The sequence below is a fragment of the Acinetobacter rongchengensis genome, from assembly GCF_003611475.1.
GTDB classification, from domain to species: Bacteria; Pseudomonadota; Gammaproteobacteria; order Pseudomonadales; family Moraxellaceae; genus Acinetobacter; species Acinetobacter rongchengensis.
Map to the genome: position 1 here is coordinate 173015 of NZ_RAXT01000003.1, position 47864 is coordinate 220878.

Below are 47864 nucleotides of genomic sequence, written 5' to 3' on the forward strand. Positions count from 1 at the left end.
AAAGTTGAGTTTCAAAACTTTCCCAATCACGATTATGCTGTGTAATGATTTCGACACGATTATCGATACTTTCTTCAGCCGATTTATAGTTTAAGTTTTCAGGATTGAAATTAAAGCTCATCCAACCTTGATTGGTATTAAAAATACCTTTAATTCTTAGCCAGTCTTTTTGTTCGCATAACGCATCCAATAAGTCATAAAAATCAAATTGCCAACGCTTGGAAAATTTCCAACCTGCAACCGTATAACCATTGGAGGACTCTACATAGTGATATGGCAATTGCTTAATTACAGGTAAATCTTCAGTTGAATTGAGTTGTTTTTGAATATGAATCAAAGGCACAATTTTGCGCTGTATCCCTTGATGCGCAACATCAATGTGTTCAAGTTGAATGTTGCCATTTTCAGCCAATAGCCATGTTTGGATATAAGCCAAATACTCATTCTTAAACTGTTCTAATTGTTTTTGATCAAGTTCAGTCATCATATCTGCATGTGAAACAACAACAATCTGTGCTGCTTTTAATTGATCTTGAAATAACTCTTGTTGAACCCAAGCCTCATCCTGTAAACGAGATCCATCTACAACTGTAACCAAAACTCGCATATTAATTTGAGACTGCCAATGTGGTTCTGTTAATTGTTCTAAAAGTTGCGCAGGATGTCCCAAACCTGTCGGTTCAATAAAAAGTCGATCGGGTTGTTTTTCCTGAATCAATCGAGATAAAGCGATTTGCATGGGTAATTGTCCTGCACAACACAAACAACCACCGAGGAGCTCTTTGACTTCATACCCGCCTTGCTGCGGTAATAATTGTTGATCAATACCAATTTGACCAAATTCATTCATCAGGATTGCCCAAGTCTCTCCTTCGGGCTTTTGTTGTAGTAAATGTTGCAATAACGTGGTCTTTCCTGCACCTAGAAAGCCAGAAATAATATGGGTTTTGACCACTTTTCGAGAAATAATTTTCACAAATGCTACTCAAGTTACAATCAACGCTTGCTATGAAAGATTGATATTAAAATTTACTTAAAGCCTGTTAGCTATCGTTGAGATTGTACAGACAAGATCAAGGGATGAGTCTTTTTTTGAAGTTAAAATGTTACAATTGATCTAAAATACGATCCAAATAAATAAGAAAATTTGCAGTTATTGTTTCATCCAAGTAACCATAATGTATATTTTTTAGTCATTTTTTAATATTTGAATACACTTAAAACATTGGGCAAATGCCGATTTCTCACAAAACTCTTACATAACACATCCCTTTGTTTTAAACAGGTAACTCAGACTGTTTCGCTTTGTTGATAAGGTTGCCGAATTTTCATTCAGCACTTAGCATGAGTTCACGCCTTGTAGCTCAGTCAATTCAGACTTTGCATGATAGGTTTTATTTTTAATGAATAAGGATGCCTCCAATGAATTTAGTTAAAACGCTTTTAGCAACAACTTTTGCTTTGACTGCTGCAACAACAACTTTCGCAGCATCTGAAAAAACAACTCAGACTGCTGAAAACAGCGAAAAAGTTATTGTTTCTACACAAGAGCAGCCAAGTGATGCAACTTCAGTAGAAGAAACTGCTGCAAGTTCATCCAATGCCAACCAACCTTCATCTGAAAGTGCGGCTGAAACACCAGCAATACCTGCACCGAAAACTCAACAGTAATTGGCTTCTGGATTGACTAAAAAGATGAGTACTTTATCGTGAAAATGATGACTCCTCCAGAGCGTTCACGATAAAAAGCTGATCAGGCTTTTTCAAAAGCAATCGTTAACATAGAAAGACTGTATCATTGCTGCGATACAGTCTTTTTTATGATGTACTTTTTTGTTTGTAATCTAAAATCTTTACAGAAAAATAAGGCTATCGTCATACTTGATATTTATAAGATCTAATTTTTCAAGAATAGTAGAAGTGTTATATTTTTTTAATGAATAAAATATGATTCAAGGAGAAAATACCAATGTTTAAAAAAATCATCACCATTGGATTATTATCAATATTACTCATAGCCTGTTCAGAGCCTTTGCCAGTAGACAAAAAAGACTATGTGGGTACATGGCAAAGTACTGATGGTCGAATTAGGTTAATAATTAACAATGATGGTCGAATGGAATATAAAAATAAACAACCCAATTCAAGCACTTCTGTTTCCGCACCTATTACCGAGTTTAATGGTCCGAGTTTTAGCGCAGGACTTGGCTCACTTTCAACTGAATTTAAAGTCAGTCAAGCACCGCAACAAACAGCGGATGGAACATGGACAATGACTGTCGATGGACATCAATTAAAGAGACTTCATTAAAGCAACTTAATTCTTAAAGCAAAGACAATAATATGTTGAACAAATAAAAACCTCCATAAAGGAGGTTTTCACTCAACGACACTTAGCTATGGGAAGATTTCTTATAAATACTACAAGAAGGATGATGATTTTCTTGTAAACGAGCAACTTTACGCTGTTCAGCTGCCTCAAAACGACAACGTTTCCAATCATTATCCAGATTTAAAGCAGGAATTTGTTGTGGTTTACCATTTGCATCCACTGCAACCATAGTGAAATAGCAACTGTTGGTATGACGGACTGTACGCTTTTGAATATTCTGTGCTTCAACACGAATACCAATTTCCATAGAAGTACGGCCAACATGGTTAACACTTGCTAAAAAAGTCACAAGCTCACCAACATGGATCGGTTCTTTAAAATTCACTTTATCAACAGAAAGAGTAACAACATAGCTTCCTGAATAACGGCTTGCACATGCATAAGCCACTTGGTCAAGAAACTTGAGGATGGTTCCACCATGTACATTACCTGAAAAATTTGCCATGTCAGGAGTCATTAAAAAAGACATGGTTAATTCTGACTGATCATCTGTAGCTCGGATCATTTGATCTAATGGAGACATCGTATACTAGACTCTACTTGGGACAGGAGATTTACAGTTATTATTATATATCTTTTCATACAAAAAACATGTTTAATTCGGCAATTGATCATTCTCTACATTTATAACGACAAAGTGCTTCATTTATCTTAAATATATTTCATTGATTTATAGTCTATTTTTTAAACTTCAATCCATTTTAGTTTGAATATACCGCCTACAAGGTTTTATATTCAAATATACGATTCAATAAAACACTATGCGCATTCGTCACCTATTCATAAGTTCAAAATGCTTTGGCATAGCATTATCAATGCATCGTTAACACCACTGTTATCGATTTAGCACAAATCGGCTTAAAGCTTTTTTTATAAGAAAATACACTTAAGCCTATAATAAAAATATTGATTAACCATTCAACTTAAAAAATGATTTAGTTTAAGACACGAAACTGTGCATTCTCATACTTCGTTTTTGTCTTCGCTTGGATTACCACATCTAGATCATGCATACGTAAATTAGCCGCATCAATACCTGCCTGCATGGTGTCCTGACGACCTTTGACATCAAAAATATGCGCTTTTTCATGTAAATCAGGTTGAATCACAATATCTGCATTTTTTAATTCATCTGCAGCCAGTTTGTTCTGCATGATATTAATATTTTGGTTAAATAAACCCCAAACATTGGTCGTTTCAGTATTTTCAGGTTGTGCCAAAATATCTACGGCGATGACAACATCAGCACCAAGTTCTTTCGCAATATCTACGGGTACAGGACTGACTAAACCACCATCTACATATTCTTTGCCTTGAATTATTGTTGGAATAAACATACTTGGAATGGACACCGAAGCACGAACTGCCTGCCCAGTATTGCCATGATTAAATACGGTACGTTGACCATTTTGTAATTCTGTTGCAACCACATACATTGGGATTTTCATCTTTTCCAATGGCACTTCACTGACTTGTTTATTCACATAATCTTGAACTTTTTGCCCATCAAAAAAGCCTTTCATTCCGATTTTAAAATCACGAACATCACCAACTTTCATGTCTAAAGCAATTTGACGTAATTCTACTGCCGATTTACCACTGGCATAGATTGAACCGACAATACTCCCTGCACTGGTACCCACAATAAAATCAGGTTGAATACCATGTTGTTCTAAGGCTTCAATGACACCAATATGTGCATAACCTCTAGCACCACCACTGCCTAAAACTAAAGCAATCACAGGTTTTTTATTGCTCAGTTGCTTAAACCGATAAAAACCTTGATCTAACTTTGATGTCGCTTCAGATACTGTTTGGGAATGTACAACTTCACCTTGTAAATCTTTTACAGGAGAATGTGCACAAGCAACCAAAGTTGAACCGCATAATAAAGCAATAGAAAGTTTGTTTAGCAAAGACATAAACTGAAATTTAGGATTAACCAAAACGATTGGGTATATAAACATAATTTGCAATCGCTTGCTGTTATTTTTATTTAAACTGTCATCATTTTACGATAGGCTATAAATTATCTTTATAAAAATAAAATACTTATATTTAAAATCATCATTTTGAGCGAGACTGTAATAGCATCTTATTTAAAAAAATGCTTTGCTTTCCTCGACCAGGTTTATAACGATACGAATAAAACAAGACAAAATCATCTTTAAAAAATACTATTGTCATAGTCTAGGTTTGATCATTATTGATTATTTTAGTTTTCCAAAAAGTCAACTTAACCCTTGTTATATAACAATATAATAAATAAAAGCCAGTCAAATGACTGGCTCCATCATGTGATATCACATTACTTTAGGCAACAAATTTTAAAATAAGCTGAATCACAGTCGCATTGATAATATCGACAAAGAAAGCACCACAAAGTGGCACAATTAAAAATGCTTTATGTGAAGGTCCGTACATATTGGTAATGGCTTGCATATTTGCCACAGCTGTTGGCGTTGCGCCCATACCAAAACCGCAATGACCTGCAGCTAAAACCGCAGCATCGTAGTTTTTACCCATGACACGGAAAGTCACAAAAGCGGCATATAAAGCCATGGTTAATGTTTGTGCTGTAAGAATGATAACCAATGGGCCTGCAAGATCTGCCAATTGCCATAATTTAAGCGATAACAATGCCATAGCAAGATAAAGTGACAGTGCTGCATTACCAAATACATCAATTGCACGATCAAACATTTTTACACGAAGTATGCCTTCTAAGACATTTCTAAGAATCACACCGCCAGCAAGTGCCCATACAAAGGTCGGTAATTCAAACCACTGCCCTTTGCTATAACCTGTCATAAAGTCAGCAAAAGCCAAACAAGCTGCAAATAAACCTAAAGTTGTAATGGCATTATCAGCAGTAATCAATCGAACTTGATGTGGATACTCAAAAGGAACGTATTCACCCAATTCTGTTGCAGGATGCTGATTGGTTTCATCCACTTCTTTTTTTGTTTTAGGGCTAGATAATTGGTAACGATTAATCAATAGCTTGGCTAAAGGTCCACCAATAACTCCTCCGATAATTAAACCGAAAGTTGCACTTGCCATACCTAATGCTAAAGCGCCTTGTATACCATGTTGAGTTTCAAGGATTTCACCCCAAGCACCCGCTGTACCATGACCACCTGTCAGTGTAATCGAACCTGCAATTAAACCAATCAATGGATCTAAACCAAGAACTGTCGCTAAGCCCATACCCACAAAGTTTTGTACGACAATAAATGATGCAACACAGACCAAGAATACAACGAGACCCACACCACCTTCTTTGAGTTTTGCAAAGTTAGCACTTAAACCAATTGAAGCAAAGAATACCAACATAAAACTGGTTTGTAATTCGCTACTGGTTGTTATGCTATAACCCCAAAGGTTGTGTACCAATAGAGAAATAATCGCTGCAACTAAACCACCCGCTACAGGCTCTGGAATATTATATTTACGGAGAAAATCTATTTTGTTGACTAAAAATCGTCCCAGTAAAAGTACAATAACCGCTGCAATCAGCGTATAAAAAGCATTAAAAGTAAATTCCATTGAACTGATCCATGCTATAAAATACCTTAAGTTTTATATTTAAATAACTTAAATAGATCATTAAATCTACAAACAATATGTAATCCAAAAAAGATCCAATTTGTGATATTAAAAAAGATCCAATTTATACACAAGAACGATTAAATATTCACTTAAAGGCATGAAAGAAAAAGAGATATCTTAAAAGATGGGAAATCAAAAAATTGAGTAAAGTACGCAACTTAAATATGAACTGAAATACTATATTCAAGCCACTTAAAAAAGTGTTGAGTCATGGCGTTGCTCCAATTATAGATAAAAGATCATTCCATCAGATAATGAGATAACAGAATATTGTGAAACCAAGCGATGATTAAAAGGGTAACTTTTCATCACGCAATCTAAAATATCAATTGCAGATATTTTAGAAATAAACCATTTCTAAAAAGAGCGCTTATTATCCATTTTTTTTGATAAAAGTCTTTATTTTTTACAATTTTTTCTGTTTTTATAGCAAAAACTTAATTTTCGACTTTTCTTTACATAAAAAAACCGAGGAATATTCCTCGGTTTTTTAAACAGAATACTTTCTAAAATTAGAAGTTGTATTTTGCCATTAAACCTACACGATTATCTTTGTATGAGTTACCTGCAAACGTTTCACGTTTACCATTCACATATTCAATACCTAGATCAATTGGTTTAACTGGTGAATAAATCACGTTGAACCAAGCTTGTTTAATTTTTTCATTCGCAGTTTGGTTAGCCTTAGCAAAATCAGTACCATCATCAGCCAATAATGTACCATAAGCTAATGTAGAACGTAGGTTCGGTAAGATTTTGTAAGTCGCACCCACTTGAATAGCAGTAAATTCATTCTGTTCAATATCACCATCTACAACAGAAAATGCATTGTTACTTGCGTATAAATAGTTACTGTTACCTACAACATAAGAAGCATCAGCAAAAACTTTTAATGGATCAATTACTTTAAAGTCTGTACCTAAAGCAACACCCCAACCTGTTTTATTGTCTTCTGCAGCACCTGACTTATAGTTTTCAACTAAAGCACGACCTGAAACAGCACCTTTTGAGTTTGCATAAGTATGCGCAACTTTCGCAGTTAATACAGGTAGGCTATATTTAATTGAAGTACCAGCGCTATTACCTTCTTCAGCAGCAACTAAAAGTTTAGTACTTGGCGCTAAGTTATATGAATAACGTACTTGTGGAATACGTGTCGTACCACCACCGGCGTTTGTAGAGAAATCAATCATTTCTGGCGCATGGCTAGAAAGGAAGTTAGATGTTGTTTGACCAAATAACCAGTTGTTATAAGTCAAATATGCATGACGGATACGAAGGTTTTCGCTTGCGCCATTTCCTGCAAAATCAACCTCAACTTTACCGCCAACTTTTGAATCGCCTGCTGGAGTAGAGAAATCTAAACCAATTCGAGTCGTTTTCGCAGTTGCACGTAACTTATCTTTTACTTCACCAGTTGAAGCAGCAACTTTGTTGAAGTCATCATCCGCACCTTCGATGATGTAGTTTGCATCACCACGTACAAAACCGTAAATATTGATGTCTGCGCCAGATTTAGATTTTAAACCAGCCAAAGGAGATGATGCTTGAGGCTGTGCAGCAACTTCAGCAAGACGAACCTGTTGCTGTTGTTGAACTTGTTGTTGCTGTTGAAGTAAAGATTTAAGCTCTTGTACTTCCGCACGAAGTTGCTGAATTTCTGCGCTGTCTGTAGCAGCTTGAGTAGTACTTACCATTAAAGCTGTTACGGTTAATGCTAAGCTTTTAATGACAAATGACTTACTGTTTGTGAATAGACTCATGAAATACTCCTAGTCTTATTTATGTTGTGCATCCGTACAATTTAATTTTTCAACCCCAATCATTTGCTAAAAAATTAAATTTTTATTGTTTTCTTCAGTAGTTATTCAAACACCACATTCAAAAACATTGCACTAATATGCCTGCTATTAAATTTTGAAAGCGTTGAAACTAAGTTAAAACCCAAAAGTAACAATTTGTGTATAATTCTTACACTGTTGTAATCTAGCGTAACTCAACCCCTTTATTAAAATCAGTTTTACCGAATAAAAAATTGTTTTCAATTCTTTTTTCAGATTAGTATTTCTATAATCGTTATATAATCTGTAGTTTAGCGAATCTTATTAAACATTTAGAATTTACTTATACGACTATCGTATTATAGTTCAAACAATATAAATAACCATATAAACGGAGTTTTTTATGCGTTCTGAGCAAACTCAAGCAGTTGACCATGCAATTACTAGTCGTCATTCAGTCCGTGCTTTCCTTGATCAAGCGGTCGATAAGCAAACAATAAAAGATATTTTAAATGTTGCTTGCCGTGCACCATCGGGTACCAATACCCAACCATGGAAAGTCTATGTCGTGACTGGAGAAAAGCGACAAGAAATGATTGAACGTGTATGTGCAGCACAAATTGAGTTATTTACACAACCCGAACTTGCCAAACAATATCAAGAATCTTTTGCTTATTATCCAGAAACTTGGATTTCGCCTTTTATTGATCGTCGTCGTGAAAATGGCTGGGGGCTTTATGGGCTTCTTGGCATTCAAAAAGGTGAAAAGGAAAAAATGGCTGCGCAACAACTGCGTAACTATCAACTTTTTGATGCGCCTGTGGCTTTGTACTTTACCGTGAACAAAGCCATGGGGATTGGTTCAAAAATGGATATTTCCATGATGATTCAAAATGTTATGGTCGCAGCCAAAGCACGTGGCTTGGATACTTGCCCGCAAGCTGCTTGGAATCATTTCCACAGCATCGTTTTAGATATTCTCGATGCGCCAGATGATGAGGAACTGGTCTGTACTGTTGCATTGGGCTATGCAGATCCAAACCACATCATTAATAGTTTTATTACCCCACGAGAACCTGCTGAAAACTTCACCGTATTTTTGGATTAATCGCTGAACGATACTGAAATTAGAATAATTCAAGCAGATCAAGCATTCACAGCAAATGACGATTTGAGCAGATATCATCTTGTTATATCTGCTTTTTTCATAAAAATTCTAAATAAAAATAAAAGTTAATGTTGTACTAATCAGGACGATTCTCTCTGAAACTTTTATCCTTTATGTAATTTTATGTAAATAAGTACTTGTTAATTAAATAGGCTTTATGACACTATATATGTATTGGCAATAAGCCACTTTATAGAGATATAACCATGTCTATCCAAGTAAAAGATACCAATAAAGAAAATGTTGAAATCAAAGTCATGCAATTTGCAGGTGGTGAAAGACATGTTCAAGTTGATGCGACAAGATTGAACCAACTGGCAGGACAAATATTTATTCAGGCACAAATCAATAATAGCCAAGACTTAATGGATTACCTTCTTATTGAAAATGTTTTATTAAATCAAGGCTTAGAACTTCATGTTGAAATGCCCTATTTTCCTTATGCACGCCAAGATCGTATTTGTGCAACAGGACAAGCTTTTTCTTTAGATATCATGACCAAGCTACTCAATATCAATACAGAAAAATTTCCACAACAACGTAAATCTATCACTGTATGGGATGCACACAGTGCGACCACTGCAAAACGCTTAAATGAAAATACCCAATTTTTAAAGATTGAGAATGTGCAACCCAGTGAAATTATTGCGCAAGATGCAAAACTGATGAACATTTTAATTGCAGAAAATAGCGTTTTAGTCTGCCCTGATGCAGGTGCAAAACTGAGAACGGCAAATCTTGCAACGGCGATCAATCCGTTGCGTAACCAAAATATTGAAATCATTCAGTGTGAAAAAAAACGTAACCCACTCACTGGAAAACTCATGAATTCTCAAGTGAATGCAACGGATTTGACTGGAAAAACAGCCGTGATTTGCGATGACATCTGTGATGGCGGTGCAACATTTATTGGCATTGCAGAAGAATTGATAAAGCTTAATTGTGCGTATGTAGTCTTATATGTAACTCACGGTATTTTCAGCAAAGGCATGCAGGTATTTGATGGACTTGTCGATCAAATTTTTACCACCAATAGCCTAACCCAACAACACGATAAAAACTTAAATATCATTTACTTCAATCGTGAATAATCACATCAACCCATAAAAAATGATCAAATATTGAAACACGGAGAACAATAATGAGCTTTAAAATAAACCCTTTAAATGCAATCGATTTTTATAAAGCTGACCACAGACGCCAATACCCTGCTGGAACTGAATATGTATATGCGAATTTCACACCTCGCTCATCACGTTTGGCCAATATGTTGTCTGATTTTGACGATAAAATCGTTTTCTTTGGTCTACAAGGTTTCATTCAGCACTTTCTCATTGAAACTTGGAACGAAGGCTTTTTCCAACAAGATAAAAACAAAGTCATTACAGCGTATAAACGTCGTATGGATAATGCTTTAGGCGAAGGTGCTGTTCCAGTTGAACACATAGCAGCTTTACATGATTTAGGCTATTTACCGATCCGTATCAAAGCTTTAGCAGAAGGTAGCAGAGTCAATGTACGGGTACCCGTATTGACGATTATCAATACCTTACCCGAGTTTTTTTGGCTAACCAATTATTTAGAAACCGTACTCAGCGCAGAACTTTGGAAAAGTTGTACAACTGCAACGATTGCTTATGAATACAAACGTCTTCTCACTGAATATGCATTAAAAACTGGTGCACCGCTCGATTTTGTAGCAATCCAAGGACATGATTTCAGTAGTCGTGGCATGAGCGGCATTTACGATGCAACACAAAATGGTGTCGGTCACTTAACCAGTTTTATCGGTACAGATGCTGTATCTGCGATCGACTATGCAGAAGACTACTACGATGCAGAGGGTGTGGTTGGCGTCTCTGTCCCAGCAACTGAACACAGCGTGATGTGTATGGGAAGTGAAGATAAAGAAATAGATACGTTTAGACGCTTAATTTGTGAATTATATCCTTCTGGCGTGGTGAGTATCGTGTCCGATACTTGGGATTTTTGGAGAGTCATTACTGAATTTACTGTAGAACTTAAAGATCAAATCTTAGCGCGCCAACCCAATGCTCTAGGCTTAGCGAAATTGGTATTTCGTCCAGATTCAGGTGATCCAGTTAAAATCATTTGTGGTGATCCTGATGCTGAAAAAGATAGCCCAGCCTACAAAGGCGCAGTGCAATGCTTATGGGAGATTTTTGCTGGAACACATACTGAAAAAGGCTACAAAGTTCTGAATGAACGAGTTGGGTTAATTTATGGTGATTCAATTACATTAGATCGTGCATTAAAAATATTGCAAGGGCTTGAAGCCAAAGGTTTTGCATCAAATAATATCGTATTTGGGATTGGCAGTTATACTTATAACTATTTGACCCGTGATACTTTTGGCTTTGCAGTCAAAGCCACTTGGGGGCAAGTGAATGGTGTTCCGCGTGAATTGTTTAAAGACCCTATTACAGATTCAGGTGTAAAGAAATCTGCGAAAGGCTTACTACGTGTTGAACAATCTGAAGATGGTTTTGTTTTATTTGACCAACAAAGCCCTGAGCAGGAACAACAAGGCGAATTAAAGCTTGTCTTTGAAAATGGACACTTGATCACCAAATGCACTTTAAATGAAATTCGAGCAAAAATAGATGCTTATTTAAAAGACTAAACGCGTAATCACAAGCCAAATCGTCCTGCTTTCTAAATTAAAGCGGGACTATTTATTTTCACTCTGAATGAAAATGGCTACACCTAACATCAATCATAAATATGGATAGAAATACGCTAAAGAATGAGATTGCCCGTATTTGCAACGAATATCATCATTTACAAGCAGATATTAAATTTCTACTTGGCGGATTTCTATGACCCTGTAATAATCTGACGACCCATTTCATTTAAAAATCAAGTGAGCCGAACTGTCATGAGTAATTCTGAAAAGGACTTTCTATCGAATTACAATAAAAAGGATTATGAATCTCCACTGTTCACAGTTGATATGGCAATATTTTCTGTAGATGCAGGACAACTACAGGTCTTACTAATTAAGCGTTCTAATTTTCCTCAGAAAGATAAATGGGCTCTCCCCGGCGGCTTTGTCGATTTGGCTCAAGATCCTGATTTGATGGCTTCAGCACATCGTAAACTCGTTGAGAAAACAGGAATTCAATCCCCTTATTTAGAACAAGTTGCGAGTATCGGCAATGCGACACGTGACCCACGTGGTTGGTCAGTTACCGCTTTATATTTTGCTTTGATTGATTTTAAAGAATTTCAAAAAATTGCAACTGCGCAAACTGAATATAGTCAATGGATTTCGATTGTTGATGCACAAAAATTAGATTTAGCATTTGATCATGCACAACTTTTGAATATGGCGATTGAACGTCTCAGCAATAAAACACGTTATACCGCTTTACCTGTAAGTTTGATGCCAAAATTATTTACCCTGACAGAGTTACAACAGATTTACGAAATCATTTTAGGACAAAGTTTAGAAAAAAAATCGTTCCGACGTCGAATGATTGACGCAGGTGCAGTAGAAGAAACCGATCAATCTAAAATTGCAGGTAAACGTCCTGCGCAATTGTATAAATATGCATTAGACAGCTATGATTTTCATTTTCCACGTATTTTAGAATACCCAAGAGAACATGATTAATATTACTTTGGATACTCAAAGCAAAATAGATCAATCTGAACAGTGATAAATCATACATGACGTAGACCTATTCAATGCTATGCTCAATTGAATGACAAAAAATACTGTTGTCGTGTGATGTTGCCACTCCTCCATTTACACGATGAACACAAATTTAAGAAAGGAAATCGAACACCCTTATGGATACTTATTTTGAACCTTGGTTAAGCTACAAACATCCAATCGTTCGGCAACTTGCATTCTGTATTGCCAGCCCAAGTATTATCCAAACTATTCCGCAACAATTAGAGATTAAAAATCATTTTGAATTACATTCCACACAATTTTGGCAACAACAATATCATCTTTATCAACATCGATTAGTTGAACTAGACACAAACCCTGAACCATTAATCGAATTTCTACAGCAGTTAAAAAGTACACGATTAGGGTTGCGCTTTGAATATTTATTTTGGTTTTGGCTACAAGATGAGGCCCAAACAAACTTCAAGCTGATTCAACACAGTATTCAAATTATTGAAGGGAAAAATACCCGAGGTGAAATTGATTTTTTAGTTCTAAACGTTGCAACACAACAAATTGAACAATGGGAAGTGGCTTTAAAATATTATCTAGGTGAAGCGAATTTAAATTTGGAACATTGGTATGGCTTAAATCGTAGCGATACTTTATTTCGTAAACTCAACCACTTTTCAAGCAAACAGTTTCAATTTACGCAAGCTTTAGATTTGAATATTGAAAAGAAATTTGCAGTAATAAAAGGACAACTTTTTATTCCACGCCCTACACGCTTACTTTCTGACACGAACCATACACACAGTTCAGCCCTTCCAGCGTGGCTCAATCCAACAAGAAGAGTTGGAGAATGGGGGCATCAAATTGATAATCACTTATACCGTTTACAACGTCATGAATGGATTTGCCCAGATCTAATACAATCTTCAACACGGGCTGAATGGTGGTGTAATGGTCTATATCACAATATTCAAACACAAGAATTCTATATGTTTCGTCAAGCAGCATTGCTTACTTCAAAAACATCTATTCTGTAAATAATATGTAATTTTTCATGTGATTGCATACACTTTTTAACCAAGTATCTTATAATGAACTATATTTCTAAAGCTTTGCATTATTTAAACTTGGGAAATATGTAAATAGATTACAATTGGAGATGTAAATGAAAAAAATTTTAGTTGCTTCAATGGTTGTTGGATTTATTTTAACAGGTTGTAACACTGTTAAAGGTGTGGGGCAAGACGTATCTAAAGTTGGTGATGTTGTAACAAACACCGCTGAAAAAACTCAAGATAAATTGTAAATGCTGTACTTTAACACGCTGTAGTTACACAATAAGCCCGATCAAAAGATTGGGCTTTTTAGTTTACATTGATAATAGTTTTAAACCTTCTCGAATTTTTTGATTTTCTTTCAGTTTTATCTTCCTCTATTATATTGCTCAATTTACTTACTTGACCGAAATCCATGAATCATTCGGATACCCTAGACCTGAGTTTACAACTGCTTCGCCAACCTTCAGTAACTCCTGTTGATCACACCTGCCAACCCATTATGGCTGAGCGTTTAGCTGCTGTTGGTTTCAAGATTGAAAATATGCGTTTTGAGGATGTTGATAATCTTTGGGCAAGACGTGGTACTCAAGAACCTGTCTTTTGTTTTGCGGGCCATACCGATGTAGTTCCTACAGGTCATTTAGATGCATGGCACTCAGATCCATTTTTACCAGAAATACGTGATGGTAAACTTTATGGACGTGGCAGTGCGGATATGAAAACGGCATTGGCAGCCATGGTGGTTGCTTCTGAACGTTTTGTCAAAAAGCACCCCGACCATAAAGGATCTATTGCTTTTCTGATTACCTCTGATGAAGAAGGCCCATCGATTAACGGTACTGTCAAAGTTGTTGAGACTTTAGAAGCACGTAATGAAAAAATGAAATGGTGCTTAGTTGGCGAACCATCCAGTACCCATACCCTTGGTGATGTTGTCAAAAATGGTCGTCGTGGTTCTTTGAACGCTGTTTTAACCATAAAAGGCAAACAAGGTCATGTTGCATACCCACATTTGGCAGTGAACCCTATTCACATTGCATCTAAGGCCATCACTGAACTATGCGATACAGTATGGGACAATGGTAATGAATACTTCCCTGCAACATCCTTCCAGATTTCGAATATCCATGCAGGTACAGGTGCAACCAATGTTGTCCCTGGAACAATGGCAGTCACGTTCAACTTCCGCTATTCAACTGAAGTTACAGCCGAACAATTAAAAGCACGTGTGTTGGAAATTTTAGATCGAAACAATCTTGAATACGAAATCAAATGGACTCTGTCAGGCTTGCCATTTTTAACGCCTGTTGGTGAATTGGTCAATGCAGCAAAGACTGCTATTAAAAATGTGACAGGAACTGAAACTGAGCTTTCCACCAGTGGTGGTACATCTGATGGTCGTTTTATCGCACCTACAGGCGCTCAAGTGCTTGAATTAGGTGTCTTAAATGCCACAATTCATCAGATCAATGAACATGTCAACATTGATGAATTAGAGCCACTGGCTGAGATTTATGAACAAATCTTAATAGAATTACTTGCATAGTTTTAAATAGTTTTGTTTTAAACAACATGCAAATATATAAAAGGACGCTTAAAGCGTCCTTTTGTATATTTACATGAGTCTGAATGCACCAGTCTGCCAATAAAACCCAGATTTATCGTCCAATCTCTTGCTGAATTTGATCTAAATTCGGTACATGATAAATTCTCTCGCCGATTTTGACGTGTTGCAAAATCGTTTTATCCGTTGAATTATTTTCAGCATCAACCACTTCAGAAATACGTAAACGAATTGATGTCGGCATTTCATTACACATCAAAGCAAAATGCTCATCTGCTTCCTCACCTTCAATGACTAAAGCTACACCTAAGGTTTTTCTTGGGTCACTCACACTGAATGTAGGTAATTTCTTTTCATGCCACTCCACTGTTTTTACATGCGTCGGACTATCCTGCGCCGAAAGCACAATGTTTTGTGGTAACAACATCGGTGCTTTCTTATAGCAGTCAATAATATAGGCGTCGATAAAACCAGTAGATACAGTAATCAGGTGTTGTAATTCCTGAGCACTAATTTTATCAATAGCAGACTTTTTAATATCCTGAGCCATGAACCCTCCTATTTAACTGCCAATAAAGCGTCAATATTTTGTAATAAATCAGCTTCTTGGAATGGTTTACCCATATAGTTCGTCACACCTAAACTGAAAGCACGTTCACGATGTTTTTCACCTGTTCGTGAAGTAATCATAATGATCGGTAAATCACGATGTACTTCATGGTGACGGATTAAGTTTGTCACTTCGAAACCATCCATACGTGGCATTTCAATGTCTAACAACATTAAATCAGGTTTAACATTCTCAAGCTGCTCAATTGCATCGACACCATCTTTTGCAGTGATCACATCAAAACCTTGTCGTTCTAATAGGCGCGATGTGACCTTACGTACAGTCACCGAGTCATCTACAATCATAATTAAACGACGTTGATCACGATGACGCTGCTTATCTTGATGCGTATTCAGTGTATGACCACGTGTTGAGGCCTGAACTTGTCGAGCAATATTCTGACCATCCAAAATCAAGCAAACCTGACCATCACCAAGGATTGTCGCCCCTGCAATAACATTGATCGCTGCAAATTGTGAACCAATTGGCTTCACGACAATTTGTGAACGAGAACCAATTAATTGATCGACGAGAATCGCAATCGATTGTCCCATACTTCCCTTAATCAACAGTACAGGCAATGAATGTCCAACACCGTGTAAACGCGGCGCAATTTGATTGGCTGTATATTCCCCTAAATAACGCAACTTATAGGGTTGGAAATCGATATCGAAGTGGTCATTTTGACTTTCAAAGAATGTTTCCAAGGCTGTAGGTGAAATTCGAACAATACGATCAATTTGCGATAATGGTACAGCAAATTGTTGATCACCCACTTTCACCATCAAGGCATCACTCACCGCCACAGTCGTTGGTACACGAATAGTAAATGTTGAGCCTTTACCTAATTCCGAGCGAACAGTCACTTGTCCGCCCAAGAGTTTGATTTCGCTCTGTACCACATCCAAACCGACACCACGACCTGAAATTTGTGTGACTTGCTGTGCTGTACTAAATCCAGGATGGAAAATGAACTGTAAAATTTCTTCAGCTTCTAATTGCTGATCCGCACTGATCAAGCCTTTTTCAATAGCTTTGGTACGAATGATTTCTGGATCAATACCATTACCATCATCACTGAACGAAACCAAAACATCTGTTCCTTGACGAGTAATGTTTAAATCGATTTGACCAGTAAGTGGTTTGCCTAGTTTTTGACGAAGCTCTGTCTCTTCAATACCATGATCAATCGCATTACGAAGCATATGCTCCAATGGAGAAACCAATTTTTCTAGAATATTACGATCCAATTCACCTTCAGTATTATTCACTAAAAGTTCAGTTGGTTTATTCAAAGTTGAAGAGGTTTGACGTACTAAACGTTGTAAACGCGGTAATAAGCGTGAGAATGGTACAAGACGAGTACGCATTAAACTTTCTTGGATTTCAGCTTGAATACGTGACTGTTGAAGTAATAAACCTTCGGTATCACGAATCTTCTCAGCCAAAGTCGTCTTAAAGTCAACTAAGTCTGATGCCGACTCTGCAAGTGACTTTGACAATTGATTCAATGACGAATATTGATCCATTTCTAATGGGTCAAAATCTGCATAGCGTGAACCTAAATCACCATGTTTTGCAATAATTTGAGACTCTAGCTCGCCTTCCATTCGACGTAACTGATCTGCCAAACGCTGAATCGCCAACTCCATATCAGTCAGAGTATGTCCCAACTGACCTAAATCCATTTCAATACGTGAACGGTTGATTGCATTTTCACCAGAAAGGTCAATCATTTTCTCAACTAAATCAGCAGAGATACGAATCATCTCATTACTGGTTTCAGTTTTCTCAGAATGATCCCATTCACCCAGCATTGAAGGCGGTTCAGTACCATCACCATGAACAAATTCAGTCTCAGACGTGTCAAAGATCAAATTGGTACGTGCTAACTTATCTGGAAGTTGAGCAGAAACATCAACATATTCAATGTTATGTAGTTTTGCTTTTAAGCCATCAAAATTATCATAATGATGATTAAAGATGGCCGAATCTAGCCAATTAAAGGTTCTTTCCAGCAACCCATCATAGACATTAGAGTTAAAATTATGCAAACCGAATTGTTCGAAAGCATTTTCCAACTCATATGCAATATCTGCAATCTGATCCAATTTCACCATTTTCGCACCACCTTTTAAGCTGTGTGCGATACGTTGTAATTGAAGTAGTAAACTACGGTTACTGCGTTGATCAAACCATTGAGATAAAATGCGCAAGCCATCATCGATCAATTCACGTGCTTCTTCAATGAAAGTTTCTTGTGCAATTAGCTCAGCTGGATCTACATCTATTGGCGGTTTATCAATCGTTAAGTCAATTTCATCTCTAATAACATCGCTAGTATCATCATTAATATGCGCAAGTTCAACCAGCTCATCACTAGCAGTTGTAGTCTCTAATTGATGTTCTGCATGTACTGTCGTATTTTGAACTTCAGATGTTTCTAGTTGCTGATCAATATTCTGTAAGACAGCAAGAATATGATCTGCTGGATAATCTATAGATTTTTCACGAATAAGTTGAATACGATCCGCAACATCATCTTGAATCAAACGAATAGATTGAACAATCTGTGGCGTTACATTCAATTGACCTTTAATCACACGCTCATAAATTGTTTCCAATTCATGCGCGATCAGACCAATATGCGTTGCTTGCACCATGTTTGCACCCCCTTTTAGGGTATGCAAATAGCGCATTAAATTATTCAATGCTGTTGTATCTTTAGGATGACTAGACCAAGTATTTAGGTCTTGATCCATCTCAACCAATAGCTCATCTGCTTCTTCAATAAAGATATCAAGAACATCCGCATCAAATGATTTTTGACTCTGTTCTGAATCAATATTTTGTTTATCTTTACTGATTTGTGTCGAAACAAAATTACCAACAGATTCAACAGGACTTGCTTCAAGCGTTGAAACAGCGATAGCTTGCGGCTCTTCCGTCTGAACAAATGTACTTGCATCAATTTCTTGATGTAAATAATCATGTAATTCAAGCAAAAGCGCTTGGGTCTTTTCATCTAATATGACACGTTGCCCAGATGCTAAAGTATCGAATAGATGAATGAATTCTTGATGAACTTTAGTGAAAATTTCAAATGCATAATCAGTATTTAACAACGCATGCTGTTGTAATACTTGATCATAGCCATCCTTCAACGCCAAGCTAAACGCATGAATGCCTTGTGCTGCACGATTATCTGTATGCTCGACAAGTAATTGGGCCTGCTGGCTGAGCTGTTGAAAATATTCAGGATATTCAACTTGTGCACGTTTCTCAAACTCAAACTCAGCATCAAGTAATAAGTCAATTTCTAAATCGACCAGTTGAGTAACTAGACCAATTTGTTGCTCATTTTCATGCTGATATTCATTTTGGAAGTCGTAACGATCCCATGCTTCATTGAATTTTTGATAAATACTTTGCAGCTCTAAGTCATCACGGCCTTTTTGTTTAAGAACATGTAAATAATCACTCACAAACTCTGCATAATGGGTCAGTAAGGTATTTTCATTTTTCGAAGATTCAGTATCTTCCTGCACCAATACTTTAAATAGTTGTTCTACCTTACTACTGGCTTCGAATACATGATCGACGTGTGCCATTGACGAGCTACCACGTAAGGTATGTAAAGCACGTATCAATCGATTATATTGTTCAGGCGTATGTTGTTCTAAATGTAAGAACTCATTAATCACCGCCAAATGATCTTCTGATTCCTCAACAAAAATCGCCAGTGTTTCAGAAACTAAACCTTCATCAGCACTTGATACGACTTCAACTGGCGTAGTGTGTTCAGTCACAATTTCTTCGACTGAAGATGTTTCAAGTGAATCATCTAACTCAAGACCAGTAATCACATCAGCATTGTTTAATGTTTTAGCCAACGTTAATAAATCTTCAAGCGCTGGTTCTAAACTCTGTTTTTGTTGTAATTGCTGACCCAAATAAACCAATGGTGCCAAACTCAGATGATGGGATTGTTTATTTAAAAACTCTGGATAGAGTTTAAATTTATAAATATTAAATACAACATCTACATACTGCTGAATTATTGTTGTCAGTTCTAAATTCTTGGCAATAACACGATTTAAAGTATCTTCAACAGTCCAAGCAAGCTCACCAGATTGCTTTGCCCCAACCATACGACCAGACCCTTTGAGCGTATGAAAATAACGGCGAACGTTGACCAATTCTTCGTCCTGCGCATCCCCAGTTTTCCACTGCTCAAGCGAGGTCTCTAGCATTTCAAAAATTTCTTCGAGCTCTTCTACAAAAATTTCTAAAATTTCATCATCCTGATCAAGATAAGCATCTTCAGGTAAAGTGACATGTTCCACTAAATTTTTTAATATTTGTTTCATAGCTTAGGCTTCTATGTTAGTTCCCTTCTCTGGGACTAAAACCTTTAAAATTTCAGTCAGACTGAATAACTTTAGAAGGCTATCATTCCTCTATGCAATATCTGCTTTATAGCAGATATTGCTTATATAGAGTACCAATCGTTTTATTCAGGTAATTTAAAGTCTGAAACAGATTGACGCAATGAATCCGCCATGTTCGCCAATTCAGAAACCGAACGCGCAGTATCAAACGTAGCACCTGTTGTTTGCGAAGTAATTTCCTGTACGACATTCATCGTATTTGCGATATGACCTGCAGATGCAGATTGCAGTTTCGCAGACTCAGAAATACTCTCAATCAATTTCGCCAAGTTAGTAGATACTGTTTGAATCTCATCCAGTGCAACACCCGCATCTTTCGCAAGATTCGCACCACGTACAACCTCTGAAGTGGTTTGTTCCATCGAAATTACAGCTTCATTGGTATCCGTCTGAATCGTTTTAACCAGTGTTTCAATCTGCTTTGTTGCAGACGCTGAACGTTCCGCAAGACGCTGTACTTCATCGGCTACCACGGCGAAACCACGACCCGCTTCCCCTGCCATAGATGCTTGAATTGCAGCATTTAATGCCAAGATGTTGGTTTGGTCGGCAATATCGTTAATCAACGAGACAATGTTTCCAATCTCTTGAGAAGACTCACCCAAACGCTTAATACGCTTAGAAGTTTCTTGAATCTGCTCACGAATCGTATCCATACCCTCAATCGAACGGTTTACAACATTTGCACCATTTGATGCAATTTGTACCGAACGCTGTGCTACTTCTGCTGATTCAGCAGCGTTTGCAGATACGTCATCGATTGACTGTGCAATCTCATTAATCGCAGTAGATGCGCCTGCAATCTCTTGCGCCTGATGCTCAGATGCCTCAGCAAGCTGGTTGGTAATTTCTTGCGTGTTTTGGGTATATTGTGCAACTTCTTGAGAAGTTTCGTTAATTCGAGAAACGAGGTCTCGTAATTGGTCAATCGCAAAGTTAATCGAGTCGGCAATTGCACCAGTAAAGTCTTCCGATACTGTAGCATAAGAACGTAAGTCACCATCTGCCAAGTCTGCAATCTCATCCAGTAAACGTAAAATCGCATTTTGGTTACGGTCATATTCATCCTGTAAACGAGTTACACGAACTTTATCCGACACACTACGTAAAGAAAGGAGTTTAAATACTGCAAATAAGAACGCACCTAAAGCCAACAATAGAACCAATGCAGGTAAAACAGTTCCTACACCAGTATTGATTGAAAGACGGTTTAAGCTGTTCAGCATGTTGTCTGATTCAGCAAAAATACTTGAAGCAGCTTGACGTACTTTGAAAATTTGCTCTGAGTTTTTTAATACCGAAGTAGAAGCCAACTGAACAATTTCATTATAGTCAGACTTAATACTTTCTAATGATTCACGTAATTCAGGCTTATCAATACGTGTTACACCTAAATCTGGATTACCATTTAACTGCGCATTCAAATACGTACCAAATGTCTCGGTATCGGCATTGAAGTCTTCTGCTGATGCACGTGTATTATCAGAACCACCGAGTACAGAACCGATCGAACGTAAAATACGTTCCGCAATAAATACTTGGTTTTTCGCAATAACCACCTGTGTACTTGGCATATTATCACGTGCCATCTGGTCAACCATTAAGTTGTACTCAGCCTGCATTCCAGGAATAGCATCAGCAACAGCAATGTTGGTGTCATATAATTGGTTAATGACTTTTTGTTGTGATGAAATTTGATCGATATCAGCAGAAACTTTTGCCCAAATTTTTTCAGCATTCGCAAGTTCTTTAGAAGAAACATGAATGTCTTTAACAACATCTAAGTTCTCTTGGAATTTTTTCTGAGAAGCCACAAGTGCTTGAATTGATTCTTTAGAACCAGAATCTGTCGCATCTTTAGCTTGACGCGATAAAGTTTGAGATAAAAGTTTTAACTCACCCAAACTACGCGTTAAATCGTTATTTCGAGGAACCGTATAGAACAAAATTAAGAGTACGATCAGTGCAATTACAATACTGACGATTGCCATTTGAATGAAAGGCTTCGATTTATCGCTTTCTCCAAATAACTTAGCAAACTCATCAATTCTTGATTTCGTTTTAGTTAATATGCCCGGACTACTTTTTTGAGCAGTATCCCCTGTATTTTTCTTTTTTAGTTTAAAGCCCATTCAGCTTCTCCCGATTCGCTTAACTCTTAATTTGTTGGCGTCAAAGCTAGTTTATAAATTTTTCTGATGCATTCATGTATTGAGGATCATTCAACAAACGACTAAATAAGAATACATTCCATGCTTGATTGTGCTGTTGGAAATACCCTTGACAATACGATTGTAGGTTTTCTTCTAAATGATTATTTTTAGAGAAAAAACCTTTTTTATTAAAATGCTGAATCCCCAAGACTTGATCTACGACCAAACCGACATAATGGTCATTATGGCTAATGCATAAGACTTTTTGAGTAGGTAAAAATTGGCTTCTTTGCCCCGTTAAATAAAAAGCCAAATCGGAAACTGACAATAACCGTCCGCGAATATTCGCTAAACCTTTAACCCAGCCCTGAACATTTGGAACTGGTGTATATTTCGGCGGATATATAACTTCCGAAACTTCCCCTAATGGAGCAACAAAATATTGCCCCATCATTTCAAACGCAATGCCTGACCATCGATTTACTTCACTATCGCTGTCTGCGTAATTTTTATTGCCCCGCTTAGACAACCGAAGTAATTCGATAAATCCATTCGCTGCCATATATTATCCTGCTTGGAGATATTGCTTAATCGTATTGATTAGCTGATTCTCATCTATAGGTTTTGTTAAATAATCGCAAGCACCTTGGCGTTTGCCCCACACACGATCAGTTTCTTGGTCTTTTGTACTTACTATCACAATTGGAATATGCTTTGTAGTCGCACTGCGTGCAATTTGTCGTGTCGCCTGAAATCCATTTACACCAGGCATCACAACATCCATCAGTACTAGATCAGGTAATTCAGCTTGAGCCAAAGTTACTCCATCTGCACCATTTGTTGCTTCAAGAACCTCGAATCCATGTTTTGTTAGAATTTCTTTAAATCTAAACATTTCAGTTGGTGAATCATCAACAATTAAGATTCTCGCCATTATTTTCCCCAAAATTAATCTTTAAGCACTTACATGATTGCGAATAGCATTTAATAATTCATCTTTACTAAATGGTTTTGTTAAATATTCGTCTGAACCAACAACACGCCCCTTTGCTTGATCAAACAGACCATCTTTACTTGAAAGCATGATAACTGGAATATTTTGATAATTTTGAGAATTTTTAATTAAAGCGCAAGTTTGATAACCATCTAATCGTGGCATCATAATATCTACAAATACGATATCGGGATTTGCTTCTGCAATTTTAGACAGTGCCTCGAAACCATCTACAGCAGTCACAACTTCACAACCTTCTCTTTGCAATAATGTTTCAGCAGTACGACGAATAGTTTTTGAATCATCGATAACCATGACTTTTAGATTTTGAAATTTATCGTCCATTTAATGCCCCTTTCCGCTAGCTTGGATTGAATTGTGCTGAACAGATTTATTTTTACAATTAATCAGCTTTTTTTAACATATATTAACGCACTTTACCAATAAACATTTCTTGTCATAAATCGCATTACACGAACAAAACACAGTAAAGCTCACATTAAAAAAAACATTCTGTCTTGTTTTATAACTTTATTGTTTATTAAAATTTTGTAAACACATAAGATGATCATAGACTGATTTCAAAACCAAGTAAATCAATTTAGTTTTTTGGGGGATGGTAGGCGTTAAATGGATAAGAAAATCTATTATCAAAATCTAGGTTTAACAACAAAAAAAATAACTCACATGTTTTTATCGACTATTCTGTTTTGTACTTGCACCATGATCCATGCAGAGCAACAACCGAAAGCAGAATGGTACAGATATTACGATAAAAATGGAGTTGCTAATATTAGTACTTCTGTTACACCCGCCCATATCAAATATGGATATGAAGCTTTAGATCGCAACATGCAGGTGATTAAACGTAACAAAGCCTATAGTGTAGAACGAGACTTACAACAATCTACATCACGTGCATCAGAAGTTCGAAAATTAGAACAAGACGCGCGTTTAAAACGTGCTTATGGTAACTCAACTGTTGCGACAAATAAGAAAAACGAAATTTTGCAAAACATCAAGCAACAAATAAATTTGCAAAATCAAAATCTTAAGCAACTACAAAACGATCGAATTATATTAAAAAGACAAGAAATGGAGTATTACCGTAAAGGGAATACCGTGCCCGTCATTTTAAAAGACCGAATCAAATACAACGCGGAAAACATTGCCCGAAGCAAAGAATATATTGGGAATTTACAAAACAATTATCAAAGTACACAAAGCTACTATGATGACATTATCAACCGCTTAAAAAGGCTAGAATAATGAAAATATAACTATAAAAATAACAGGATTAATCAACCATATATTTAAGATATTCTAATAAATATATTTGCAATATTGTTTGCTCAAAATGCTCAATTTCTTACTTTTTTGAAAATCAGACAACACAACCCAAAGTCAGTCGAATAGTTTAAATCTTATTCTTCACAATAAAATTACAGTAAATTTAAATAAACAGCGGTGGTTATTTTAAATCAAGCCAAGATTATAAATGTTCAGCTGATTTTTTTATCGTATAATCTCTGCTTTAAATCTAAGAATTTTAGGACAGTTTCCATGCGCGCGAGTCGCTTTTTATTTGCAACGTTAAGAGAAACCCCAAACGATGCTGAAGTTATTTCACATCAGCTGATGTTACGTGCTGGGATGATTCGTAAATTGGCATCAGGGTTGTACAATTGGTTGCCAATGGGTGTACGTGTGTTAAATAAAGTTGAAGCGATTGTTCGTGAAGAAATGAACCGTGCAGGCGCTTTGGAAACATTAATGCCCGTTACACAACCTGCGTCACTTTGGGAAGAGTCTGGTCGTTATGTACAATACGGTCCTGAACTATTACGCTTTAAAGATCGTCATAGCAATGATTTCGTGCTTGGCCCAACGCATGAAGAGGTCATTACTGACTTAGCACGTAATGAACTACAAAGTTACAAACAACTTCCAATAAATTTCTATCAAATTCAAACCAAATTCCGTGATGAAATTCGTCCACGTTTCGGTGTAATGCGTTCACGTGAATTTATTATGAAAGATGCATATTCATTTCATGTTGATCAAGCTTCGTTACAAGAAACTTATGATGTCATGTATGACACTTATTGCCGTATTTTCTCTCGATTAGGCTTAAATTTCCGTCCTGTTCAAGCGGATACAGGTTCAATTGGTGGTTCAGGCTCACATGAATTTCATGTACTTGCATCAAGTGGTGAGGATGATATTGCATTCTCTACAGAATCAGATTTTGCTGCCAATGTCGAAATGGCAGAAGCGATATTAGTGGGACAGCGTCTTGCGCCAACAAAACCGCTTGAAATTGTTGATACACCAAATCAAAAAACCATTGCTGACGTTTCTGCGTTCTTGAACGCTGATCCCGCCCATTCAGTAAAAGCATTATTGGTTCAAGGTATTGCAGATGAAAACGGTAAAATACCTGTTGTTGCTTTGTTTCTGCGTGGTGATCACGAACTCAATGAAATTAAAGTTGAAAAGCACCCTCTAATTGCAAGCCCATTAACTTTTGCGACCGAACAACAAATTCAAGACAATGGTTTAGTCACAGGTTTCTGTGGCCCTCAAGGTCTCGTAGAAAAAGGGTTAACTGTTATCATTGACCGTGCTGCATCTGTACTATCTGACTTTGTTGCTGGCGCAAATGAAGTAGATAAACATGCTGTTGGGGTCAACTGGGAGCGTGATGCTCAGTTTACTGAAGTATATGACCTACGTAATGTCGTTGAAGGTGATCCGTCTCCAGATGGCAAAGGAACAATTCAAATTAAACGTGGTATCGAAGTCGGTCATATTTTCCAATTGGGTCAGAAATACTCAGAAGCACTCAACTGTAAAGTTTTGGGTGAAGATGGTAGACCATTGGTTGTGACGATGGGTTGTTATGGTATTGGTGTAACGCGTGTTGTTGCATCTGCAATCGAACAAAACTTTGATGATAAGGGCATCATTTGGCCAGCTGCTATTGCGCCTTTTGAAGTTGCGATTGTTCCAATGAATGCTCACAAATCTCCACGTACTGTTGAAGCAGCAGAAGCTTTGTATGCTGAATTGCAAGCTGCGGGTTATGACGTACTTTTAGATGATCGTAATGAACGACCTGGTGTTAAATTCTCTGATCTTGAGCTTACGGGTATTCCGCACCGTATCGTGATTGGTGAAAAAGGCTTAGATGCTGGTACTTTCGAGTATAAAGGTCGTAAAGATGCTGAGTCTGTTAATTTAAGCAAAGCAGAATTATTGGCTAAATTAGTGAAATAAACTTTCAGCTTATCCATCAAAAAACCCGCTGAGTGCGGGTTTTTTGATGCAATTAATACCTATTAACTAGGCTGCAAACCCAAACGTTGATATATATCGTTAATTTCCTTAGCTAATTTTTGACGCTGCTGAGAAGTTAAATCCATCAATTCAGGCACTGTCACTTCGGCTTTTATATGCCCCAATGCTTGTGCTATCGCTAACCAACTATATGTTCCAAAATGATGCATTAAATCCATTTGATATTCTATAAAATCATAATCACGTGGTGTCCGGTATTTCCAAATCTCTTTCAATTCTTTATATTTTTCTGACATTGGCATATTGACTGTAGATTTCCAAAACTCTGTATCAGCACGCTGAGTGTCATAATGCATTCTTATAAAATCTGCGATACCTTGCCAAGAATTTTGATTTTGTTGATTATAAAATTTCACTAGATCTCGAGATACAATACCAGCAGAATTTAAAATAATTTGGTCGAAAACTTCGAGTTGTAAAAGCATTTGTCCAATCGATGTTGCCTCTAATGGCTCAACGAAACCTGATGCTAACCCAACTGCCAACACATTTTTGATCCAAATATTTTCGTAATACCCCGCCTCAAACTTAATAATTTTAATTGGGTCAATATGGTAGCCTAACCACCGTTCCACTTCATCAACAGCTTTTTCTGGACTAATAAAAGAATCATTAAAAACATAACCCGCACCTATCCGCTCTTGTAGAGGAATTTGCCATACCCACCCACTACTCATGGCTGTAGATCGCGTGACCAGTTCAGGATTCTTTAGACTGTGTTGCAAATGAAATGGTATAGCAGTATTCATCACTAATTTATCAGACAAGGATACCCATTCACTATTAAAATGTTTACTAATAAAAATTCTAGAAAAACCTGAAGCATCTATGACAAAGTCAGTTTTAATTTTTTGATTATTCACTTCTAAAAATTCGATGTCTCCACCTTGAGCATTTACAAAAATTTGATCGACCTTTCCTTCGATATATTTGATATTGCGATTCAAAGCAATTTTCTTTAAATATTGTGCAACCTTATAAGTGTCAAAATGAAAAGATGACAAAAAATTATGATCTTTCATATTGACAAACATATCTGTAATATTTTGCTGCGAGGTGTTTTCCTCTCTTAGTTTTATCGAATCCACAATATTAGAGACAGGCACATTATGATTTGCTAAAACAGATAATATTGGGTAATAACCTTTTGTTTTTTCATGCTTATTCAAATAAGGAAACATATGATAATACATATCATCTGGTTTCCCTGTTCGCCACCCCTCATATACAAAACCCAATTTATGTACAGCACCTGTTTCTTGCATAAATTCAAGAAAAGGGATTTCCAAACGAATAAGGCTACTCATAAAATTGAGAACTCCCCCTTCACCCACACCAATTGTTGGAATGTCAGGAGTCGCAATTACACAAATTTCAACATTCTCTTTTAAACTCTTTCTCATTTGAAGAGCCGAAAACCAACCTGCAGTTCCTGCTCCAACAATACAAACTCGCTTTATCTCATTAAAATTAATCATATTTATCAAATAATTACTTCACACTCTTAATTATTACTTTTAACTTTTACAACCTTTTTAATCAAGTATAATTAAATAAACTATCTCATAATTCTAGACAGATATTTTCAATCATCTCACCTAATACAATAATGAAGTAAATTACATTCCTTTAATTGTCGTTTTTAAATTTGTCACACTTGCACCCGACAATCCAAACGATCCCATCGTACTATTACTTAAACCAGCAAAACTAGTATCTGTCTGTCCTTGGACACCTAGCATAAGATTATTTATACCTATATCCATTTTACTTGAAGTTCCAACATTACCAATCACCATACCTGATGGTTCAAAACCCGCATAAAAATTATCAAGTAAAAAACCTGTTGTTGGATTCGTTGCAGTCATTTTGAAGTCAAAAGCAGCACTTGTATTTCCTGATACCAAGCTTATAGGACAACTGGTCGAGCAAATTGCTTTTATTGCTCCATGAAAAAGAAACATTCTATTTTGAGGTGCATTACCTAATTGTATATTCATAGACGGCTTATTTGTATCATGAAACAGAATATCCAATTTATTGGATGCACTCCCCACTGTTAATAACTTATATACATCTGAATTTAGAACAGTACCGGTATAAATTAGTTTTTGTGTAGTAGGTGTTGATGTTGAGTTTGCTCCTGCTAGATAAATTGCAAAAGGAGATAAACTTATCCCAGAAATATTTTGACCAAATTTAAAGTTTATATTGCTAAAAGGATGACCATTATTACCATCCGTATCTAAAGATATTTGTATTGTTGGAGAAGCACTGGCTCCTATAAAATCTAACGTCACAGGCGTATTTGCAGCACTTCCAGCTAATACATAAGATGCCGACCCAGCATAATTTGCACTAGTTTTTAGTAAGTGATCTGCTGGTAATCCATTACTATCAATAATAGATGCCTGATTGATTTGGACCCTACTTACACCTAGGTTTATATTAAAACCATCCTGTCCTGTAGATGCAGATAAATCTGCATCATCCATTGCTTCTAAAGCAAATGCTGACTGACTCATTGCAACTGCAATACAACAGCAATATCTTTTTATTTTTTTCATTTGCCCTAATCCTTAAGACAATTTTGTTTGATTAACTTTAGGTGAAATTACATTCAGCCGCAAATACATTTCGATAAAGTGTCATTTTTAGCAGAATTTTAAGCTACCATAACAGTTACTGACTGGTTTTTGGTTATTATCCAAAAGCAAGTTATTTAATGTCATCACCGCACGGGCATTGTCTGCAAGGGTAATTGAACCAATACCTTGATAAATTGGAGCGCCAGTTAGTGCATTCCATGTATTAGCTGCGCCTAGGTTAATATTATTTTGGGATAAATAATTGGTAATAAAAGTACCAATTTGTGGTAAAACATCATCCATATTAATACCTGCAGTTGGATTCAATGCTCCAAAATCTAAAGGATCTTTAAAAGATAACCACCATCCAGGCTGTGCTACATCAGCAGCATCACTGCCAGGCCACTTCACTGCTGCATTTTGTAAGCTTAAATAACCGCCACTGGTAATTGGCAAATTATGAATTAGGCTGAAATTTTGTTTTACCGCGACATTTGCTTTTAAATTTTTAATATACGAACAACCTGATGCATTTGGAGTTGCAGCACACCCTGCTGCTGTTGTTCCTTCCGCCCCCATATAGAAAGTCGCATTATTTACCGTTAAAATAGCAGAATCCAATAACATTTTAATTGCCCCACTATCCGCGCCAATTGAGATCGTAGGAATTGGAACATCATTAACAACCAAGTTAAGCTGCGACATACGATTACCAGATACTACAGTTTCAGGGAAATTAAAATTCACCGTTTGCTTAGGAACTTGTATACCCCAAGGCTTACCGCCATTAGTAGAAGACTGCATAGCAGCAGCATCTGTAAATACCGTTCTTGGAAATAAACCTAATGCTGTAATTTTTGCAAAAATACGCTGGTCTTCAGTAGTACCAAAGTAAGCTGGATCCGTAAATGCATTGACTGGTGTTTGAGCAACTTTAAGAAATCCACTAAAAGTTTTTATTCCATCCGTAGGATTTTGCACATTTTCAGTCCCAGCAGAGAGATAACCCATTATTTTTTCAGCACTTAAACGAAATCCAGACACTTCTCTTGTCGATGCTGAATTTGGATTTTTGATTGCGAACTCTAAAAAAGGATTGGTAATTTCCGCACTGGTACTCGCTCGTCCTTTGGTCCAAGTTGGTGTTCCACTTGCATCTTTTGCATCAGGTAAGCCACTCAATGATATATTTGACATGTCAATATCACATGCCCCTACACCATTTACACCACCACAACCAAGTTGTAAATTTTTAATATTCGCATTCAATTCTACTTTTGCCTCAAGACCGAGTTTATAGAAACCATAATCCGAGGTTGTAGCACCAACACCCGCACCTGATGGTCCAGTAAAACCCAGTGACAATAAGGCTTGGCCTGTTTGTTCAGACAACTCACTATCTGTTAATTCATGCATTTGAGAGGCTGCACAAACAGAAGTTGATATAGCTGCAGTCAAAATGCCCAGTGCAAGTTTAGATTTATATATTTTTTTCATCATTATATCCTTTTGTTAATTTCTTGGCGTAAGCGTTAAGCTGCTACTTAAACGACCACCAGTCATCACCATTTCTCCTAAACGCTGCCCTGTGGTATTGGCAGAATTTGGTGGATAGAAATTAATATCTTTTACTCTAAAAACTTCATTTGGATTTTTATCTGGATTAAAGTTCAACGCATAATTAAAAGCAACATTGCCTTGCTTATCTACTGTGTAATCTGTCGTATTTTTACCAATCACAATACTGTTATTAAATCTAATTTTCCCTGAAATATTGTCTAATCCCATCATTGATCCATCGACAGGGTCACTTAGCTGAATTGCACCATCTGTCAATTTATAGTCACCAACAATAGTAAGCGCATTACCATCTGCAGTTGCATTGTTCGGAATCAGTGCAAACCCCATATCCCCCAACATTTTAATTTTGATACCCAATAAAATATCGTTGGTTAATTTAAAATTATCTAAAGGTGAAGTATAGGCATAACTTTTATATTTGGCGCCTGGTAAATAACCAGCTGCAAGTTCTGCAGACATGACCATCAACAAATCTGGCATAGTCAAATTCACATTACCATTCTCAAAACCCATACTTCCATAACCACGTAAAAGCATATCAATATTACGTAGGCCTAAATAATAATCTGTCGGCTTATTTCCATTAGTACTTACTGGACTACCATCAATCACCATAATAGAAGTTGTTTTACTACCTGCAGCATCTCGTCCCTCAGTACTTAAAGCTAATGCTAAACCAAGTCTTTGAGAATCTGTTACTGTTGATTTAGTTACAATACCATTGGTTAAGCCAAAAATATCGCCAGTATAACTTTTTGCATAAGTTGCCAAATTCGCATTTAAATTATAAATAGGGAGTGCCAAACCCCAATAATTATTTTGATTAGTAAAAGCATTTGCAGTAGAAACACCTGTACTGCTAGTAAATCTACCTTGACGTGACAAAGCTTGGAAATTCATTCCACGTATGGCCAAAATCAAACTATATGGATTAACAGCATCATTATGTATTTTCTGAATATAATCATTCGTACTCGTTAAATACTGTCCCGCTATACCACCAAAACGTGCCGTACGAAGTACACTATTTTCTGGTAATCTGATCGTTTGTGTGTTCGCGAGATTAAGAAAAATATCACCGCTATCGAAATATGCTCTTTCTGTCGAACCTGAAATTAATGGTGTTAAATTAGAAAATTCAAAACCATAGGAATTATTTCCAGCTCCACCAATTTCAAGTGTTGTTGCCTCCCCTGTCTTAGCACCTGTTAGCATTTGATCGCCTAAATTAGTAAATGATCCGCGCATACGAAACCCGATACCTGAACTTCCTATAACGGTTGAGTTTGATGCTGTTGTCGCACCTTGATTTGCAAAGCCCAATACATTATTCAGCTCATGTGTATTAGTGAGATTGTTATCTGTTGGATTTATTTTACCTGCCGCACTTATTCCGCGTACTTGTAATGTACCATCAACAATACGACCAGAAGCACCAACCCGTATCAGACCTTTAGCTGCACTCGCGTCATAAACTCCAGCAGCAGCATTTTTCACAGTTGAAAGTTCTATATTAATCCCTGAATTTGTCGCAGCATATGTCCCATACTGAGCTGTTGGTATCGTGCTTTTATTTGGATCATCAACACGGTCAAAATCCACATAGCCTAACGTACCTGATGGCGTATGAGATTTAGTTGTTGTAGCACTATATTGATTTGTTGTAATTAACAACCCTTTTGCTGGATCTATTGTAATAAACCCTTTGCCAGATAAATTAAAATTCAATTTACTTAACAATTGGTTTTGTGTTAGAGCTGCAAGGTTTTGTTTTTGCCCAATAAATAAGTTAAGATTATTAAGTCCCAGCTTAAGTGCCGCTTGTTCTGAAGCACTAAATATTCCATTTGGTGTAGTTAAACGAATACTTAGTGGACTAGCCACTTGTAAGCCTAAACTTCCGAGACTCCCACCACAGCTAGGTGTTGCTGCCGTATCACATAACGTCCAACTATCTATAGCCATTGTAAAGGGTTTAAGTACCAATTGAGCATCAAGTCCCGTTTTAGTACCCTCACTCCCTGCATTAAATTTTAAATTAACGCCTGGTTGAGCCCCCCCCATACCACTAAATATCACATTATTTGCATTTGCTCTTAAATTTTGTTCTATATCTGCTGCTGAGCCAGCCTTATCTTCCCAATAGAATTTATCGAAATTAGCACGATCAAAATCAATACTTAAATCCACACCATCTTGACCATTAACGTTACTTAATGCTTGATCCGTTAGCTCTTCCAAAGCAAAAACTGGCTGCGAAAGTAAAATAATACTCACACTCAAAGCTGAAAGTGCAAAAGCTTTATGAATTACGTTTTTTTTCTTCATGACTTTACCCTTTTTAGCAACGAGAGTGGTCTATACAAGAGAAAACTTTTATATTTCCTCCAAGCGATAAATTCCCATTCATACTTACGCCAAGAAATCCTTTTTCCCTCGCAACACCTGTATCTGGATTATATTTATCAAAAGCATTATCTGTTGTTTGGTTATACTTTGTATTGGATAAAAACCCTTCTTGGTTACTTGTTGATGAAGCAACTGCTGTATCCGTTTCAATAGAAAGAGATTGAAAGCCAAAATTTCTAATTTTTATTGGTAAATTAGGGTCAAAGCTAAAATTTAATGCACCACGATAACTATCTGTCCCAGATTTTGACTTAAATGTAACATCAGCACCATCAAGAGCCAGCTTATCAATCAACACTGTACCTTGTATACCTTTAAACACTAACCATTGATTTTTCCCCGTGGCAGAAGGCACACGCACTCCATTATTATAGGTATCGTTAGAACCATCATCATATCTATTATTTAGTGCAATTGCTAAACGACAATATTCTAATTGTGAACTCGAACAAACACTCGAATCAAACTTATAATCAACTGTATGGTTAAGGCTAAGTTTAAGATTCAAATCTACACCTGCCTGACCATTGACTTGCGCTAAATCAGTATCAGAAAGTGGTGTCAATTGATCTGAATGACTTAAAGTATTTACACCCAATAACATTACACCAATAAGGCTTGCTGTAAGAATATCTTTAATTTTATTCATCTTATACTCCAAGCCTATAATCCAGTAGTGGTAAATTTAAAATGCTGAATGAGCAAACCATCAATTGCAGCTGAGCCAAAATTATTTTTTGGTGTAGATCCTGCAGGCGTCATATTCTGTAATGTAGTATTTATATTTGTTGGCATTGTGGTTTGAATACCTAAAATCTGACCATTCATATTTTGACGCTGAGTGGTTTCATAAGTATCTTTTGCACCAACATTTGCTTTAGGAGCCACGGCATTCCAGCCACTCCAACCACCGAAAGAACAATCCCCCAACCAATTACAACTATGCGTTCGATCTTGTTTCCAAACCTGCGTGTAATCTTGTGAAAGACTATTATTTAAATTAGTTTCTGTTTGTAATTCACCAATCGAAACACCAAAAGCCTCTATGCCCTTATATGCTGTCGTTCGATTAGTTGTTGCATCATAGACTGTCGAACCTATGGTAATACTGCTATGTGTTGCTTTAGAATCTTGATAACTAATATTATTAATAGTTTGCGTCCCACCACATTTATTAATATTACATGTGTTTCCTAAATAGGTATTTCCATCACTTAATGCAACGTCTGCTGGAATATCAGAATAACGTTGATAAATCTTACTATATACAGCTGCATTGTTTGGAATACGAGTTAATTCAATTGAAAAGTTAGAACCATCTGTCCCTAATATCAAAGGTTGAGCCAAACTACCTAATACTAGATTAATATTTGGGTTATATAAAAAGATTCCTTCTGCTTTTGCATTTGCCTTAAAATTGGGTATTGCACCACCAAAAGCTGGTGTTCCTGTTGCGTCAGTTCCTGATAACTCTTGGGTACTTATTCGTAAAACGCTTTTTGCTGCGGGCATAGTCCAAGTATTACTCGATGTTGCCACAAAACGACGTGCTGTCACCCCTTCTTGAATCGTACATCCTGCAGCAGCACCATTTTGCGCTTCAGGACTTGCGCACTGTCCTCCTGAAGGAAACGAGCCTCCAGATGGCAAACCATCATATGTTGTTGTTTTCTGCGTGTTATTTGGTGGCATATAAGTTTGTAAAATACCTGCAGAAGTATTCGGATTGGCTGTAACATCTGAACCCTGCGTGTAAATTACATTCCCAGCAGCATCACGTTTCACACTATTATCAGTATTTCGTGAAAAATCTAATTGATAAATTTTACGCGTTACAGCACCTAAGGTTACCGAACCACGAGCATCAACCCCATCTGTTTTCCCACTATTTAAACGTACAACACCAGCAACACCTAAAGTTTGATTGTAAGACTTAGACAAACCGTAGTTAAAAGTACCTAACTTATTTGTAGTATCATTGATATAACCAGTAACTTTACCGTTTCCATCTTTTTGGGCAATCAGTTTATAAACATCATACGTTCCGCCAGCATTAGCAGTACCCACTCCATCTAAAGTTCGAAATATTTTTAAGTTAGAACCATTAACAGAAAAACCATCCCATACCACAGCTGCACGAATTCGATTGGATAAACCTTGCATTTTATTGGTAATACTTTCAGCTTGAGTCTTATCCCGCATGAAAGCATCAGCATACATCCCCATTTTTAAATTATAGGCCGAGGATTCTGCACCCGTAGTCGGGATTACTCCATGCATTAAAGGCGCTTCTAACGTTATATAAGAAACAGCACTCCCTACCCCAGAAAATGAAGGAACAGCTGGATCAGTCACTGTTTTTAAAATCCAAGGATTTTGAGCACTTCCCCAAGAAGTAATTGGCCGAGCAAAATCATCAACAGTAGAACCTAAAGCCCCAAATCCAACCCCCCAATCAGATACTACACGCCCAATTCCATAATCTTTTTTCGATTGTCCTATAGATAAACCATTCACAAATACTTCAGCTTTTTGAAAACCTTTACTTTCAGCTGTTGCAGAAATAGGCCCCACTGGAATCAATCGTATTGATCCACCGCCAAGCTCATCATTTACACCATTGAAGCGAAGGCTGAAATTTTCAGGTAGAAGCGCAATACCTTCACCTGTAGACTCACTTAAACTCTCATCTGATAACTCTTCAAGCGCAAAACACGATTGACTTACACTCAAACTAATAAGTGAAGCCAGTAAAGTTTTTTTAAATTTTACTGTATAACCGAGTGTAGTCATCTTGACCTTCCTATTTATACGATGCTCCGCACCATAATTTTATTTTTCTAGATATTCCTTTTAATTTAAGTGGTATCCCTACACTTATTACCCACTTAACTTAAATAATAAGATTGATACTTTTTGCCAACCTTATCTCAATTTCCATTATGCTAATTATTTAATCAAATGCAAAAAGAATCTGCTTGTTTTTGTTATTTTCCGATGAATGAAAGACAAGTTTGACACTCATCTTTCATAATACATTTTATTATCAGTAAGTTAAATCAAGCCTTCGGCAAAGTCACACCCGTTTGTCCCTGATATTTACCACCACGGTCTTTATAAGAAGTTTCACAGACTTCATCAGACTCGAAAAACAACATTTGAGCCACACCTTCGCCTGCGTAAATACGTGCAGGTAAGTTCGTCGTATTGGAAAACTCCAAAGTCACATGACCTTCCCACTCAGGTTCAAGTGGCGTGACATTCACAATGATGCCGCAGCGTGCATAGGTTGATTTACCTAAACAAACGGTTAAAACATTACGTGGAATACGGAAGTACTCAACAGTACGTGCTAAAGCGAATGAGTTCGGCGGGATAATACAGACATCCGATTCAATATCGATAAAGCTTTTATCATCAAAGTTTTTAGGATCAACAATCGCAGAGTGAACATTGGTAAAAACTTTAAACTCACGTGCACAACGAACATCATACCCATAGCTAGATACGCCATATGAAATGAGTTTTTCACCATTTGCATCATAACGGACTTGGTTTTCTGCATACGGTTCAATCATGCCGTGTTTTTCGCTCATTTCACGAATCCAACGATCAGACTTAATTGCCATTTTTCTATCCCAAAATCTATTTTCAATACTGCGCTGTACTTTAACTGAAAATGCTTTTGAAAGGAATGTTTAAACAGGAATAGAAATGCCTAAGTTCAGGTTATACTCAACTTAGGCAATGCACTGAATAACGAATTTAACAATCAATTAAAGACTTAGTAATGCTGAATAACTCAGTGGAACAGTAAAACTGACCAATACTAAAGATGCTGTTCTTTGCATATTGCGTTGATTTAACCAACTGACCTGATTACTACAAATAATTGAACCAATAAAAGTCCAAAAGAAAGCAATCGGAACAATCAGTAATAAAAAACACAACATATGTGACACATATGCAGATGCATTTTGCCAGACATAGGTCGGGAAAATCGCTGAAGCGAATAATAAGGCTTTTGGATTCAACAACGTTGCGATAAAAAGCTCTCGTGCACGAATATTTTGCTGATTGAAGTTTTCATCACGATTGGCTGTGCGCCACAATTTGAGCGCTAAAAATAAGATATAACCTGCACTAAATAATTTCAAAATAATTGGTACTGTTGGAAACTGTTTTGCGACAGTACCAATCATTAATCCCCATACACTAATGGAGATTAGATACCCTAACGCTTCTGCAGGAATCAGATTGAGAGATTTGCGAATCCCCACTTGTATTCCAGAAGATGCTAAAAGCGTATTGGTTGGCCCTGGCGTCAAAAGTATGGTCGCCACCAAGCCAATAAAAAACCATGAAATCATTAAATGACCTCATCAATGTACTTCTTGCAGATTAAATCAGTTGTCATGAATTGGCAAAAAATTATTTGTAAGAGAACGTGTTACATTATGTCACATAAATATTTTTTCTATTTACATTTCATTTACTTAAAATGTTTTAAATGTCATAGAACTGCAAGGTCATCTTCCAATTGAGTGCGTTTTTTATATTCAAAATTCGCTTAAATATTGCTAAATAACCGTTTTAAAATCAAAGCTACGCTTAGTAAATTGATCAAATAATCGTAATGATGCCTTTTATACATCAATGCGCCATCATGATTGCCATGTCCATAAATTTAAAATGAATATTTTAAGAAATCTTTCAGTTTTATTGTTTATTCTATAAGCCGTTTTTCTGATGTGTTCATCGGCTCAACATGATTAAAGCTGTCGTTTTAACCGCTTTTGAGGCACAATAGATACCTTTCTTGTATTTTCTATGTTTATGGCAAAGCGTTTTTTTCAGTCTTGGCTTCCTTCCCCTGAAAAAGTCAACAGTTTGAAATTGATGAAGATTTTTGGCGATAGAGCCTTAAGTCCACAGCTTTGGTATGTCAATCGAAAATCCATTTCTAAGGCCATGTTTATTGGTACATTTTGGGGAATTTTACCCATCCCTTTTCACACCGTTTTGATCGTACTTACTGTACTTCTCTTTGAGGCCAATTTACCCATAGGCTTAATTTTAGCTTGGATTATGAATCCACTCACCATTGTCCCGATTTTATTTTTTGCTTTTTGGATCGGTTCAAAAATTTATCATGTCCATATGATCAATAAAGACATGCTTTTAGGTGTGTTCCATCAAATTATTCATTGGATTCAAAACTTTGGTCATGGACATATCGATTTAAGTTTAGCCAAAATTCTTGCAACGGGTTTATTGATTGAAGCAATGATCTTTGCCTCCCTTCTTTTTATTGCGACTCGTCTGTATTGGCGCTGGAGTGTGGTGAAGAAATGGCGTGAACGTGCCGCAAAAGAATTTTAAGAAAATAGGCTTCTCAATATAAATATATGATTTTTAAAACCAAAAATTTTTTCTAAACGCTGTTTTCTTCTAGAAAGAACAAAAGTCCTTATCTAAAGTAATGCTGATCAGTTAAGCCTTTTTTAAATCCTTCCCCTTGCCGAGCATGCTCCTCACCTTTTTCAAAGGAAGGGGGAGCAGCACTGCTGCGCAAGGAATCTAAAATTATTTTAAATTCTCAGTAGTTCCCCCTCTTTTTCCTTGCACCATAAATGGCTCAGGGTTAGGGGAGATTCTTAGATGAGTAACGACTAAATTACGCTTAACTGACTAGCATGAATTATTCAAAGTGCTTTTGTATCAATCCACATTAGAAAATTCGATGTGGATCTTTTTCAACTTTTGGTAATGTCTGCGCAATTTTTTCTGCAATCGCCATATAACTTTCTGCTGCATCATCATTGGCAATAACAGAAGGTTTACCTGCATCTGCATTTTCACGGATTTGTACATTCAGCGGTAAACGTCCAAGCAATGGAATGTCGTATTGCTGTGAAAGCTGGTCTCCACCTCCTGTACCAAAAATTTGTTCTTCATGTCCACAGTTTGAACAAATGTGTGTCGACATATTTTCAATCACACCAATCACTGGAATTTGAACTTTATTAAATAATTCAATACCTTTTACAGCATCCATCAAGGCAACGTTTTGTGGTGTCGTGACAATCACAGCACCTGTGACTGGAATACGTTGCGCAAGGGTCAATTGAATATCCCCTGTCCCTGGTGGCATATCAATCACCAAGACATCTAAGTCTGGCCAAAGTGCTTGATTAAACAGTTGCATCAACGCACCTGTAGCTTTTGCACCACGCCAAGCCACTGGAGTATTTTGTTTACCAATCAAATGCCCAATAGATAACACTGCCATATGATAAGCTTCTAATGGAACAAAATTTTCACCTTCAATTTTCGGGGTTTGCCCTTCATTTCCTAGCATGGTAGGAATACTTGGCCCGTAAATATCTGCATCTAATACGCCAACTTTCAAACCCAGTTTTTGCAATGCCAAGGCAATATTGACCGTTGTGGTGGATTTACCTACACCACCTTTCCCCGATGAAATCAGAATCACGTTTTTAATTCGTGGATGTTTCGGAATATCACGTTGTTGTGGTGCAGCTTTTTGAATTGGTGGATTATTTGGATCTTCTTCCGTGTGTGTCGCTGGCGATGAAGCATCAACCACTGGAGGTAAATTTGCTTTTTCAGCTTTTGGTTTTGATGAACAACTGTGTCCAGATTGACCATGTTGCTCGCTTGAACAACTGTGATCATGTTGAATTTTTTGTTGAATCACATGCATATTCAATTCTTGGATACCACACTTTTCTAATGCATCTGCAAGATCATCATGGATTTTTTGCAAGTGCTCTGCTTCTTCTGGAAAAGTATTGATGGTCAGTTGTAAGACTCGCCCTTCCACATTCACTTGAGTAATGCGGTCTTTTAATCGATTGTTTGAATCAGGCAAAATATAATTTTGAAGCAGCATTTGGATTTCTTCTTCTTTCACCTCCTGTGCAGGAGAAAAAACCGATTTAAGTGAAGAAAGCCACGACATAGATTTGCTCCAAATTTGCAAAATCAATAATACGAAACGGATAGTTTAACTGTAATTTGTGTTTAGGTTAAGCCAACTTCTATTCAGCTTTTTGAATGTTGTTATTTATCCTACTTATTTAGTTGGATTTTATTGATTTACCACACATGAATACATGCATTTATTACACAACAATTTTGCTACACAGCCGTTTTAAGCTTGCGTTATATTATTTTCATACTTCTTTAAATATTTACTATTAACAATAAAAAGGTGAACTTATGCAGCGCATTTTCGCTTTATCGCTCTCCTTATTCATTTCTAGTTTTGCGATTGCAGGCACATCAACCAGCGCTGTTCGAACGGCTTCAGGCCAAATGGTCAACATTGGCGATACCGCTTCTGAAATGATGCTACGTATAAATCAATCTCCTGTTTCAATGAATTCTTATGAAATGAAAGAAGGTGATCTTACTGTAACCGCCTCTAACTATACCTATGATATTGATAATATTCTGTACACTTTTACTGTGATCAATAATCAGGTTCGTAAAATTGAATGGGTTCGTAAAGATCCTTAAAACTAAATCGCTATAAAAATAAAAGCCTTAGGTGATATGTACGAAAGGCTTTTATGTTGCGAGTTCCACTTAGTTGGATTGATCATCATCTTTCTTGTGTTTCAAATCGTTAATCGCTTTTTCTCCTTTTAACAGCGCCTCTTGAGCTTTATGCTTTAAATCATCGGCAACTTTTTCAGCACCTAATTTTGCTTCTTTGGCCTTTAATTTCAAATCATCTGCAACTTCTGAGGCTTTATTTTTTAAGTCATCTAATTTTGTCATAGGCTTTTCCTGTTATTCAAAATTGAGTTACTTGGGAAGGAGATTTGTCTATTCCCTACGTTATTTATAGCAAGAGATGCCATGATAAAGTTAAAAAACTGCAATTTGAAACAATCCAGCTACACAGCGACATAATGTATAGTTTATTTTGCATGATTGTTTTTATTTTAAAGAGTAAATATGCGACAAAGTTTAAGAGACAAAATCATTCAAATCTGCAACGAAAAAATTGCCAAAAAAGGTGATGCTGTAGGTGTTTCTTTTTACGCATTTTTTACCAATAAAAATGATGATCCTGTGCAACTTATGGAAGCAGCGGAATGGTGGATTAAAACCCATCAACTGAATCATTTTGAAAAAGCCACTAAAATTAAAGCACTGATTCAGCTTGAAAATGTAAGATTACATCAATCGCCAAAAACGTTGTAAATGAATACTTTCCTTTATGTACACATGCAATCATTTACAGGTCAAAGTGGAGAATGTTTAAGCTTATTCATTTTATTACCGTTCAATTTATTATATCCAAAGCGATCAAATAATCTTTTATTGACAATAAGATACATCATATTTCCACTGACTATGCCGACGATCAAAGGCAGTAACATAAGCAGCAACGCAATCATTCCAAAAAATAGACTTTCAGCGAAATTATGGACAGCACCATCTAAAAATTGAATTAAGAATATAAAACTAAACCAACTCAAACCCACTATCACAATAGCTTTGAATATTTGTTTTATTTCAAATACTTTCTTGGGAGCTTTTAAACCGCTCAAAATGATTAGAAAAACAAAGAAAGCGAACAAAATTAAAAATGGTGTGAGATACAACAGTACTTCAATCGCACGGCTCGACACTCGTTCCGATGCGCTAACCAATAAACTTCCATGGTAAAGGTGAAGAAACAAGCCAAATGGTAAAACCAAACTAAATACTGAGGCTAAACTTGCACTGATTGCTGAAAGCAATAAAACCCAAGATCGCATGATATTCTCCTTTTCCGATCTTGGTTGTATTATCTAAAGCTAAAATGTGATTTGAGAGAGGTCTATGTGAAATTTGGGTGAAGTTTTAAAGTATCGGCATTGATAAAAATTTTACGGCCTGATCGAACTCATAAAACTGATTGCAGCAAACAACCAAATGAACAATACAAAACTACGTCCTTGATTGAAATGATCCATATCGGTGCCATGTAAAATGTTATGACGAGTCATGGTAACTGTAGAACTGCTATCCATTTTATAAGCCGCTAATTCTAGAAAATAATGATTCAACTCATTGGCAATCTTGGCCTTATGCCACAAACTTTTAATTTCATGTCCTTTTAAACCGGGTACGATTTTATAAACATCCACAAACTTGGTTTCATGTTGTTTTAAATAACCATTTTGAAGCAATACATCGGTCAGTAAACCTTCCAATTGCGCATATAAAAGTGGGACACAACCTGCAAAAAGCTTTAATTCATAGAGTTTTAATGCTTGTTCTATCACTTGACGGCGTTGTATTTTGGACTTACCTATTTCTAACGCATCAAAAGCATTCAGTAGTTCTGTTTGGAAAAACTCAGCATTGATCACGTCTAACAAATTAAACTGAGATGGATCGTCAAAACGATGAATTTCTTGCCAAAAATGTAATAAATTCAAAGCATCATTGGCAACTTTCGCACCTACTGGCTGGTCTAATTCATCGGCAAGCACATTAAAATAAGGCTCTTCTTGTGCAAGTGTTTGTAATGTCTCAATTAAGTATTGATGTTCGCTCTCAGAAATTTCGACAAGATAATCTCCTGCTGCTTTGAGAATATTGTTCTCACGCTTTTTAGACTGCTGATTTTGCGGAATACGGGTTACAGCTTGGTCATCTTGAAAATATTCATCATCAATCATTGATTTGTCACTCATGGTTGTGCAATCTGTATGTTATTCTAAATCATAGAAATTCAAGTCTTAAAAAATTAGCTACTTAAAACTTACTTTATATTTTCTTGGAAAATGAATTTTACATTGTTTCGCATCTAATCTTCTCTGAAGTTTATTTTCAATCATCTTGTCTAACGTTGTTTGGCTTTTCCAACCATAAATTGTATTTTCATCCAAATTAACTACTGTTTGTTCATCATCTTGACCATTCAATTCAAGTTCATCATCAATATCATCATCTTGAACATTCAATTCAAGCTCATCCCGATCACGTTTACTTTGGTTTTTTGTCAATGAAAAGCGATCATAGCCCCGTTGTTCTAAATATTCATTGATATCGTCAACTTCATCTTGATTAATATGTTCATTACGACATATTTCGCCTATTTGATCTTGTCGCGCTAATTCTTCTTGCACCCTCCACATTTCCAACTGTTCTATATAACGATCCATCTCAGTATCGTTAAAATTATAATAATCAGAAACATTGTATTGGAATCTTTCAAGATCTAAATCAGAATCGATTCTATATCCTCTCTGATGTAAAGATGACATCAAATAATGAATATCATGTATCCATAATTTCCCTTTTTTTACAAAATAAGAACCTCTGTATGCTCTTTTGTCGTTCTCATGTGTGATGACTTCTCGATAACCACACTCTAAAGCAATTCGGCAACTTCTTTCATATGCAATATCACTCATTGTCATATCTGTTTTCCAACTGACTCTTTTATAAAGTATAGAAGAGCCAAAAAACAAAATCTTAAATTTCACAATGAGTAACACTTTAGATTTTTCCCTATTTTTTAATACCTCTTTCAATTTTTATAAAATTTAGTCTAAGTGCACTATGGTTATTATAGATTTAAGATAAAGCTTTCCTTTGTATTCTACATTTGATCAGGTAAAATCATTGCCCTTGCATTAACTTTGAGAAAGAGAGTTATATCCGTGCGAAATATTTTAGTCACTAACGCCCTTCCATACGCAAATGGTCCAATTCATATGGGTCACTTACTCGGCTACATCCAAGCAGATATCTGGGTTCGTGCCATGCGTGCAATGGGTCATGACGTGACTTATGTATGTGCGGATGATGCACACGGTACAGCGATCATGCTCCGTGCAGAAGCGAATGGTATTACACCTGAAGAACAAATCGCCAATGTTCAAAAAGAACATATCCGTGATTTTGATGGCTTTGGTGTACATTTTGACCACTATGATTCAACCAATAGCGAAGAAAATAAAAACCGTTCTTCTGAAATTTATATCAAAAACCGTGAAGCAGGCAATATTGCGATTCGCCCTGTCACACAGTTATTTGACCCTGAAAAAAGCATGTTCCTTTCAGATCGTTTCATTAAAGGTACCTGCCCAAAATGTAAATCTGAAGACCAGTACGGCGACTCATGTGAAGTGTGCGGTACAACCTACAATGCAACAGAATTACTAAACCCACGTTCTACCTTAAGTGGTGCGACGCCTGTCGAAAAATCCTCTGATCACTATTTCTTTAAACTGCCGAACTTCGCAGAATATTTGCAGAAATGGACACGTGATGAAGGTCGTTTGCCTCTTTCTATCGCCAACAAACTAGATGAATGGTTTGATAATGGTTTAAACGATTGGGATATTTCTCGTGATGCACCGTATTTCGGTTTTGAAATTCCAGATGCACCGAACAAATATTTCTATGTTTGGGTTGATGCACCAATCGGCTATATGTCAAGTTTTGAAAACTACATCAAAACCAAACGCCCAGAACTGAGCTTTGACGATTTTTGGAAAAAAGATTCTAAAAATGAGGTTTATCACTTCATTGGCAAAGACATCGTGTATTTCCATGCATTGTTCTGGCCTGCAATGTTAGAAGGTGCAAACTACCGTACACCGACTGGTTTGTTTGTGAATGGTTTCTTGACTGTAAATGGTCAAAAAATGTCGAAGTCACGTGGTACGTTCATCAAAGCTGAAACCTATTTACAGCACTTAAATCCTGAATATTTACGTTATTACTTTGCGTCTAAACTGTCTGATAAAGTTGAAGATTCAGATTTGAATCTCGATGATTTTGTACAAAAAGTAAATTCAGACTTGGTGGGTAAAGTCGTGAATATTGCCAGTCGTTGTGCAAAATTTATCAATACCAAGTTTGAGAATAAGTTAAGTGCAAACTGCGCTGAACCTGAATTGGTTCAAAGCTTTATTGACGCAGGTGCATCGATCGCTCAAGCCTATGAAGCGCGTGAATTCTCTGCTGCAATTCGTGAAATCATGGCGCTTGCAGATAAAGCCAACCAATATATTGATGAGAAAAAGCCTTGGGCTTTAGCGAAAGTTGAAGGCGAAGAACAACAAGTACATGACGTGTGTTCTGTCGGTATTAACTTGTTCCGTCAATTGGCAGTTTACTTAGCACCTGTATTACCGACTTTAGCGGCTCAAGTTCAAGACTTCTTAAAACTCGAAAGCTTTGATTTTGCTTCAGCGAAAACCATTTTAATCAATCATGAAATTGCTCAATTCCAACCATTAATGCAACGTGTAGACCCGAAAGCAGTTGCTGCTATGGTTGATGCATCTAAAGATTCTTTGGCTGCTGCGGCTGAACCTGTAAAGGCTGAGAAGAAGAAAGAGAAAAAGGTTGAGAAGAAGCCTGAACCTAAAGTCGGTGAGGCTGCTCTTAACACAAGCAGTATTGGCATTGAAGACTTTATGAAAGTTGACCTTCGTGTTGCAGAAGTCCTTGAAGCAGCGCATGTTGAAGGTTCGGACAAACTGCTTCAACTTACTTTAAATGTCGGCGAGGCTGAACCTCGTAATGTGTTTAGTGGTATTCGTGAGTTTTATGCACCTGAAGATTTAAAAGGTAAATTGGTGGTGATGGTGGCTAACCTTGCACCTCGTAAAATGCGTTTTGGTATTTCAAATGGTATGGTACTCGCTGCGGGCAATGGCGAAGGTGTTTGGGTGATTTCACCTGAAACTGGCGCTAAAGCGGGTGATAAGGTTTCTTAATTCTAAGAAATCTATACTAAGCATTAAAAAATCCGCTTATAAAAGCAATATTAAACTTATTAATATTACCTATAACAGTGGATTTTTTAATGGTATTTTTATTGATTTTTCACGCAATATATTTACAATCATTTCCTATTTTAACTTAATCATTATCTAGGGACTATGATGAAAAAACTAATGGTTGCTCTATTAACAATATCAACTTTGGCAGCTTCTGGCTGTTCAATTCGTATGGCAGATATGACCGTTGCTTCAACAAAGAACTACAATTTAAATTCCAATCAATTTGTAAAAGGGCAACGTGTAACAGGTGAAGATAAAGTTCCTGTTGTATTATTTCCTTTGGGAATTCCAAACTTTAAAACAGCTATTGACAAAGCTATTGAAAAAGATCGTTGTGCTGTTGCTCTTTCTGATGTTGTGATTACTCAACTTAATCACGCCTTTATTTTCGGTCAAATTGGTTATCGCGTCGAAGGTACACAAGTCATTGATCGTTCTCAACCTGAATGCCAAAAATAATTTATAAAAAATCCGCTTACAAAAGCGGATTTTTTTTCATAACTAAAAAACCCACGAACATCAAAACTTATGATAAAAAATAATCAATTTCAGCTAAAAGATAAATATATCGATGAAAAAAACAGCCTTAACATTATCAATATCATTACTTTGCTTTACTCCAATCATTACACAAGCAGAAAATACAACAAGCCAAACGGTGATAAACCAACAACCCCAAGTCGCAGGCTACTATCAACACCAAGTTGGAAATACACAAATCACCACTTTGCTAGATGGTACAAACTTCATGTCACCGACTTTGTTCAAAGATATTCCCACAGAACAAGTCCAAGAAATTCTAAAGAAATATCATGTAGATCAAGCCAAAGGCGTACAAACCTCAGTGAATGCTTTCTTGGTCAATACAGGCAATAAACTGGTATTGGTGGACAGTGGCACAGCAGATTGCTTTGGAGCGCATTTAGGTTCAGTAATGAAGAATTTAAAAGCTTCAGGCTATCAACCTGAACAAGTGAATACCATTTTACTGACGCACTTACATCCTGATCATTCGTGTGGTGTGAGTAAAAACGGCGTTGCAAATTATCCCAATGCCACGATTTATGTTTCTGAAAATGAAGCTGATTACTGGTTAAATCCAAAACAATTACAAAAAATCCCGAAAGATCAACAAGCAAAATATACGGGTACTGTTCCTAAAATTAAAGCGGCACTTGCCCCATACCAAACCAAGAAGCAATTTAAGACTTTCAAACTGGGTGACACAATTGATGGTTTTGAAGTCATCAGTACGCAAGGACATACCCCAGGTCACTTTAGCTACAAGCTAAAAACATCTGATGAAGATGTGATCTTTATTGGAGATATTGTACATTCGCATACCGTTCAGTTTGATCGACCTGAAACGGCGATTGATTATGATATAGATCCCAAAGCAGCCGTACAAACACGTTTAAAACAATTTGCTGATTATGCAAAGCATGGGCAGACCATCGCAGCACCACACTTACCATTCCCGGGAATTGGACATATTTATTCAGCGGATGAAAAAAGCTATCAATGGATTCCTGTACATTTTAAAGACTAATCATTTTGCAGCCCTTTTAAACCAAAAGGGCTGTTAGCCTTGTAATATGAATCAGAGTAAGTGCTAAACCTATAAAAGATATTTGTTCTTAATCACTGCGATTTTTCCAAAT

At 36.6% G+C, this 47864-nt stretch carries 41 protein-coding genes (1 of these 41 cut by a window edge); 17 read left to right on the forward strand and 24 right to left on the reverse strand.

Features of this window, described 5'->3' with window-relative positions; genetic code table 11:
• On the reverse strand, positions 1-976 hold the 5' portion of the coding sequence (locus tag D7V20_RS03275; protein WP_120382903.1) for a CobW family GTP-binding protein. 38 nt of this gene lie to the left of the window's left edge; the window shows 976 of its 1014 coding nt (coding positions 1-976); its start codon is at positions 974-976; its stop codon lies off the left edge, out of view.
• A 446-nt stretch (positions 977-1422) separates the two neighbouring features.
• On the opposite strand from D7V20_RS03275, the gene D7V20_RS03280 reads away from it, so the two are divergent.
• A complete protein-coding gene (locus D7V20_RS03280) occupies positions 1423-1671 on the forward strand; it encodes a hypothetical protein (RefSeq protein WP_120382904.1) in 249 nt (82 codons plus the stop codon).
• Positions 1672-1969: 298 nt separating this feature from the next.
• Entirely contained in the window at positions 1970-2311 is a 342-nt protein-coding gene (locus D7V20_RS03285) for a hypothetical protein (RefSeq protein WP_120382905.1), read from the forward strand.
• Positions 2312-2393: 82 nt separating this feature from the next.
• Here the strand turns inward: D7V20_RS03285 and D7V20_RS03290 are convergent, their stop codons facing one another.
• From D7V20_RS03290 to D7V20_RS03305, 4 genes are all read right to left on the reverse strand, one after another.
• On the reverse strand, positions 2394-2915 hold the full coding sequence (locus tag D7V20_RS03290) for an acyl-CoA thioesterase (RefSeq protein ID WP_120382906.1): 522 nt from the start codon (positions 2913-2915) through the stop codon (positions 2394-2396).
• A gap of 412 nt (positions 2916-3327) precedes the next feature.
• A complete protein-coding gene (locus D7V20_RS03295) occupies positions 3328-4314 on the reverse strand; it encodes a patatin-like phospholipase family protein (protein WP_120382907.1) in 987 nt (328 codons plus the stop codon).
• A gap of 391 nt (positions 4315-4705) precedes the next feature.
• Positions 4706-5941, reverse strand: coding sequence for a sodium/glutamate symporter (gltS, locus tag D7V20_RS03300; RefSeq protein WP_120382908.1), 1236 nt, complete (start codon positions 5939-5941; stop codon positions 4706-4708).
• A gap of 575 nt (positions 5942-6516) precedes the next feature.
• Positions 6517-7767, reverse strand: a complete 1251-nt coding sequence (locus tag D7V20_RS03305) for a DcaP family trimeric outer membrane transporter (RefSeq protein WP_120382909.1) — start codon at positions 7765-7767, stop codon at positions 6517-6519.
• Between the two features lie 421 nt (positions 7768-8188).
• On the opposite strand from D7V20_RS03305, the gene D7V20_RS03310 reads away from it, so the two are divergent.
• From D7V20_RS03310 to dapE, 7 genes are all read left to right on the forward strand, one after another.
• Positions 8189-8893, forward strand: a complete 705-nt coding sequence (locus tag D7V20_RS03310; protein WP_120382910.1) for a nitroreductase — start codon at positions 8189-8191, stop codon at positions 8891-8893.
• Between the two features lie 266 nt (positions 8894-9159).
• On the forward strand, positions 9160-10044 hold the full coding sequence (locus tag D7V20_RS03315) for a phosphoribosyltransferase family protein (protein WP_120382911.1): 885 nt from the start codon (positions 9160-9162) through the stop codon (positions 10042-10044).
• A 50-nt stretch (positions 10045-10094) separates the two neighbouring features.
• Entirely contained in the window at positions 10095-11597 is a 1503-nt protein-coding gene (locus D7V20_RS03320; protein ID WP_120382912.1) for a nicotinate phosphoribosyltransferase, read from the forward strand.
• Between the two features lie 255 nt (positions 11598-11852).
• Entirely contained in the window at positions 11853-12590 is a 738-nt protein-coding gene (gene ntrR / locus D7V20_RS03325) for an ADPR responsive transcriptional repressor NtrR (protein WP_120382913.1), read from the forward strand.
• A 179-nt stretch (positions 12591-12769) separates the two neighbouring features.
• Entirely contained in the window at positions 12770-13642 is an 873-nt protein-coding gene (locus D7V20_RS03330) for a DUF1853 family protein (RefSeq protein ID WP_120382914.1), read from the forward strand.
• A 128-nt stretch (positions 13643-13770) separates the two neighbouring features.
• Positions 13771-13911, forward strand: coding sequence for an entericidin A/B family lipoprotein (locus D7V20_RS03335; RefSeq protein ID WP_089603697.1), 141 nt, complete (start codon positions 13771-13773; stop codon positions 13909-13911).
• Between the two features lie 164 nt (positions 13912-14075).
• Positions 14076-15209, forward strand: a complete 1134-nt coding sequence (gene dapE / locus D7V20_RS03340) for a succinyl-diaminopimelate desuccinylase (protein ID WP_120382915.1) — start codon at positions 14076-14078, stop codon at positions 15207-15209.
• Positions 15210-15321: 112 nt separating this feature from the next.
• Here dapE and D7V20_RS03345 read toward each other — a convergent pair whose 3' ends face one another.
• From D7V20_RS03345 to pilG, 6 genes are all read right to left on the reverse strand, one after another.
• Positions 15322-15777: a hypothetical protein gene (locus tag D7V20_RS03345; protein WP_120382916.1), complete on the reverse strand. Its 456-nt coding sequence runs from the start codon at positions 15775-15777 to the stop codon at positions 15322-15324.
• 8 nt (positions 15778-15785) lie between these two features.
• Positions 15786-20207, reverse strand: coding sequence for an Hpt domain-containing protein (locus D7V20_RS03350; RefSeq protein WP_120382917.1), 4422 nt, complete (start codon positions 20205-20207; stop codon positions 15786-15788).
• 143 nt (positions 20208-20350) lie between these two features.
• Positions 20351-22420: a methyl-accepting chemotaxis protein gene (locus tag D7V20_RS03355; protein WP_120382918.1), complete on the reverse strand. Its 2070-nt coding sequence runs from the start codon at positions 22418-22420 to the stop codon at positions 20351-20353.
• A gap of 46 nt (positions 22421-22466) precedes the next feature.
• On the reverse strand, positions 22467-23003 hold the full coding sequence (locus D7V20_RS03360) for a chemotaxis protein CheW (protein WP_010114185.1): 537 nt from the start codon (positions 23001-23003) through the stop codon (positions 22467-22469).
• A 3-nt stretch (positions 23004-23006) separates the two neighbouring features.
• Entirely contained in the window at positions 23007-23375 is a 369-nt protein-coding gene (locus tag D7V20_RS03365; protein WP_010114187.1) for a response regulator, read from the reverse strand.
• 21 nt (positions 23376-23396) lie between these two features.
• Positions 23397-23780, reverse strand: a complete 384-nt coding sequence (pilG, locus tag D7V20_RS03370) for a twitching motility response regulator PilG (protein WP_004827613.1) — start codon at positions 23778-23780, stop codon at positions 23397-23399.
• A 285-nt stretch (positions 23781-24065) separates the two neighbouring features.
• Between pilG and D7V20_RS03375 the strand changes: the two genes are divergently transcribed.
• The gene (locus tag D7V20_RS03375; RefSeq protein WP_171407745.1) at positions 24066-24704 is read left to right on the forward strand and encodes a hypothetical protein; all 639 of its coding nucleotides are present in this window, start codon (positions 24066-24068) and stop codon (positions 24702-24704) included.
• 294 nt (positions 24705-24998) lie between these two features.
• The gene (locus D7V20_RS03380) at positions 24999-26714 is read left to right on the forward strand and encodes a proline--tRNA ligase (RefSeq protein ID WP_120382919.1); all 1716 of its coding nucleotides are present in this window, start codon (positions 24999-25001) and stop codon (positions 26712-26714) included.
• A 62-nt stretch (positions 26715-26776) separates the two neighbouring features.
• On the opposite strand, the gene D7V20_RS03385 is transcribed toward D7V20_RS03380, so the two are convergent.
• From D7V20_RS03385 to D7V20_RS03420, 8 genes are all read right to left on the reverse strand, one after another.
• Complete coding sequence (locus tag D7V20_RS03385) at positions 26777-28273, reverse strand: tryptophan 7-halogenase (RefSeq protein WP_120382920.1); 1497 nt, start codon at positions 28271-28273, stop codon at positions 26777-26779.
• Between the two features lie 141 nt (positions 28274-28414).
• A complete protein-coding gene (locus D7V20_RS03390; protein ID WP_120382921.1) occupies positions 28415-29362 on the reverse strand; it encodes a DUF6160 family protein in 948 nt (315 codons plus the stop codon).
• An 87-nt stretch (positions 29363-29449) separates the two neighbouring features.
• Positions 29450-30883, reverse strand: a complete 1434-nt coding sequence (locus D7V20_RS03395; RefSeq protein ID WP_120382922.1) for a hypothetical protein — start codon at positions 30881-30883, stop codon at positions 29450-29452.
• Positions 30884-30895: 12 nt separating this feature from the next.
• Positions 30896-33292, reverse strand: coding sequence for a DUF6160 family protein (locus D7V20_RS03400; RefSeq protein ID WP_120382923.1), 2397 nt, complete (start codon positions 33290-33292; stop codon positions 30896-30898).
• 13 nt (positions 33293-33305) lie between these two features.
• On the reverse strand, positions 33306-34022 hold the full coding sequence (locus D7V20_RS03405; RefSeq protein ID WP_120382924.1) for a hypothetical protein: 717 nt from the start codon (positions 34020-34022) through the stop codon (positions 33306-33308).
• A 14-nt stretch (positions 34023-34036) separates the two neighbouring features.
• Positions 34037-36166 (reverse strand): hypothetical protein, encoded by a 2130-nt coding sequence (locus D7V20_RS03410; RefSeq protein WP_120382925.1) that lies wholly within the window; start codon positions 36164-36166, stop codon positions 34037-34039.
• 266 nt (positions 36167-36432) lie between these two features.
• Positions 36433-37002, reverse strand: coding sequence for a dCTP deaminase (gene dcd, locus D7V20_RS03415; protein ID WP_010114202.1), 570 nt, complete (start codon positions 37000-37002; stop codon positions 36433-36435).
• Between the two features lie 147 nt (positions 37003-37149).
• Positions 37150-37743, reverse strand: coding sequence for a LysE family translocator (locus D7V20_RS03420; RefSeq protein ID WP_120382926.1), 594 nt, complete (start codon positions 37741-37743; stop codon positions 37150-37152).
• Positions 37744-38203: 460 nt separating this feature from the next.
• Between D7V20_RS03420 and D7V20_RS03425 the strand changes: the two genes are divergently transcribed.
• The gene (locus D7V20_RS03425) at positions 38204-38755 is read left to right on the forward strand and encodes a DUF2062 domain-containing protein (protein ID WP_213072502.1); all 552 of its coding nucleotides are present in this window, start codon (positions 38204-38206) and stop codon (positions 38753-38755) included.
• Positions 38756-39104: 349 nt separating this feature from the next.
• Here the strand turns inward: D7V20_RS03425 and apbC are convergent, their stop codons facing one another.
• On the reverse strand, positions 39105-40358 hold the full coding sequence (gene apbC, locus D7V20_RS03430) for an iron-sulfur cluster carrier protein ApbC (protein WP_120382927.1): 1254 nt from the start codon (positions 40356-40358) through the stop codon (positions 39105-39107).
• Positions 40359-40618: 260 nt separating this feature from the next.
• Here apbC and D7V20_RS03435 point away from each other — a divergent pair, with 260 nt between their 5' ends.
• Positions 40619-40918, forward strand: a complete 300-nt coding sequence (locus D7V20_RS03435) for a hypothetical protein (protein WP_120382928.1) — start codon at positions 40619-40621, stop codon at positions 40916-40918.
• Positions 40919-40987: 69 nt separating this feature from the next.
• Here D7V20_RS03435 and D7V20_RS03440 read toward each other — a convergent pair whose 3' ends face one another.
• The gene (locus D7V20_RS03440; RefSeq protein WP_120382929.1) at positions 40988-41182 is read right to left on the reverse strand and encodes a hypothetical protein; all 195 of its coding nucleotides are present in this window, start codon (positions 41180-41182) and stop codon (positions 40988-40990) included.
• 180 nt (positions 41183-41362) lie between these two features.
• On the opposite strand from D7V20_RS03440, the gene D7V20_RS03445 reads away from it, so the two are divergent.
• A complete protein-coding gene (locus D7V20_RS03445) occupies positions 41363-41611 on the forward strand; it encodes a DUF6500 family protein (protein ID WP_120382930.1) in 249 nt (82 codons plus the stop codon).
• Between the two features lie 41 nt (positions 41612-41652).
• Here the strand turns inward: D7V20_RS03445 and D7V20_RS03450 are convergent, their stop codons facing one another.
• From D7V20_RS03450 to D7V20_RS03460, 3 genes are all read right to left on the reverse strand, one after another.
• Positions 41653-42171 (reverse strand): hypothetical protein, encoded by a 519-nt coding sequence (locus tag D7V20_RS03450; protein WP_120382931.1) that lies wholly within the window; start codon positions 42169-42171, stop codon positions 41653-41655.
• A gap of 111 nt (positions 42172-42282) precedes the next feature.
• Positions 42283-43080: a hypothetical protein gene (locus tag D7V20_RS03455; RefSeq protein WP_120382932.1), complete on the reverse strand. Its 798-nt coding sequence runs from the start codon at positions 43078-43080 to the stop codon at positions 42283-42285.
• Between the two features lie 72 nt (positions 43081-43152).
• Complete coding sequence (locus D7V20_RS03460) at positions 43153-43824, reverse strand: hypothetical protein (RefSeq protein WP_120382933.1); 672 nt, start codon at positions 43822-43824, stop codon at positions 43153-43155.
• A 243-nt stretch (positions 43825-44067) separates the two neighbouring features.
• Between D7V20_RS03460 and metG the strand changes: the two genes are divergently transcribed.
• The 3 genes from metG to D7V20_RS03475 all read left to right on the forward strand — a co-directional run bounded on the left by metG (position 44068) and on the right by D7V20_RS03475 (position 47752).
• Entirely contained in the window at positions 44068-46137 is a 2070-nt protein-coding gene (gene metG, locus D7V20_RS03465; RefSeq protein WP_120382934.1) for a methionine--tRNA ligase, read from the forward strand.
• Between the two features lie 168 nt (positions 46138-46305).
• Positions 46306-46662 (forward strand): hypothetical protein, encoded by a 357-nt coding sequence (locus D7V20_RS03470; protein WP_120382935.1) that lies wholly within the window; start codon positions 46306-46308, stop codon positions 46660-46662.
• A 112-nt stretch (positions 46663-46774) separates the two neighbouring features.
• Positions 46775-47752, forward strand: a complete 978-nt coding sequence (locus tag D7V20_RS03475; RefSeq protein ID WP_120382936.1) for an MBL fold metallo-hydrolase — start codon at positions 46775-46777, stop codon at positions 47750-47752.
• Positions 47753-47864 lie beyond the last annotated feature (112 nt).

Bases quoted from the DNA above. Each gene is read 5' to 3' on its own strand.
- D7V20_RS03280 (WP_120382904.1), top strand. From the start codon at position 1,423: ATGAATTTAGTTAAAACGCTTTTAGCAACAACTTTTGCTTTGACTGCT.
- D7V20_RS03285 (WP_120382905.1), top strand. From the start codon at position 1,970: ATGTTTAAAAAAATCATCACCATTGGATTATTATCAATATTACTCATA.
- D7V20_RS03290 (WP_120382906.1), bottom strand. From the start codon at position 2,915: ATGTCTCCATTAGATCAAATGATCCGAGCTACAGATGATCAGTCAGAA.
- D7V20_RS03295 (WP_120382907.1), bottom strand. From the start codon at position 4,314: ATGTCTTTGCTAAACAAACTTTCTATTGCTTTATTATGCGGTTCAACT.
- gltS (WP_120382908.1), bottom strand. From the start codon at position 5,941: ATGGAATTTACTTTTAATGCTTTTTATACGCTGATTGCAGCGGTTATT.
- D7V20_RS03305 (WP_120382909.1), bottom strand. From the start codon at position 7,767: ATGAGTCTATTCACAAACAGTAAGTCATTTGTCATTAAAAGCTTAGCA.
- D7V20_RS03310 (WP_120382910.1), top strand. From the start codon at position 8,189: ATGCGTTCTGAGCAAACTCAAGCAGTTGACCATGCAATTACTAGTCGT.
- D7V20_RS03315 (WP_120382911.1), top strand. From the start codon at position 9,160: ATGTCTATCCAAGTAAAAGATACCAATAAAGAAAATGTTGAAATCAAA.
- D7V20_RS03320 (WP_120382912.1), top strand. From the start codon at position 10,095: ATGAGCTTTAAAATAAACCCTTTAAATGCAATCGATTTTTATAAAGCT.
- ntrR (WP_120382913.1), top strand. From the start codon at position 11,853: ATGAGTAATTCTGAAAAGGACTTTCTATCGAATTACAATAAAAAGGAT.
- D7V20_RS03330 (WP_120382914.1), top strand. From the start codon at position 12,770: ATGGATACTTATTTTGAACCTTGGTTAAGCTACAAACATCCAATCGTT.
- D7V20_RS03335 (WP_089603697.1), top strand. From the start codon at position 13,771: ATGAAAAAAATTTTAGTTGCTTCAATGGTTGTTGGATTTATTTTAACA.
- dapE (WP_120382915.1), top strand. From the start codon at position 14,076: ATGAATCATTCGGATACCCTAGACCTGAGTTTACAACTGCTTCGCCAA.
- D7V20_RS03345 (WP_120382916.1), bottom strand. From the start codon at position 15,777: ATGGCTCAGGATATTAAAAAGTCTGCTATTGATAAAATTAGTGCTCAG.
- D7V20_RS03350 (WP_120382917.1), bottom strand. From the start codon at position 20,207: ATGAAACAAATATTAAAAAATTTAGTGGAACATGTCACTTTACCTGAA.
- D7V20_RS03355 (WP_120382918.1), bottom strand. From the start codon at position 22,420: ATGGGCTTTAAACTAAAAAAGAAAAATACAGGGGATACTGCTCAAAAA.
- D7V20_RS03360 (WP_010114185.1), bottom strand. From the start codon at position 23,003: ATGGCAGCGAATGGATTTATCGAATTACTTCGGTTGTCTAAGCGGGGC.
- D7V20_RS03365 (WP_010114187.1), bottom strand. From the start codon at position 23,375: ATGGCGAGAATCTTAATTGTTGATGATTCACCAACTGAAATGTTTAGA.
- pilG (WP_004827613.1), bottom strand. From the start codon at position 23,780: ATGGACGATAAATTTCAAAATCTAAAAGTCATGGTTATCGATGATTCA.
- D7V20_RS03375 (WP_171407745.1), top strand. From the start codon at position 24,066: ATGGATAAGAAAATCTATTATCAAAATCTAGGTTTAACAACAAAAAAA.
- D7V20_RS03380 (WP_120382919.1), top strand. From the start codon at position 24,999: ATGCGCGCGAGTCGCTTTTTATTTGCAACGTTAAGAGAAACCCCAAAC.
- D7V20_RS03385 (WP_120382920.1), bottom strand. From the start codon at position 28,273: ATGATTAATTTTAATGAGATAAAGCGAGTTTGTATTGTTGGAGCAGGA.
- D7V20_RS03390 (WP_120382921.1), bottom strand. From the start codon at position 29,362: ATGAAAAAAATAAAAAGATATTGCTGTTGTATTGCAGTTGCAATGAGT.
- D7V20_RS03395 (WP_120382922.1), bottom strand. From the start codon at position 30,883: ATGATGAAAAAAATATATAAATCTAAACTTGCACTGGGCATTTTGACT.
- D7V20_RS03400 (WP_120382923.1), bottom strand. From the start codon at position 33,292: ATGAAGAAAAAAAACGTAATTCATAAAGCTTTTGCACTTTCAGCTTTG.
- D7V20_RS03405 (WP_120382924.1), bottom strand. From the start codon at position 34,022: ATGAATAAAATTAAAGATATTCTTACAGCAAGCCTTATTGGTGTAATG.
- D7V20_RS03410 (WP_120382925.1), bottom strand. From the start codon at position 36,166: ATGACTACACTCGGTTATACAGTAAAATTTAAAAAAACTTTACTGGCT.
- dcd (WP_010114202.1), bottom strand. From the start codon at position 37,002: ATGGCAATTAAGTCTGATCGTTGGATTCGTGAAATGAGCGAAAAACAC.
- D7V20_RS03420 (WP_120382926.1), bottom strand. From the start codon at position 37,743: ATGATTTCATGGTTTTTTATTGGCTTGGTGGCGACCATACTTTTGACG.
- D7V20_RS03425 (WP_213072502.1), top strand. From the start codon at position 38,204: ATGTTTATGGCAAAGCGTTTTTTTCAGTCTTGGCTTCCTTCCCCTGAA.
- apbC (WP_120382927.1), bottom strand. From the start codon at position 40,358: ATGTCGTGGCTTTCTTCACTTAAATCGGTTTTTTCTCCTGCACAGGAG.
- D7V20_RS03435 (WP_120382928.1), top strand. From the start codon at position 40,619: ATGCAGCGCATTTTCGCTTTATCGCTCTCCTTATTCATTTCTAGTTTT.
- D7V20_RS03440 (WP_120382929.1), bottom strand. From the start codon at position 41,182: ATGACAAAATTAGATGACTTAAAAAATAAAGCCTCAGAAGTTGCAGAT.
- D7V20_RS03445 (WP_120382930.1), top strand. From the start codon at position 41,363: ATGCGACAAAGTTTAAGAGACAAAATCATTCAAATCTGCAACGAAAAA.
- D7V20_RS03450 (WP_120382931.1), bottom strand. From the start codon at position 42,171: ATGCGATCTTGGGTTTTATTGCTTTCAGCAATCAGTGCAAGTTTAGCC.
- D7V20_RS03455 (WP_120382932.1), bottom strand. From the start codon at position 43,080: ATGATTGATGATGAATATTTTCAAGATGACCAAGCTGTAACCCGTATT.
- D7V20_RS03460 (WP_120382933.1), bottom strand. From the start codon at position 43,824: ATGACAATGAGTGATATTGCATATGAAAGAAGTTGCCGAATTGCTTTA.
- D7V20_RS03470 (WP_120382935.1), top strand. From the start codon at position 46,306: ATGAAAAAACTAATGGTTGCTCTATTAACAATATCAACTTTGGCAGCT.
- D7V20_RS03475 (WP_120382936.1), top strand. From the start codon at position 46,775: ATGAAAAAAACAGCCTTAACATTATCAATATCATTACTTTGCTTTACT.